Annotated in this window: 45 protein-coding genes (1 of these 45 running past the window's edge); 32 read left to right on the forward strand and 13 right to left on the reverse strand. The window is 66.6% G+C overall.

The window, feature by feature from the left end:
- Nucleotides 1-377 precede the first annotated feature (377 nt).
- On the reverse strand, nt 378-926 hold the full coding sequence (locus AC5YGJ_RS17045; protein WP_006439098.1) for a Dps family protein: 549 nt from the start codon (nt 924-926) through the stop codon (nt 378-380).
- A gap of 86 nt (nt 927-1,012) precedes the next feature.
- Between AC5YGJ_RS17045 and hrpA the strand changes: the two genes are divergently transcribed.
- The gene (gene hrpA / locus AC5YGJ_RS17050; RefSeq protein WP_496187221.1) at nt 1,013-5,095 is read left to right on the forward strand and encodes an ATP-dependent RNA helicase HrpA; all 4,083 of its coding nucleotides are present in this window, start codon (nt 1,013-1,015) and stop codon (nt 5,093-5,095) included.
- A 53-nt stretch (nt 5,096-5,148) separates the two neighbouring features.
- Here hrpA and AC5YGJ_RS17055 read toward each other — a convergent pair whose 3' ends face one another.
- On the reverse strand, nt 5,149-5,673 hold the full coding sequence (locus tag AC5YGJ_RS17055) for a hypothetical protein (RefSeq protein ID WP_496187222.1): 525 nt from the start codon (nt 5,671-5,673) through the stop codon (nt 5,149-5,151).
- A gap of 130 nt (nt 5,674-5,803) precedes the next feature.
- On the opposite strand from AC5YGJ_RS17055, the gene AC5YGJ_RS17060 reads away from it, so the two are divergent.
- Together AC5YGJ_RS17060 and AC5YGJ_RS17065 are read left to right on the forward strand one after the other, a co-directional pair.
- Nucleotides 5,804-7,960, forward strand: a complete 2,157-nt coding sequence (locus AC5YGJ_RS17060) for a RelA/SpoT family protein (protein ID WP_496187223.1) — start codon at nt 5,804-5,806, stop codon at nt 7,958-7,960.
- Between the two features lie 30 nt (nt 7,961-7,990).
- On the forward strand, nt 7,991-9,556 hold the full coding sequence (locus AC5YGJ_RS17065; RefSeq protein ID WP_496187224.1) for a hypothetical protein: 1,566 nt from the start codon (nt 7,991-7,993) through the stop codon (nt 9,554-9,556).
- Here the strand turns inward: AC5YGJ_RS17065 and AC5YGJ_RS17070 are convergent.
- Complete coding sequence (locus tag AC5YGJ_RS17070) at nt 9,553-11,652, reverse strand: glycosyltransferase (RefSeq protein WP_496187225.1); 2,100 nt, start codon at nt 11,650-11,652, stop codon at nt 9,553-9,555. The two genes, AC5YGJ_RS17065 and AC5YGJ_RS17070, sit on opposite strands and share 4 nt — an antisense overlap.
- A 96-nt stretch (nt 11,653-11,748) precedes the next feature.
- Here AC5YGJ_RS17070 and mrcB point away from each other — a divergent pair, with 96 nt between their 5' ends.
- From mrcB to tsaB, 4 genes are all read left to right on the forward strand, one after another.
- Nucleotides 11,749-14,187 (forward strand): penicillin-binding protein 1B, encoded by a 2,439-nt coding sequence (gene mrcB, locus AC5YGJ_RS17075; protein ID WP_107231802.1) that lies wholly within the window; start codon nt 11,749-11,751, stop codon nt 14,185-14,187.
- The gene (locus tag AC5YGJ_RS17080) at nt 14,184-14,720 is read left to right on the forward strand and encodes a hypothetical protein (RefSeq protein WP_107231803.1); all 537 of its coding nucleotides are present in this window, start codon (nt 14,184-14,186) and stop codon (nt 14,718-14,720) included. The genes mrcB and AC5YGJ_RS17080 overlap by 4 nt, the downstream gene beginning before the upstream one ends.
- 568 nt (nt 14,721-15,288) lie before the next feature.
- The gene (gene yoaA, locus AC5YGJ_RS17085; RefSeq protein WP_496187226.1) at nt 15,289-17,328 is read left to right on the forward strand and encodes a DNA repair helicase YoaA; all 2,040 of its coding nucleotides are present in this window, start codon (nt 15,289-15,291) and stop codon (nt 17,326-17,328) included.
- A gap of 9 nt (nt 17,329-17,337) precedes the next feature.
- On the forward strand, nt 17,338-18,051 hold the full coding sequence (gene tsaB, locus AC5YGJ_RS17090; RefSeq protein WP_496187227.1) for a tRNA (adenosine(37)-N6)-threonylcarbamoyltransferase complex dimerization subunit type 1 TsaB: 714 nt from the start codon (nt 17,338-17,340) through the stop codon (nt 18,049-18,051).
- Between the two features lie 494 nt (nt 18,052-18,545).
- Here tsaB and AC5YGJ_RS17095 read toward each other — a convergent pair whose 3' ends face one another.
- Both AC5YGJ_RS17095 and gshB read right to left on the reverse strand, forming a co-directional pair.
- Entirely contained in the window at nt 18,546-19,430 is an 885-nt protein-coding gene (locus AC5YGJ_RS17095) for an energy transducer TonB family protein (protein ID WP_309334347.1), read from the reverse strand.
- Nucleotides 19,430-20,377 (reverse strand): glutathione synthase, encoded by a 948-nt coding sequence (gene gshB / locus AC5YGJ_RS17100; protein ID WP_107231807.1) that lies wholly within the window; start codon nt 20,375-20,377, stop codon nt 19,430-19,432. The genes AC5YGJ_RS17095 and gshB overlap by 1 nt, the downstream gene beginning before the upstream one ends.
- Before the next feature lie 240 nt (nt 20,378-20,617).
- On the opposite strand from gshB, the gene pilG reads away from it, so the two are divergent.
- The 7 genes from pilG to AC5YGJ_RS17135 all read left to right on the forward strand — a co-directional run bounded on the left by pilG (nt 20,618) and on the right by AC5YGJ_RS17135 (nt 32,462).
- Nucleotides 20,618-21,019, forward strand: a complete 402-nt coding sequence (gene pilG / locus AC5YGJ_RS17105) for a twitching motility response regulator PilG (RefSeq protein WP_005418455.1) — start codon at nt 20,618-20,620, stop codon at nt 21,017-21,019.
- A 17-nt stretch (nt 21,020-21,036) separates the two neighbouring features.
- Entirely contained in the window at nt 21,037-21,399 is a 363-nt protein-coding gene (locus AC5YGJ_RS17110; RefSeq protein WP_496187228.1) for a response regulator, read from the forward strand.
- A complete protein-coding gene (locus AC5YGJ_RS17115; RefSeq protein WP_107231808.1) occupies nt 21,399-21,929 on the forward strand; it encodes a chemotaxis protein CheW in 531 nt (176 codons plus the stop codon). Before AC5YGJ_RS17110 ends, AC5YGJ_RS17115 begins: the two co-directional genes overlap by 1 nt.
- A gap of 41 nt (nt 21,930-21,970) precedes the next feature.
- Nucleotides 21,971-24,007 (forward strand): methyl-accepting chemotaxis protein, encoded by a 2,037-nt coding sequence (locus AC5YGJ_RS17120; protein ID WP_107231809.1) that lies wholly within the window; start codon nt 21,971-21,973, stop codon nt 24,005-24,007.
- A gap of 100 nt (nt 24,008-24,107) precedes the next feature.
- Nucleotides 24,108-30,668, forward strand: coding sequence for an Hpt domain-containing protein (locus AC5YGJ_RS17125; protein WP_496187229.1), 6,561 nt, complete (start codon nt 24,108-24,110; stop codon nt 30,666-30,668).
- Nucleotides 30,655-32,001, forward strand: a complete 1,347-nt coding sequence (locus AC5YGJ_RS17130) for a chemotaxis protein CheB (RefSeq protein ID WP_496187230.1) — start codon at nt 30,655-30,657, stop codon at nt 31,999-32,001. Before AC5YGJ_RS17125 ends, AC5YGJ_RS17130 begins: the two co-directional genes overlap by 14 nt.
- A complete protein-coding gene (locus AC5YGJ_RS17135; protein ID WP_249843155.1) occupies nt 31,998-32,462 on the forward strand; it encodes a chemotaxis protein CheW in 465 nt (154 codons plus the stop codon). The genes AC5YGJ_RS17130 and AC5YGJ_RS17135 overlap by 4 nt, the downstream gene beginning before the upstream one ends.
- Nucleotides 32,463-32,591: 129 nt before the next feature.
- On the opposite strand, the gene AC5YGJ_RS17140 is transcribed toward AC5YGJ_RS17135, so the two are convergent.
- Complete coding sequence (locus AC5YGJ_RS17140; protein WP_409460362.1) at nt 32,592-33,329, reverse strand: 16S rRNA (uracil(1498)-N(3))-methyltransferase; 738 nt, start codon at nt 33,327-33,329, stop codon at nt 32,592-32,594.
- Nucleotides 33,320-34,711, reverse strand: coding sequence for an adenosylmethionine--8-amino-7-oxononanoate transaminase (bioA, locus tag AC5YGJ_RS17145; RefSeq protein WP_249843157.1), 1,392 nt, complete (start codon nt 34,709-34,711; stop codon nt 33,320-33,322). Before bioA ends, AC5YGJ_RS17140 begins: the two co-directional genes overlap by 10 nt.
- Nucleotides 34,712-34,788: 77 nt before the next feature.
- On the opposite strand from bioA, the gene nudE reads away from it, so the two are divergent.
- From nudE to gcvH, 9 genes are all read left to right on the forward strand, one after another.
- Complete coding sequence (nudE, locus tag AC5YGJ_RS17150; protein WP_107231815.1) at nt 34,789-35,352, forward strand: ADP compounds hydrolase NudE; 564 nt, start codon at nt 34,789-34,791, stop codon at nt 35,350-35,352.
- Entirely contained in the window at nt 35,349-36,152 is an 804-nt protein-coding gene (gene cysQ / locus AC5YGJ_RS17155) for a 3'(2'),5'-bisphosphate nucleotidase CysQ (protein WP_496187231.1), read from the forward strand. Before nudE ends, cysQ begins: the two co-directional genes overlap by 4 nt.
- 13 nt (nt 36,153-36,165) lie before the next feature.
- The gene (gene mazG / locus AC5YGJ_RS17160) at nt 36,166-37,002 is read left to right on the forward strand and encodes a nucleoside triphosphate pyrophosphohydrolase (RefSeq protein ID WP_496187232.1); all 837 of its coding nucleotides are present in this window, start codon (nt 36,166-36,168) and stop codon (nt 37,000-37,002) included.
- Nucleotides 36,999-37,328 (forward strand): YnfA family protein, encoded by a 330-nt coding sequence (locus tag AC5YGJ_RS17165; protein ID WP_496187233.1) that lies wholly within the window; start codon nt 36,999-37,001, stop codon nt 37,326-37,328. Before mazG ends, AC5YGJ_RS17165 begins: the two co-directional genes overlap by 4 nt.
- 92 nt (nt 37,329-37,420) lie before the next feature.
- Nucleotides 37,421-37,723 (forward strand): Mpo1-like protein, encoded by a 303-nt coding sequence (locus AC5YGJ_RS17170; RefSeq protein WP_249843160.1) that lies wholly within the window; start codon nt 37,421-37,423, stop codon nt 37,721-37,723.
- Between the two features lie 65 nt (nt 37,724-37,788).
- On the forward strand, nt 37,789-38,748 hold the full coding sequence (locus tag AC5YGJ_RS17175; RefSeq protein ID WP_249843161.1) for an SPFH domain-containing protein: 960 nt from the start codon (nt 37,789-37,791) through the stop codon (nt 38,746-38,748).
- A gap of 1 nt (nt 38,749) precedes the next feature.
- Nucleotides 38,750-39,193: an NfeD family protein gene (locus AC5YGJ_RS17180; RefSeq protein ID WP_249843162.1), complete on the forward strand. Its 444-nt coding sequence runs from the start codon at nt 38,750-38,752 to the stop codon at nt 39,191-39,193.
- 144 nt (nt 39,194-39,337) lie between these two features.
- Nucleotides 39,338-40,450, forward strand: coding sequence for a glycine cleavage system aminomethyltransferase GcvT (gene gcvT / locus AC5YGJ_RS17185; RefSeq protein ID WP_496187234.1), 1,113 nt, complete (start codon nt 39,338-39,340; stop codon nt 40,448-40,450).
- Between the two features lie 93 nt (nt 40,451-40,543).
- Complete coding sequence (gcvH, locus tag AC5YGJ_RS17190) at nt 40,544-40,939, forward strand: glycine cleavage system protein GcvH (RefSeq protein ID WP_496187235.1); 396 nt, start codon at nt 40,544-40,546, stop codon at nt 40,937-40,939.
- A gap of 291 nt (nt 40,940-41,230) precedes the next feature.
- On the opposite strand, the gene AC5YGJ_RS17195 is transcribed toward gcvH, so the two are convergent.
- The gene (locus AC5YGJ_RS17195) at nt 41,231-41,602 is read right to left on the reverse strand and encodes a hypothetical protein (RefSeq protein WP_496187236.1); all 372 of its coding nucleotides are present in this window, start codon (nt 41,600-41,602) and stop codon (nt 41,231-41,233) included.
- Between the two features lie 159 nt (nt 41,603-41,761).
- Here AC5YGJ_RS17195 and AC5YGJ_RS17200 point away from each other — a divergent pair, with 159 nt between their 5' ends.
- From AC5YGJ_RS17200 to AC5YGJ_RS17220, 5 genes are all read left to right on the forward strand, one after another.
- Nucleotides 41,762-42,229, forward strand: a complete 468-nt coding sequence (locus AC5YGJ_RS17200) for a hypothetical protein (protein WP_423172587.1) — start codon at nt 41,762-41,764, stop codon at nt 42,227-42,229.
- A gap of 726 nt (nt 42,230-42,955) precedes the next feature.
- Nucleotides 42,956-43,117, forward strand: coding sequence for a hypothetical protein (locus AC5YGJ_RS17205; RefSeq protein WP_181358761.1), 162 nt, complete (start codon nt 42,956-42,958; stop codon nt 43,115-43,117).
- 156 nt (nt 43,118-43,273) lie between these two features.
- The gene (locus AC5YGJ_RS17210) at nt 43,274-44,275 is read left to right on the forward strand and encodes an MvdC/MvdD family ATP grasp protein (RefSeq protein WP_496187237.1); all 1,002 of its coding nucleotides are present in this window, start codon (nt 43,274-43,276) and stop codon (nt 44,273-44,275) included.
- Between the two features lie 106 nt (nt 44,276-44,381).
- A complete protein-coding gene (locus AC5YGJ_RS17215) occupies nt 44,382-45,545 on the forward strand; it encodes an HlyD family secretion protein (protein ID WP_496187238.1) in 1,164 nt (387 codons plus the stop codon).
- Nucleotides 45,546-45,547: 2 nt separating this feature from the next.
- Nucleotides 45,548-47,692, forward strand: a complete 2,145-nt coding sequence (locus tag AC5YGJ_RS17220; protein WP_496187281.1) for a peptidase domain-containing ABC transporter — start codon at nt 45,548-45,550, stop codon at nt 47,690-47,692.
- Between the two features lie 135 nt (nt 47,693-47,827).
- Here AC5YGJ_RS17220 and AC5YGJ_RS17225 read toward each other — a convergent pair whose 3' ends face one another.
- Nucleotides 47,828-48,742 (reverse strand): LysR family transcriptional regulator, encoded by a 915-nt coding sequence (locus tag AC5YGJ_RS17225; RefSeq protein ID WP_496187239.1) that lies wholly within the window; start codon nt 48,740-48,742, stop codon nt 47,828-47,830.
- A 56-nt stretch (nt 48,743-48,798) separates the two neighbouring features.
- On the opposite strand from AC5YGJ_RS17225, the gene AC5YGJ_RS17230 reads away from it, so the two are divergent.
- Nucleotides 48,799-49,614, forward strand: a complete 816-nt coding sequence (locus AC5YGJ_RS17230) for an SDR family NAD(P)-dependent oxidoreductase (RefSeq protein WP_345784232.1) — start codon at nt 48,799-48,801, stop codon at nt 49,612-49,614.
- A gap of 86 nt (nt 49,615-49,700) precedes the next feature.
- Here AC5YGJ_RS17230 and AC5YGJ_RS17235 read toward each other — a convergent pair whose 3' ends face one another.
- Entirely contained in the window at nt 49,701-51,101 is a 1,401-nt protein-coding gene (locus tag AC5YGJ_RS17235) for a serine hydrolase domain-containing protein (RefSeq protein ID WP_496187240.1), read from the reverse strand.
- 285 nt (nt 51,102-51,386) lie between these two features.
- Here AC5YGJ_RS17235 and AC5YGJ_RS17240 point away from each other — a divergent pair, with 285 nt between their 5' ends.
- The 3 genes from AC5YGJ_RS17240 to AC5YGJ_RS17250 all read left to right on the forward strand — a co-directional run bounded on the left by AC5YGJ_RS17240 (nt 51,387) and on the right by AC5YGJ_RS17250 (nt 54,104).
- Nucleotides 51,387-52,715, forward strand: coding sequence for an NTP/NDP exchange transporter (locus tag AC5YGJ_RS17240; protein ID WP_496187241.1), 1,329 nt, complete (start codon nt 51,387-51,389; stop codon nt 52,713-52,715).
- 81 nt (nt 52,716-52,796) lie between these two features.
- Nucleotides 52,797-53,723, forward strand: a complete 927-nt coding sequence (locus tag AC5YGJ_RS17245) for a hypothetical protein (protein ID WP_409460359.1) — start codon at nt 52,797-52,799, stop codon at nt 53,721-53,723.
- A gap of 30 nt (nt 53,724-53,753) precedes the next feature.
- Complete coding sequence (locus AC5YGJ_RS17250; RefSeq protein ID WP_496187242.1) at nt 53,754-54,104, forward strand: DUF1304 domain-containing protein; 351 nt, start codon at nt 53,754-53,756, stop codon at nt 54,102-54,104.
- A gap of 507 nt (nt 54,105-54,611) precedes the next feature.
- On the opposite strand, the gene AC5YGJ_RS17255 is transcribed toward AC5YGJ_RS17250, so the two are convergent.
- From AC5YGJ_RS17255 to AC5YGJ_RS17265, 3 genes are all read right to left on the reverse strand, one after another.
- Nucleotides 54,612-55,085 (reverse strand): hotdog fold domain-containing protein, encoded by a 474-nt coding sequence (locus tag AC5YGJ_RS17255; protein WP_496187243.1) that lies wholly within the window; start codon nt 55,083-55,085, stop codon nt 54,612-54,614.
- Between the two features lie 75 nt (nt 55,086-55,160).
- Nucleotides 55,161-57,638 (reverse strand): acyl-CoA dehydrogenase, encoded by a 2,478-nt coding sequence (locus tag AC5YGJ_RS17260; protein WP_496187244.1) that lies wholly within the window; start codon nt 57,636-57,638, stop codon nt 55,161-55,163.
- Nucleotides 57,635-57,671 carry the 3' end of an alpha/beta fold hydrolase gene (locus AC5YGJ_RS17265; protein WP_496187245.1) on the reverse strand. 881 nt of this gene lie beyond the right edge of the window, so 37 of the gene's 918 nt are visible here — the last part of the coding sequence; its start codon lies off the right edge, out of view; the stop codon is at nt 57,635-57,637. Before AC5YGJ_RS17265 ends, AC5YGJ_RS17260 begins: the two co-directional genes overlap by 4 nt.

Raw genomic sequence — 57,671 nt, forward strand, 5'->3', positions numbered from 1 at the left:
GCTGACACCCCGCACTCCGACACCGCCCCACCTCTGACAGATTCCTCGTGCTGTTGGTGGGTGTCGACCTTGGTCGACACATCTGTCAGATATCGACAAACGAAATGGGGTCGGATCCGTTTTCCTGCGGAAAACGGATCCGACCCCAATGGCTTTGCTGGCAGATCGCGGAAAACTGTCGAAGGCGGGGTGGGTCCGGTTGCGGGGGCGTGAGCCGCATGGATGCGGCGACCGAGCCTACATGGACGTATTCACGGCGTCCCCCGCAACTGGACCCGCCCCGCCAACCCACGGATAGCCCGCTTTTGACGTTGACGTTGACGTTGCAGTTGCCTTTGCGGGTGCAGGGCGCGGCCCTGCCGAGACCCCCAAAACCCTTACTGCAGCAGGGAGCGCAGCATCCAGGCGTACTTCTCGTGGGTCTGCAGGCGCTGGGTCATCAGATCCTCGGTCGGGGCGTCGTCGCCCTTGGCCGCCACGTCCAGCACTTCACGTGCCGTACGGCAGACCGCTTCGTTGGCGACCACCAACTGGCGTACCATTTCACGCCAGTCCGCACTGTCGGTCAGGCCCGGTTCCTCGGCGATCGAGGTCAGCGCAGCGAATTCCCGGTAGGAGCCCGGGGCATTGAAGCCCAGCGCGCGGATGCGCTCGGCCACGTCGTCCAGTGCCGCCCACTGCTCGGTGTACTGCGTTTCGAACATGGTGTGCAGCGAGTTGAACATTGACCCGGTCACGTTCCAGTGGAAGTTGTGCGTCTTCAGGTAGAGCGTGAACGCATCGGCCTGGAAGCGCGACAGACCGTCGGCGATCTTCTTGCGGTCGCCCTGGGTGATCCCGATATCGATGTTCGGCGCCGACGGTGCCGCCGCTGCAAGCTTCTGCTTGCCGGTCTTGGCCTTGGTCGTGCTCTTGGTCTTCGCCATGGGGTTCCTCCTTGTGGAATCGTTGGCCTTCACAATAAACCGGTCGTGATGACTGGTCGCTTTCAAAGTTTTGAACGAACCGATTGATGAACTCTATCGATAAAAATCCATCGCCCCGCCTGCGCCAACAGCGCGCCGCCATCGACGGCGCCATGAGCCGCGACCGGGGCCGTTTGCTGGGAATGCTCTCGCGGTGCCAGGCCAAGCCACAGGATGCGGCGCTGGCCGCCACCTTCGAGCAGGCCTTGCAGGCGTCGGTGCAGCGCCGGCAGGCGCGGGCGCAGCAGCAGCCGTCCATTACTCTGGACCCGCAGCTGCCGATTGCGCGTGAAGCCGACGCGATCATCGCGCTGATCCGCGACCACCAGGTGGTGGTGATCGCCGGTGAAACCGGCTCTGGCAAGACCACCCAGCTGCCGAAACTGTGCCTGGCCGCCGGCCGTGGCCAGGCCGGCATGATCGGCTGCACCCAGCCGCGACGGATTGCCGCACGCGCGGTGGCCAGCCGCGTGGCACAGGAACTGCACAGCGAGCTGGGTCAGCTGGTGGGCTACCAGGTGCGCTTCAACGACAAGGTCAGCGAAGACAGCCGCATCAAGTTCATGACCGACGGCATCCTGCTGGCGGAGATCGCCAGCGACCGCTGGCTGTCGAGCTACGACACGATCATCGTCGACGAGGCGCACGAACGCAGCCTCAACATCGACTTCCTGCTGGGTTACCTGAAGCAGCTGCTGCGCAAGCGCCCGGACCTGAAGCTGATCGTCACCTCTGCCACCATCGACACCGAACGATTTGCCCAGCATTTCGACAATGCACCGGTGATCAGCGTCGAAGGCCGCACCTTCCCGGTGGAGGTGCGTTACCGCGCGCTGGAAGGCGAGGGTGAGCAGGAGGGCGAGCGTACGGTGAACGATGCCATCGTGTCGGCCATCGATGAAATCACCCGCCTGGATGCGCGTGGTGATGTACTGATCTTCCTGCCCGGCGAGCGTGAGATCCGCGATGCGCACCAGTCGCTGGAGCGCCGCAAGTACCGCAACACCGAGGTGCTGCCGCTGTACGCGCGGTTGTCCAACCAGGACCAGGACCGGGTGTTCAATCCGGGCCCGAACCGGCGCATCGTGCTGGCCACCAACGTGGCCGAAACCTCGCTGACGGTGCCGCGCATCCGCTATGTGGTTGATCCGGGTTTTGCCCGCGTCAAGCGCTACAGCCCGCGCAACAAGCTGGACCGCCTGCACATCGAACCGATCTCGCAGGCCAGCGCCAACCAGCGCAAGGGCCGCTGCGGCCGTATTGCCGAAGGCATCTGCTACCGCCTGTACGCCGAAGCTGATTTCCAGGCGCGGCCGGAATTCACCGATCCGGAAATCCGCCGCTCCAGCCTGGCCGGGGTGATCCTGCGCATGCTGCAGCTGGGCCTGGGCCGCATCGAGGACTTCCCGTTCCTGGAGGCGCCGGATGAGCGTGCGGTGGCCGATGGCTGGCAGCAGTTGACCGAACTGGGCGCGATCGATGCCGAGCGGCGCATGACCGCCATCGGCAAGCAGATGGCACGCCTCCCGGTGGACGTGAAACTGGCGCGCATGCTGGTGGCTGCACAGGCCGCCGGCTGCCTGCGGCCGATGCTGGTGATCGCCTCGTTCCTTGGCATCCAGGATCCGCGCGAACGCCCGCCCGAGGCGCGCGGTGCGGCCGACAGCGCGCATGCGCAGTTCGCCGATGGCCGCTCTGAATTCGTGGGTGTGCTGCGCCTGTGGGAGGGGTATCGCACCGCCCACGAAGACCTGACCCAATCGAAGCTGCGTGACTGGTGCGGTCGTCATTTCCTGGGCTTCCTGCGCATGCGCGAATGGCGCGAGCTGCACCGCCAGCTGCGCCTGCTGTGCGAGGAGCTGGGCTGGAAGGAAGAGGCCAACGAGGCGTCGATGGCGCCGTTGCTGGCCGGCAGCAGTGCGCCGCCCGTGGCGCGTGATGACGCGGCCGCAGTGAAGGCCACCCGTGGCCAGCTGCACCGCGCTGCGCGCCTGGCCCGCGAAGGCAAGGCCGAGGCCGCGCCGGCGCCGCTGGCCGTGCGTGCACAGAAGGAACAGGCGCCCGCCGGCGGCGGTTTCAGCGAGCGCGTGCGCGCTGCCGCCTACCAGACCCTGCACCGGGCGCTGGTGGCGGGTCTGCCCACGCAGATCGGCCACCGCACCGAAAAGGGTGATTTCCAGGCACCACGCCAGCGCCGCTTCCTGCCGTTCCCGGGTTCGGCGCTGTCCAAGCGGCCGCCGCCGTGGCTGCTGGCGGCCAATCTGCTGGATACGCAGAAAGTGTGGGGCATGACCCTGGCCGCGATCGAGCCGGACTGGGTGATTGCCGAACTGCCGCACCTGCTGCTGCGCAAACACTTCGATCCGCACTGGTCGCGCGCGCAGGGCCAGGTGCTGGCGTCGGAGCAGATCAGCCTGTTCGGGCTGGTGCTGGCACCGAAGAAGCCGGTGCACTACGGCCGCATCGAACCGGTGGAGGCCCACGACATCTTCGTGCGCCAGGCCCTGGTAACCGGCGAGATCAACACCCGCGCCAGCTTCGTGGCCGATAACCAGAAGGTGCTGGAGGTCGCACGCGAGGAAGAAGCCAAGCTGCGCCGGGCCGGCATCGTCGCCGATGACAACTGGCAGGCCCGCTGGTACCTGGACCGGGTGCCGCCGCAGATCCATTCGGCCGCAGGCCTGGATACGTGGTGGAAGGCACTGGCACCGGAACAGCGCAAGGCCCTGCACTGGAGCCTGGCCGATCTGCTGCCCGGCGAGGGCAGCGAGCAGGAGCGCTACCCGAAGTACCTGCCGCTGGGCCGGGCGCGGTTGCCACTGCACTACCGTTTCGAGCCGGGCGCGGACGACGATGGCGTGACCCTGGATGTGCCGCTGCACCTGCTCAACGCGTTGGACCCGGTGCAGCTGGGCTGGCTCGCGCCGGGCTTCGTGGCCGACAAGGCCTCGGCCCTGATCCGCAGCCTGCCCAAGGCGATGCGCCGCAACTACGTGCCGGCGCCGGACTTCGCGCGAGCCTTCTTCGAAGCGTTCCCGCAGCCCAGCGCCGATGCCATCACCGGCGAACTGGCGCGCTTCCTGTCACGGGCCACCGGCGCCACTGTGGCGGCCACCGACTTCGAGCCGGAGTCGATCGAACCGCACCTGCACATGAACCTGCGCCTGCGCGACGAACAGGGCAAGGTGCTGGCGACCTCGCGCGACCTCGATGCCCTGCGCGCGAAGTTCGGTGGCCGTGCCGGCGATGCCTTCGCCGCACGTGCCGGGCGCGAGATGGCGGCCGATGGGCTGCGCAGCTTCCCGGCCACGCCGATTCCGTTGCAGGTGCCTGGCGAGGCGGGCGTGCCGGCCTATCCGGCCTTGCTGGACGAGGGCGACAGCGTGGCGCTGCGCATCTTCGCCGACCGCCAGCAGGCGCAGGAGGCTCATCCGCTGGGCGTGCGCCGCCTGCTGGAAATCGCCCTGGCCGAGAAGGTCAAGCAGGCGCGCAAGCAGTTGCCGGTCGGCGCCAAGACCGGCCTGTTGTACGCGGCGATCGAATCGCAGGAACGCCTGCGCGGTGACCTGGTCGATGCGGCCATGAACGCCGTGCTGGCCGAGGGGCTGGAAGACATCCGCGAGGCGGCGGCCTTCGAGCAGCGTCGCGAGCATGCCGCCAAGGCCCTGTTCGGCGAAGCGATGTCGCGGCTGAAGCTGGCCGAGAGCATCCTGGCGCTGGTGGCCGAACTCAAGCCGATGCTGGAAGCGCCGTTGATGGGCTGGGCGCGCGGCAACCTGGACGACATGGAAGCGCAGCTGGCCGGGTTGATCCACCCCGGCTTCCTGCGTGACACCCCGGCCGACGCGTTGGCGCAGTACCCGCGCTATCTGAAGGCGATGATCCTGCGCACCGAACGCGCCAAGCGCGATCCGCCCCGCGACCAGGCGCGCATGCTGGAACTGCATCCGTTCCTGGAGGCGCTGCAGCTAGGCGAACAGCAGGGCTTGCGCGCGCGGCCGCAGTGGCAGGCGCTGCGCTGGGACCTGGAAGAACTGCGCGTTTCGCTGTTCGCCCAGGAGCTGGGTGCGCGTACCGGCATCTCGGCGAAGAAACTGGCGCAGCGGGTGGCGGCACTGCGCCAGGCGTGATTCCGGGGTGGTAGCGCCGGGCCCATGCCCGGCGCTACCGGAAAGCGGTGGCGTTACTTGGCGCGGCGCACCTTCGGCTGCACGTTCACGCCGTCCACTTTCATGTACCACACGCCGATCAGGCCCGGGCGCATGCTCACCTTCGGCGCCTGCCTGGCGCTGCCGGAGAACTGGGTGGCGTCCATCTGCTCCCATTCCTGCCCGTTCTGCAGCACGTAGCGACGGCCCTTGGCGAAGCCGCGGAACTCGCCCTGCAGTGTGCTTTCGATCGGCTCGTCGCTGCCGAAGTCGAAGAAGCCGCGGTTCTTCTTGATCACTTCCTGGCGGCCTTCCTCGCGTGCGGTGGCGACGGCCTGGGTCGTGGCGGCCTGCACCTTGCCCTGCAGCCAGCGGTTGAGCGAGGCCAGTTCGGCGGCACTGAGCTTGTCCAGGCCGGCGGCCTGGAACTCGGCCGGCGACATCTGCTGCTGCAGGTCGCCTTCCACTATGCGCTGGGCCAGTGCCGGTGTGGACAGGGACAGCAGCACGGCGGCACAGGCCAGCAGCCGTGGACGGACGCGCGGGGCAATCGAAGGCATGGCGGGTCTCTCCTGGGTGTGTGGGCGAGTGTAGCGGCATGTCTTCATGCCGGGTGATGGTGGCCGCGGTGATTGTCCCTGAACGGCGCCGGCGCTAGTGTAGGGGTCTCCGTCTTGCCTGCTCGATGCTGTGAACCGCGCTTCCGTCCCCGGCCTGGATGCCTTGTTGAACCGTCCCTCGGCAGCGGTGCTGCCTGCTCCGCTGCGCCAGGCCCTGCGCGAGCATTGGGAAGCGCCGGAATGCGACCCGCAGATGCGTGCCAGCTGGTCGGTGCTGGGTGACACCCTCGATGCGCTGGCGATGCTGTCGGCCGACGAAGGCGCGGTGGTGGCCGCACTGCTGTTCGATCTGCCCGGCCTGCGCGCCAGCCTGGAACAGTTGCCGCTGGGCGCACACAAGGCCGCCGTGGTGGGCCTGCTCGATGGCCAGGATGCGGCCGATCCGGTGTGGGCGCTGCACGCCGGGCGCGAAGCGGGACGCAACAGCGAAGGCCTGCGCCGGCTGTTGCTGGCGATCATCCGCGACCTGCGCGTGGTGCCGATCCTGCTGGCCCGGCAGCTGGCGCGCATGCGTGCGGCCGACAAGCTGGACGAGGAACAGCGCCGGGCGCTGGCCCAGCTCACCCGCGACATCCACGCGCCACTGGCCAACCGGCTGGGCATCTGGCAGCTGAAGTGGGAACTGGAAGACCTGGCCTTCCGCCATCTGGAACCGGAGACCTACCGGCGCATCGCGCGCGAGGTGGACGAAACCCGTATCGCCCGCGAACGCTACGTCGAGAACGTCAAGAAGGTGCTGTCGCGCGAGCTGGTCGCACAGGGCATCAAGGCCGAAGTCAGTGGCCGCCCGAAGCACATCTACAGCATCTGGCGGAAGATGCAGAAGAAGCGGCTGGCCTTCGACCAGCTGTATGACATCCGCGCGGTGCGGGTGATGGTGGACGACGTTGCGTCCTGCTATGCCGCGCTGGGCGTGGTGCATGCGCTGTGGGCGCCGGTACCGAGCGAGTTCGACGACTACATCGCGCGGCCCAAGGCCAATGACTACCGTTCGCTGCATACCGCCGTGGTCGGCCCGGAAGGGCGCACCATCGAAGTGCAGATCCGCACCCATGAGATGCACTCGCAGGCCGAGCTGGGCGTGGCCGCGCACTGGAAATACAAGGAAGGCGGCAAGGGCGCGGAGAAGGCCTTCGATCGCAAGATCACCTGGATGCGCCAGCTGCTGGAGCAGGCCCAGGACGGGCAGGGCAACGAACTGGCCGGCGCGCTCGATGCCGAGCTGACCGAAGACCGCGTCTATGCGCTGAGCCCGAAGGATGAGGTGCTGGATCTGCCGCAGGGCGCCACCCCGCTCGATTTCGCCTACCAGGTGCACACCATGGTCGGCCATCGTTGCCGCGGGGCCAAGGTCAATGGCCGCATCGTGCCGCTGACCTATCGCCTGCGCAGCGGTGACCGCGTGGAGATCCTGACCGGCAAGGAGGCTGACCCGCGCCGCGACTGGCTGATGCCGGCGCTGGGCTTTCTGGCCAGCAACCGCTCGCGTGAGAAGGTGCGCAGCTGGTTCCACAAGCTGGACCGCGCGCGAAACGTGCAGGCCGGGCGCGAGCTGCTGGAACGCGAACTCAAGCGGTTGGGGCTGCAGCACTCGGACCTGGCGTTGGCGGCGAAGAAATTCCATGCCGACAGCATCGATGATCTGTACATCCAGGTGGCGCTGGGCGATACCGGCCCCAACCAGGTCAGCCGGGCGCTGCTGGAAGCAGAGCGTGCGGCCAGCCAACCGGCGCCCGCACCGACCCTGCCGCGCCCGACCGCGCGCCGCGAGAGCCTGGGCAAGTCCAAGTTCACCGTGCAGGGCGTGGGCAATCTGCTGGTGCAGCTGGCGCGCTGCTGCCAGCCGGTGGCCGGCGAACCGATCGTCGGCTACCTGACCCGTAGCCGGGGTGTCACCGTGCACCGTGCAGACTGTGCCGCGCTGGCCCGCCTGGCGGCTACCAGCCCGCAGCGCATCCTGCCGGTGGAGTGGGGTCAGGCCGGCGGTGGCTATGAGGTGGATGTGGTGGTCGATGCAGTCGACCGCCGCTGGCTGCTGAAGGACATCACCAACCTGATCGCTCAGGAAGACGCCTACGTGCTCGATATCCACAGCGACAACGTGCGCAACAGCGGCCGGGCCCATCTGCGGCTGCGCCTGAAGGTGAGCGACTACGGCCAGTTGTCGACCCTGCTGGGCAAGCTGGATGCGCTGCCGGGCGTAAGCGAGGCGCGTCGCCTCGGCTGAGCTTCACGCTGCCCCGGCTACCCTGCACGCATGGAACGCGAGCCTACGCATCGCCCGCATGGCGCTGAACATCCGGCGCTGGACCGCGTCCGCCGCGAAGGCCGTTGGTGGTGGCTGCAGGCACGCCATGCGCGCCGGGTCTGGCGCTGGGCGCTGGTCGCGGCGCTGGCGGTGTTCGTGTTGCTGGTGCTGCTGCGTGGACCGCTGGCCGACTGGTTCTGGGATGAGCCACAGATTGAACAACTGCTGGCCGAGGGTGACCGTGCGCTGGCCGCAGGGCGCCTGAGCGAGGCGGATGGCAGTGGCGCGCGCGAGCGCTACCAGGCCGCACTGGCGCTTGATGGTGACCGCCTGCAGGCACGCCAGGGCCTGGCGCGTACCGGTGCGGCGGCGCTGCAGCAGGCGCGTGACCGGCTGCTGCGCGACGACCTGGAAGGCAGCGCGCAGGCGCTGGCGTTGGCCCGCGAACTGCAGGTTCCGCAGGCAGAGGGCGACGACGTGGCGCGCCAGCTGCAGGCGCGGCGCAGTGCAGGCGTGGGTATCGGCGCATTGCTGGCGCAGGCACGCAACGCCTTCGCGGCGGGCCGGCTGGATGATGGCGACAGCAGTGCGCTGCCCTTGTTCCAGCGCATCCTGGCCCTGCAACCGGACAACCTGCCGGCCCTGGAAGGGCGCGAGGACGCACTGAGCGATCTGCTGCAACAGGCGCGCGCGCGTGCTGCGCGTGGGGCGCTGGCCGAGTCGGCGGCGATGCTGCTGCGCGCGCGCCAGTTCGATGCCGGGCATGCCGATCTGCCGGCCAGTCAGGAAGCGCTGGCACGGGCCGTGGACCAGCGGCTGCAGCGGGCACATCGCGCACTGCGGCGGCAGCAGCTGGACGCGGCGGCCGAGGGGTTCCTGGCCGTGCTGGCGGCGGCACCGGACGATGCCAACGCCCAGCGCGGCCGCGAGCAGACCCTGCAGGCGGTGTTGGCGCGCAGCCAGACGCTGGCCAATGACTTCCAGTTCGAGGCCGCACAACGCGACGCGGCGCTGGCGGCGGCACTGGGTGCGTCCACGGCGGCACAGCAGCAGCTGGCGCAGCGGCTGTCGCGCGCGCAGCAGGCCCAGCACGCATTGCAGCAGCCCCGCCTGGGCACTGCGCAGCGCGAGCGCCAGCTGCGCGACCACCTGCGCAGGATCGAGCGCGCCGAGGCCGCCGGTCAGTGGATCAGTCCTCCCGGCCACAGTGCGTTCGACGCGCTGCGCGAGGCGCAGTCGCTGGCGCCGCGGGACGCACGGGTGAAGGCCGCCGCCGCGCGGTTGCTGCCCGCCAGCCGCCGCTGCTACGACGACAACCTGCGGCAGAACCGCGTGCAGGCGGCGGGGGCCTGCCTGCAGGCCTGGCAGACCTTGTCGCCGACCGCCTCCGGTCTGCCCTCCGCGCGCCTGCGGCTGGCCCAGCGCTGGCTGGCAATCGGCAGCGAGCGGCTGGGCAGTGGCGATGTGGCGTTTGCGACCCACGCCGCCGAACAGGCCCGCCAGCTGCAACCGGACCTGGCCGAACTGCCCGCGTTCGAAGACCGCCTGCGCCGCGCCGGCGCACGCGCCGATTAGGCGAAGAACACCCGCTGTACGGTCGCCCGGGCCGCATCGAGCGAGAAATGCTCGGCCACGTTGGCCAAGCCGGCATCGGACAGCTGCTGCCACAGCTGCGGGTCCTGGTACAGGCGCACCACCGCCTCGGCGAAGCCGGCGGCATCGTCGGCCACCAGAACATCCTGGCCGGGATGCAGGTGCATGCCTTCGACCGCGCAGGTGGTGCCCACCACCGGTTGGCCGTGGGCCATGCTCAGATTGATCTTGCCCTTTACGCCGGCACCGAAACGCAGCGGCGCGATGGCGATGCGCGCGCCGTCCATGTAAGGCGTGATGTCTTCGACGAACCCGTGCATCTGCACGCCCGGCTGGCGCTCGGCCAGCGCCCGCAATGCATCCGGTGCGGCTGCGCCGATGCAGTGCAGGCGTACCTCCGGCAGGCGCTCGCGGATGCGCCCGAACACTTCGCCGATGAACCAGGTCATGCCATCCAGGTTCGGCGGGTGGCGGAAACCGCCGACAAAGACCAGGTCGTGGCGCTGGTTGTAAGGCGCGCCGGCGCCGGCCACTTCGTGCAGGTTGGAGATCAGTTCCACGCGCACGCCGGGCGCATCGGCCTGCAGCTGCTCACGCTCGGCGGCGCTGACCAGTACGGTGATGTCGCACTGCTCCATGACCGCAAGCTCGCTGCTGCGCGTGCGCTCGGCCGCACGCAGCAGGGTGGCATCGCCGGCGACTTCGGCGCCACGGCGTTCGCGCAGGTAATGCAGGTCGACGGTATCGAACACGGTGCGCGCCTGCGGGGCGTAACGCTTGAGCAGCGGCAGGCACTCGTGGGCCACGTGATGGCGCACCAGCAGGGCCACATCAAAGCGCGCGCCGTGATTGCGCAGCCAGCCGGCCACACCGTCCAGGAAGGGGGCGTACCACACCTCCACGCCCATCCGCTGCAGCGCTTCGGTGGCGGCACCGGCATGCTCGCGCCGGGTCGGCACGAACACCACATGGGCACCGCCCTGCAGCAGCAGGCGGATCAGATTGACCTGGCGCAGCGAGCCGGAATCGCGGTCCGGCTGCGGGACTTCTTCGTCCAGGATCAGTACCTGGCGGCGGCCACGCAGCAGCAGTGCCGGCGAAGGCACTTCACCGACCGCCGGATGGCGGGCCAGTTCGGCCGCCCACTTGGCCGCGAAGATGGCCTGGTTGCGCACCTGGTAGGCCTTTACCCCGCTGCCGGTGTCGGTGCCATTGCTGGTGCCTTCGTCGTGGATCACCCGGCTGGCCGGCTGCACCAGCACCCGCAGGCCCTGTGCGCGCACGCTGAAGGCCAGATCGGTGTCTTCGTAGTAGGCCGGCCGGTAGCGGGTGTCGAGGCCGCCCAGCTGTTGCCAGAGTGCACGCGGCAGCATCACGGCGGCACCGGAGCAGTAATCGACGTCGCGCAGGCTGGCAAAGCGCGGGTCGTCGGCGGCCTCGAAGCGCCCGTAGCTCCAGCCGCTGCCGTCGGCGAAGATCACCCCGCCCGACTCCTGCAGGCGGCCGTCCGGGTACAGCAGCTGGCTGCCGACCAGACCGGCGTCGGGCACGCTGCCGAAGGTGTCCAGCAGGGCATCCAGCCAGCCCGGCTGCGGCACCGTATCGTTGTTGAGCAGCACCACATAGCGGCCGCGTGCGCGCGACACACCGTCGTTGCAGGCATCGATGAAGCCGCCGTTGTGCGTGCGCACCTCGTAGCGCAGCCCGGTCACCTGCGGCATCCAGTGCGTGGTGGCATCGCTGCTGCCGTCATCCACGACCAGGATCTCGCACGCGGCGGCCGGCGGATGCGCCGCCAGCGCGCGCAGGCAGGCCAGGGTGTGCTCGACGTGGTTGTAGACCGGGATGATGATGCTCACCATCGGTGTTTGGCTGAACGGCACCGCGAACGGCGCGAACGCCTGGGCCGGTGGCAGGTACAGCGGCGTGCGCGGGGCGGGGACGGCGCGCTGGGTATGGACGCGGATGCGTTGCCAGGTCGCCCGCCAGCCACGGGTGCGCAGGCTGGCCAGACTGCGCCGGGCCAGGCCGCTCAGGCGGTTGATCAGGTATCGGATCTCGGCCAGGGACATCGCCATCCGGTTGCAACTCCAGCTTAAGCAGGGGAATCGGCGGGAATCCGCCAGCCGCAGTGGCTGGGGTAGACTCGCCAGACCTTACATTCTCGCATTCCCGTGCCCCGACGCTACGATTCCGACGACATCGACGATTTCGACGACGACCCGCAGGACGGTGGCCCGCTGTGGCGGCGCCGGCTTATCACCTGGAGCATGGCGGCGGTCGCGCTGGGATTGGGCTTCCTGATTCCGTACACGCTGTACCTGAACCAACAGGTGACCCAGCGCTTCGGCGAGCTGCGCTGGCAGATCCCGACACGGGTCTACGCGCGCCCGCTGGTCCTCACGCCCGGCAAGGCGATGGATGCGGCCACGCTGAAGACCGAACTGGCGGCCTCGGCCTACCGCGATGACGGGCAGGGCAAGGAGCCGGCCACCTATGCGGTGAACGGCGGGCGCTTTGTCATCTCCAGCCGCGGCTACAACGATGTCGACGGCCGGGTGGCCCCGCGGCGGGTGGAACTGTCGCTGGCCGACGGTGGCGTGGCCTCGCTGCGCGATGCCGACAGCCGCAAGGCCCTGAAGGCCGCGCGGCTGGACCCGGCGCGCATTGCCACGTTGTATGGCCAGAAGCAGGAAGAACGCCGCCTGATCCGCATGGACGAGGCGCCTGACCTGCTGGTGACCGGCCTGCAGGCTGTGGAAGACAAGGACTTCAACCGCCATCACGGCATCGACCTGTCCGGCATCGCGCGCGCGGTGTGGGTGACCGTGCGCTCCGGCGGCCAGAGCCGCCAGGGCGCGTCCACGCTGACCCAGCAGCTGGCCCGCAGCGGCCTGCTCGGCATCGGCAAGGAACAGACCGTCACCCGCAAGTTCAACGAAGTGCTGTACGCGCTGATCATGGAAGCGCGCTACGACAAGCGCACCATCTTCGAGGCCTACCTCAACCAGGTGTACCTGGGCCAGCGCGGCAGCCAGGCCATCCACGGCATGTCCTCCGGCGCCGAGTTCTGGTTTGGTCGTGACCTGCAGTCACTGGAAACCGAACAGATCGCACTGCTGATCGGCCTGGTGAAGGGGCCGTCGTTCTACGATCCGCGACGCAACCCCGAACGCGCGCTGGACCGCCGCAACTTCGTGCTGGGCAAGCTGCACGAGGCGACACTGATCGACGATGCCGAGTACCAGCGCGCCCTGAAGGCGCCGCTGGGCGTGCCCAAGACACCGGGCCTGGTTGCGGCCAACCGCTTCCCGGCCTATGTGGATCTGGTCCGCCGCCAGCTGGGCCATGACTATCCGGAATCGGCGCTGCAGGGCGCCGGCCTGAGCGTGATGAGCGGCATGTCACCGTCTGCCCAGGCCTATGCCGAAGGTGCGGTGACCCGTACCGTCAAATCGCTGGAGAGCAAGCGTCGGCCCGAACTGCAGGCCGGCATGGTGCTGACCGACGTGCACAACGGTGATGTGCTGGCGGTGATCGGCAGCCGTGAGGTCTCCGAGGTCGGCTTCAACCGCGCGATCGAAGCGCAGCGTCCGGTGGGTTCGCTGCTCAAGCCGTTCGTGTACCTGCTGGCGCTGGCGCAGCCGGACCGCTATTCGCTGGCCAGCTGGGTCGACGATTCGCCGGTGACGGTGCAGCTCGGCCGTGGCCGCAACTGGAGCCCGGGCAACGCGGACAACCGCAGCCATGGCACCGTGCGCCTGATCGATGCGCTGGCCCATTCCTACAACCAGGCCACGGTGCGGGTGGGCATGCAGGTCGGCCCCGAACGCGTGACCCAGCTGATCCACGTGCTGGCCGGCATCAAGGCCGAGGCGAACCCCGCGGTGATCCTCGGCTCGACCGACCAGAGCCCGTACGCGATGGCGCAGCTGTACCAGTTCCTGGCGTCCGGCGGCGAGATCCAGCCGCTGCATGCGGTGCGTGGCGTGCTCGATCCGCAGGGCAAGCTGCTCAAGCGTTATGACAAGACCCCGGCGCCGGCACAGGAAGGCGACTCGATCGCCGCCAACCTGATCAGCGTCGGCCTGCAGCAGGTGGTATCCAGCGGTACCGCGCAGCGCCTGAATGCCGACGGGCTGGGCCGGCTGCAACCGGCCGGCAAGACCGGTACCACCAACGATGGCCGCGACAGTTGGTATGCCGGCTACACCGGCGATCACCTGGCGGTGATCTGGATCGGCAACGACCAGAACGAGCAGGCCGGGCTGTATGGCGCCACCGGCGCGATGCGGGTGTGGTCGGGCATCTTCCAGCGCCTGCCGAGCGCGCCGTTGCGGGTCAGCAACAAGGGGCTGGACTGGCAGCCGGTGGCGGCCACGGGCATCAACAGCACCGACGACGGCTGCCCCGGCGCACGCCGCTTCCCGTTCGTGGTGGGCTATGCGCCCGCCTATGCGCCGTGTGCGCCCGCCGTTTCGCCCGAGGCCCAGGAGGGTGCCGAAGGTGAGGGCGGGGGCTGGCGCAGCTGGTTCGGCCTGGATCGCAAGCCGGACCCGCCCGCAGAACCTGCCGCAGCCCCGGCTGCGGCCACTCCCCCTCCGAGCCGATGAAACCGATGAACATCCGAAACCTGTTGCACCCGCTGTCCGTGGCTGGACTCAGCCTGGCCCTGGCTGCCTGCGTGAGCAGCGCACCTCCGGTGGTCAAGCCGGTCGCCACCACCACCCCGGCGCAGCGACTGGCGGCGGTCGAGGCAGCGGCGGGTCCGGACGACAAGGAGTTGTCGGTGCAACCACTGCGTGATTCGCAGGTGGAGGATCTGCGCTTGACCGCACAGGCACAGCGCCAGGCCAGCGATCTGGCCGGTGCGGCCAGCAGCCTGGACCACGCGTTGCAGATCGTGGCCGACGACCCGGCAGTGCTGCAGGAGCGTGCCGAGCTGGCGCTGCTGCAGGGCCAGTGGGCGCAGGCGGAGACATTTGCGCGCAAGGCGGTCGATCTGGGTTCGAAGACCGGTCCGTTGTGCCGCCGGCACTGGGCGACGATCGAGCAGTCGCGCCTGGCGCGCGGCGAGAAGGAGAACGCGGTGTCGGCGCATGCGCAGATTGAAGGTTGCACGGTGCCGGGGATCAAGCGGTACTGAATTTCCAGCCAACGGCGCAGCCCCTCGTGGCTGGCTGCTTGGCCGCCGAAAGCAAAAGCTGCGCTTGGCCGGGCGGGATGGGTTCGCGGGGGACGCCGTGAACCCGACCTTGGGGGCTTGGCCGCGGCATCCATGCCGCGGACACCCCCGCGAACCCACCCCGCCCGGCCTCTGACAGTTTCCGTGTGCTGCCAGCCACGGAAAAGAAAAAGAAAATCAAGAGCGGGTCGCGCGCTGCGCGCGCTCGCAGTAATCCATCTTCTTTTCCCGTTCCTTCCACCGCTTCCGAGCTGCCAGTAGAGCAGGCTCGACGCTACGAAGCGCGTCGCTCCGTCACTGGGAAACTGTCGAAGGCGGGTCGGGAGGGGGGCAGGCAGGACCGTTGGCGCCATGGATGGCGCCATCGAGCCCCCATGGATGGGTTTACGGCGTGTCCTGCCTGCCCCTCCCGACCCGCCCAGCACGTAGAAACCCAGAGCCATGAACCACGCTGTTGCCGTTGCCGTTGCTGGTGCTCTGTCTTGAAACGGGTGCCGGGCAGCGCCCGGCCGGGTATCCTTTCCCTCTGATGTCCGACCTTGTCCATGCCAGCCGCCAAGCCCTCAGCGACGGCGGCGCGCTCGCCTCGCACCTGGACGCGTTCGTTCCGCGCCCGGCCCAGCTGCGCCTCACCGAAGCCATCGCCGATGCGCTGCAGCAGCGCGACCTGCTTTTGGCCGAGGCCGGTACCGGCACCGGCAAGACCTTTGCCTATCTGGTGCCGGTGCTGTTGTCCGGCCTGCGCACCATCATCTCCACCGGCACCCGCGCGCTGCAGGACCAGCTCTACCACCGCGATCTGCCGCGTGTGCGGCAGGCACTGGGGGTCGGCCTGCGCAGTGCGCTGCTGAAGGGGCGCGCGAACTACCTGTGCCGCTATCGCCTGCAGCAGGCGCGCGGCGAACCGCGCTTTTCCAGCCCCGAACAGGCCGCGCAGTTCCAGCGCATCCTTGCCTGGTCCGGTCGCTCGGAGTTTGGCGACATCGCCGAGCTGGACGGGCTGGCCGATGATTCGCCGCTGCTGCCGATGGTCACCTCCACCGTCGACAACTGCCTGGGCACCGACTGCCCGTTCTGGGACGACTGCTTCGTGGTGCGCGCCCGCCAACGTGCGCAGGCCGCCGACGTGGTGGTGGTCAACCACCACCTGCTGCTGGCTGACCTGGCGTTGAAGCAGGACGGTTTTGGCGAGCTGCTGCCGGGCGCGCAGGCCTTCGTCATCGACGAGGCGCACCAGTTGCCGGAGCTGGCCGCGCAGTTCTTCGGCGAGGGCTTCGGCATGCGGCCCTGGCAGGAACTGGGTCGCGACTGCCTGGCCGAGGCACGCGGCGTGGGCGGCGCGCAGTCGGCCCTGCAGGAGCCGGTCGATCAGCTGCAGCAGGCGCTGCTCGCATTGCGTTCGGCGATGGAAGGCCTGCCGCCGCGCGGCACGCAATGGCGTGCGCTGGCGATGCCCCAGGTGCGCGAGGGCTTCGATACGGTGATGGCCGGCCTGGTGACGCTGGAACAGGCGCTGCAGCCGCTGCGCGAAGCGGCTGCAGGCCTCGATGCCTGCCATGCGCGTGCGCGCGAAGCGGTTTCGCGATTGAGCCGATGGCTGGGCGATGACGAGCCCACACTGGACTTCGACACCGATCCCACCGAAGTGTCAGGTGCGGCCGATGTGCTCTGGTACGAGCTGACGCCGCGTGGTTTCCGCTGCCAGCGCACGCCGATGGATGTGTCCGGCCCGTTGCGCGAGCATCGCCAGCGCAGCCGCGCGGCGTGGATCTTCACCTCGGCGACACTGACCGTCGGCGGTGGTTTCGATCACATCGCCACGCGCCTGGGCCTGGATGATCCGCACACGCTGGTGCAGCCCAGCCCGTTCAACTGGCCCGAGCAGGCGTTGTGCTACCTGCCCGAGGGCCTGCCTGATCCCGCCGCACGCGGCTTCGGTACCGCGCTGATCCAGGCGTTGCGGCCGGTCCTGCAGGCATCGCAGGGCAGGGCGTTCCTGCTGTTCGCCTCGCACCGTGCGCTGCGCGAAGCGGCCGAAGCGCTGCGTGACGGACCCTGGCCGCTGTTCGTGCAGGGCGAGGCGCCGCGCGCCACCCTGCTGCAGCGCTTCCGCGAATCGGGCAATGGCGTGCTGCTGGGCTCGGCCAGCTTCCGCGAGGGCGTGGATGTGGTCGGTGAGGCGCTGAGTGTGGTGATGATCGACAAGCTGCCCTTCGCCGCACCGGACGACCCGGTGTACGAGGCGCGGCTGGAGGCGATCCGCAGCCAGGGTGGCAATCCGTTCCGCGACGAACAGCTGCCGCAGGCGGTGATCGCGCTGAAGCAGGGCGTCGGTCGCCTGATCCGCAGTGAGAGCGACCGTGGCGTGCTGGTGCTGTGCGACCCGCGCCTGCTCAACCGCGGCTACGGCCGGGTCTTCCTCGATTCGCTGCCGCCGTTCCGCCGCACCCGTGCCCTGGCCGATGTGCAGGCCTTCTTTGCGCCACAATGGGCCCCCTTGGCCGATGATGCCGTACCGGCCGCCCCTGCGGCGGACCCGGCGCCCGGTGCCACGTTCCCCCTGTTCTGACCTGATCCGATGAAACTGCTCGCCTTTGAAACCGCCACCGAAGCCTGTTCCGTTGCCCTGCATGTCGATGGGCAGGTCCTGGAACGCTTCGAGATCGCGCCGCGCCGGCACGCCGAGCTGAGCCTGCCGTGGGCCGAGGCGCTGCTGGCCGAGGCCGGCATCAGCCGTCGTCAGCTTGATGGCATCGCGCTCAGCCGTGGTCCGGGCGCCTTCACCGGCGTGCGCCTGGCCATCGCCATTGCGCAGGGCATCGCACTGGCGCTGGACCGCCCGCTGCTGCCGGTCTCGACGCTGCAGGTGCTGGCGTTGCGTGCGCCGGCCGAACAAACACAGATCCTGTCGGCGATCGATGCGCGGATGGGCGAACTGTATGTGGCGCGCTTCGAGCGCGTGGATGGCTTGCCGGTGGCGCGCGATGCCGAGCGCGTATGTGCACCGGATGCGGTGGCGCTGCCCGATGGCCTTTCGGCCTATGGCGTCGGCACCGGCTTTGGTGCGGCCGACGGCGCGCTGGTGGCGCAGTTGGGTGATGGCCTGCGCGGTTTCGACGCTACGGCATTGCCGCGGGCATCGGACGTGCTGGCGCTGGCGGTGCCGGCGTTCGCGCGTGGCGAGGCGATCGCACCGGAGAAAGTCGAGCCGGCCTACCTGCGTGACAACGTGGCGCTGACCCTGGTCGAGCAGCAGGCGGCGCGCGAGGCCAAGGCGAAGGCCAACGGCTGAGCCCCTCGTGGCGGGCGGTTCGTCGCGTAAATCAAATGCCGTGGTTTGGCCGGGCGGGTGGGCTGCGCAGGGGACGCCGCAAGTACGTCCCTGTAGGCTCGGTCGCGCCATCCATGGCGCTCACGCCCCTGCGCAGCCCACCCGCCCGGCCACGGACAGTTTCCGTGTGCGTCCACCACGGAAAATCAAGAAAGAAAAACAAAGTCAAAGGCGGGTCGCTTCGCTCGCATCCACGCATGGCGTGGATGTGTCGACCAAGGTCGACACCCACCAACAGCAATGAGGCGCGGCGATCTGCCGGAGGTGGGGCGGTGTGGGCTTGCAGGACCGTTGGCGCCATGGATGGCGCCATCGAGCCCCCCTGGATGGGTTTACGGCGTGTCCTGCAAGCCCACACCGCCCCGCCAAGCCCAACATCCCGACCGCTGCTTTGGCTGTTGCCGTTGCTCTGGCTTCGCAGCGGGTCCCGGGCCGCAGGCCCGGGCAACAAACCCCTACCGGTCGTCGCGCAGTTCGCCGCCGGGCAGGAATACCCAGGTACGTGTGACCTGCAGGATGTCGATCGCATCTTCGGTCTTTGGCAACGGCGGGAACGGCTGGGCCAGCTTCACCACCCGCAGCGCCGCTTCATCCAGCAACGGCGTACCGCTTGAACGCAGGATGCGGCTGCTCTCCACGCTGCCATCGCGGCGCACGCCCACGCTGATCACCACCTGGCCACCCAGCCGGCGTTGCCGCGCCTCGTCCGGATAGTTCAGGTTGCCCACCCGCTCGGCACGGTCCACCCACGCCCGCAGGTAGTTGGCATAGGCATATTCGCGCGTGCTGGCCGACACGAACTTGCGGTTCGGGCGTTTGGCGTACTGTGCCGAGCGCAGATGCACCTCGGCCGCCAGCCGTGCCATCTCCGCATCGCGTTGCTCGCGCGCGGTCAGGGGCGCATCCGGTTCGGGCTGGTCAGGTGTCGGCCGGGCCTGGGCCTGGGCCACCGTTTCCTCGCCATTGCGGCTGCTGACCACGCGGGCCTGCGGCGGCGGGACGGGCGCGGCCGCCTGTTGCTGCTGCGGTACCGGGCTCAGACCCGCCTGCGCCTGCGGCACGATGCCGGCCTGGTTGTCACGCGGTCGCTGCGCGCGGTCATGCTCGCCACCGCCCTCCTGGTTGGCCGCGGCCAGGAAATCGGCCTGCTTCGGGGTCAGTGCGGTGCGCGTCTGGCTGAAGATCACCTCCAGCGTCGGCACCAGCGGCGCGTCGCCCTTCACTGCAAATCCCACGCCCAGGATCAGCAGCGCGTGGACCAGCACCGACAGCGCGATGGTCGCCCCCAGCCGCTGCGCTTCGCGTGGCGGCGGGGGCAGGACGGCAGACGCGGCGTGCATCAGCGCAGGCCGGCCTCGAGTGCGTCGAACAGGGTGCCGGCGATGTTCAGGCCGTACTGTGCATCCAGCTCGCGCACGCAGGTCGGGCTGGTCACGTTGACCTCGGTCAGGTAATCGCCGATCACGTCTAGACCGACGAAGCGCATGCCGCGGCGCTTCATCTCCGGGCCGACCTGGGCGGCGATCCAGCGGTCGCGCTCGCTCAGCGGGCGGCCTTCGCCGCGACCGCCGGCGGCCAGGTTGCCGCGGAACTCGTCACCTTGCGGGATGCGCGCCAGGCAGTAGTCCACCGGTTCGCCATCGACCAGGAGGATGCGCTTGTCGCCGGCGCTGATATCGGGAATGAACTTCTGCGCCAGCGCCAGCTTGCGGCCGCCGTCGGTCAGCGTTTCCAGGATCACGTTCAGGTTCGGATCGCCCTGGCCGCTGCGGAAGATCGAGCGCCCGCCCATGCCATCCAGCGGCTTCAGCACGGCCTGGCCGTGTTCCAGGGCGAAGGCCTTCAGCGCCTTGGCGTCGCGGCTTACCAGGGTCGGCGGGCAGCACTGCGGGAACAGCAGGGCGGCCAGCTTCTCGTTGTAGTCGCGCAGCCCCTGCGGGTTGTTGACCACGCAGGCGCCGGCGGCGGCGGCCACGTCCAGCACCTGGGTGTCGTAGACGTATTCGGCGTCGACCGGCGGATCCTTGCGCATCAGCACGATCTGGCCGGGGCCGAATTCGGTACGGCTGAATGCGCCCAGCTCATACCAGCCGGCCGGGTCGTCGCGCACCTGCAACGGCGCGGTCTGGGCCACCGCCACGCCGCCTTCCAGGGCCAGTCCGCCCGGCCGCACGTAGTGCAGGGCATGGCCGCGGCGCTGGGCTTCCAGCAGCATGGCGAAGGTGGTGTCCTTGGCGATCTTGATGTGGGCGATGGGGTCCATCACCACGATGACGTTCAACGGCATGGGCGCACCTGTCAGGCAAGGCGTTGATGGTAGCGGCAACGCCGCCTGCGTGCCTGCCTGCCGCACCGCAACGCAGCGTCCGCCTGGCGGCAGCGCAGTCATTGCGAACCCGGTCACGTTCAGCAGGGCGCCACGCCCCGCGTGGTGGGGCGGCCTTGAAGCGGGCGCGGAAAGTGCGATATAGATACGCTTTCGTAGCGGCCCCCGCCAAAGATCGGGCCGTTCGCTTGGGGATAGGCAATGACTGAAAACACGACTGCGGGCGGGGAACTCGCAGGACTCCGGGTGATGGTCATCGATGATTCGAAGACCATCCGCAGGACTGCGGAAACGCTGCTCAAGCGCGAAGGCTGCGAGGTGGTCACCGCCACCGACGGCTTCGAGGCGCTTGCGAAGATCGCAGACCAGCAACCGCAGATCATCTTCGTCGACATCATGATGCCGCGCCTGGACGGGTATCAGACCTGCGCGCTGATCAAGGGCAACCAGCTGTTCAAGGCGACCCCGGTGATCATGCTGTCGTCCAAGGATGGCCTGTTCGACAAGGCGCGGGGACGCATCGTCGGCTCGGAGCAGTACCTGACCAAGCCTTTCACGCGCGAAGAACTGCTGGGTGCCATCCGCACATACGTCAACGCCTGACCAGGGGGAAAGGCACAATGGCTCGTATCGTCCTGATCGAGGATTCACCGACCGACCGCGCGGTGTTCAGCCAATGGCTGCGCCGTGCCGGCCACGAAGTGCTGGAAGCGGACAACGCCGAGGACGGCCTGCAGCTGGTGCGTGACCAGGTGCCGCAGCTGGTGCTGATGGACGTGGTGCTGCCCGGCATGAGTGGTTTCCAGGCGACGCGGGCGATGGCCCGTGACGCGGCGATCAAGCACATCCCGGTGATCATCGTCAGCACCAAGGCGATGGAAACCGACAAGGCCTGGGGGCTGCGCCAGGGCGCGGCCGATTACATCGTCAAGCCGCCGCGCGAGGATGAATTGATCGCGCGGATCAGCGAACTGGTGACCTGATGCGCTCGCCCTTCGATATCCTGGAAGCCTACGAACGGCGCAGCCTGGCCCATGCGGTGCAGCTGCCCGAACGCCAGTTCGCCCAGGACCTGTGGCGTGGCGTGGGCTACCGCGTCGGCCAGCGCCGGCTGGTGTCCGATTTCCGCGAAGTGGTGGAGATCGTGCCGATGCCGCCGGTCACCGCGGTGCCCTGTGCCCAGCCCTGGCTGCTGGGCGTGGGCAACCTGCGCGGCAACCTGTTCCCGGTGGTGGACCTGAAGTACTTCCTGGAAGGCACGCGCACCGTGCAGCAGGAAGGCCAGCGCGTGCTGATCATGCGCCAGGCCGGTGGCGACGTTGCACTGACCATCGACGAACTGTTCGGCCAGCGCAGCTTCGAACAGGACCAGCAGATCGCGGCCGGTACGCTGGCCGAAGGGCGTTATGGCCACTTCGTCGATCGTGCCTTCCATGCCGACGGCCATGACTGGGGCGTGTTCTCGCTCTCGCTGCTGTCGCGCACCCCTGAATTCCGGCAAGCCGCGGCCTGAGGCCGGGCATCGCCCCCTGCATTGAAGATCGAGGTTGAACGATGAGTACTGCTTCGGACGCCACCAAGACCGGCAAGCTGCGGCTGGGCGGCAGCAACCTCTGGTTGTTCCTGCTGCTGGCATCGATGATCCTGTTCGGCGTCAACACCGGCGTCGCCACCTGGCAGGGCAGCCGCCTGGCCGACGCCGGCTCCAAGGCCGCCGATCTGCAGGTGCTGTCGCAACAGCTGGCCAACCAGGGCCGTGATGCCGTCGGCGGCAACGCCCAGGCCTTTACCGCCTTCAAGGCCACCCGCAACGCGATCGAACAGAATGTGTCGACGCTGCAGGGCCGTTACGGCAAGGAACCGGGCGTGTCCGGGGCCATCGCCAAACTGGGCGAAACCTGGGCGCCGCTGGGCAAGCAGGCCGGCCAGCTGGTGGCCAGCGAGCCGGCGGTGCTGGCCCTGGCCGGCAATGCCAACAACTTCACCGGCGCAGTGCCGGGCCTGCAGGCCCAGCTGAACGAGCTGGTGCGCGCGATGTCCGCCTCCGGTGCGCCGTCGGCCCAGGTGTACAGCGCACTGCAGCAGGTGGTGGTGGCCGGTTCGATGGCCCGCCGCGTGACCGAAATGCGCGCCGGCGGCAGCGCTGCGGCGACCTCCGGCGACGCGCTGGCACGTGATATCACCGTGTTCTCGCAGGTGCTCGATGGCCTGCGCAACGGCAACGAGGAACTGGGCATCACCGCCGTGCGCGGTGCCGCCGCCGTGGCCGCCCTGGAGCAGTCGCAGCAGAAGTGGGAAGCCATGAAGCAGGACGCCGATGCGATCCTGGCCAGCTCGCGCCAGCTGTTTGCGGCGCAGTCGGCGGCCACCGCGCTGGGCCAGGGCTCGGCGCACATGCTCGATGACAGCCGCAAGCTGTTCGATGCCTTCTCCTCGTTCGGCTCGGTGTCCGACACCCGCCTGTTCCCGAACTTCTGGATCGGCGTGGTGTCCGGTGCGCTGTCGCTGATCGCGATCATCGGCTTCGTCTCCACCAACGTGCGCAGCCGCTCACGCGAGCAGGAACTGCGCTACCAGACCCAGGTGGAGTTCAACAGCCGCAACCAGCAGGCGATCATGCGGCTGCTGGACGAAATCTCCTCGCTGGGTGAGGGTGACCTGACCGTCAAGGCCTCGGTGACCGAGGACATGACCGGCGCCATCGCCGACGCGATCAACTACGCCGTCGATGAGCTGCGTCACCTGGTGACCACCATCAACGACACCTCGGCCAAGGTTGCCGTGTCCACCCAGGAAACCCAGGCCACGGCCATGCAGCTGGCAGAGGCTGCCGGCCACCAGGCCAACCAGATCACCTCGGCCTCGGACCGCATCGGCGAAATCGCGGCGAGCATTGAACAGGTGTCGCGCAACTCGGCCGAGTCGGCCGACGTGGCACAGCGCTCGGTGGTGATCGCCGCCGAGGGTGCCGGCGTGGTGCGCGAGACCATCCAGGGCATGGACCAGATCCGCGACCAGATCCAGGAAACCTCCAAGCGCATCAAGCGCCTGGGCGAGTCGTCGCAGGAAATCGGCTCGATCGTGGAACTGATCAACGACATTTCCGAGCAGACCAACATCCTGGCGTTGAACGCCGCCGTGCAGGCGGCCTCGGCCGGTGAAGCCGGCCGCGGTTTCGCGGTCGTGGCCGACGAAGTGCAGCGCCTGGCAGAACGTACCTCGGGTGCGACCCGACGCATCGAGAACCTGGTGCAGGCCATTCAGGCCGATACCAATGAAGCGGTGACATCGATGGAGCAGACCACTGCCGAAGTGGTGTCCGGTGCGCGCCTGGCTGAGGACGCCGGCACCGCGCTGACCGAGATCGAGCGCGTGTCCAACGCCCTGAACACCCTCATCAAGAACATCTCCATCGCCGCCCAGCAGCAGTCGGCCGCGGCGTCGGACATCACCCGCACCATGGGCGTGATCCGGCAGATCACCGGCCAGACCTCGCAGGGTGCCGGGCAGACCGCCGAGTCGATCGGCCACCTCGCGCAGCTGGCGGCGGACCTGCGTCGTTCGGTCGCCGACTTCAAGCTGCCGGCGTGACGCGGGCAGGGCGGCGAGCAAGGAATCCCTCGATGAAGCATTTCCATTCCCCACGCCAGAACTCGCGCGGCCTCCGCGCGGCGGCGAACGGAGCGCGTCCATGAGCAGTCTGCGCGATGCGATGAGCCACGCAGCGCTGGGCTGGGTCAAGCCCGAGCTGGACGAGACCCTGCGCCAGGTGCGCAATGAGGTCGAGTACTACGCGGAAGATCCGACCGATGCCAGCCGCATGCGCATCTGCGCCGGCTATCTGCACCAGGTGCAGGGCACCCTGCGCATGGTCGAGCTGTACGCCCCGGCGATGGTGGCCGAGGAGCTGGAACAGCTGGCCAACGCCATCGGCGGCGGCCATGTGTCTGATCGCGATGAAGCGTGCGCGACCCTGATGCGCGGCAGCGTGCTGCTGCCCGACTACCTGGAGCGTCTGCAGAACGGTCACCGCGACATCCCGATCGTGCTGATGCCGCTGCTCAACGAGATCCGCGCCGCGCGCGGCGAAGAGGGCGTGCATGACAGCGTGCTGCTGGCCTTCGCGCCGGACAGCATCACCGCCACCGAAGCCGAGCTGGACCATGCCCGTGGCAGCCTGAGTGGCCGCAACCGCGAGCTGCTCGATACCGTGGGCAGCGCGGTGAAGGAAGAACTGCTGCGCATCAAGGATGCGCTGGACCTGCACCTGCGTACCGGCGGCGCGCCGGAACAGCTGCAGACCCAGGCCAACGAGCTGGGCGCGGTGGCCGATACGCTGGGCATGATGGGCCTGGGCGTGGCCCGCGGCGTGGTCGTGCAGCAGCGCGACGCGCTGCGTGGCGTGGTCGAGGGCCGCCAGCAGATCGACGAGAGCCTGCTGCTGGATATCGCCGGCGCGCTGCTCTACGTCGATGCGTCGCTGGATGACCAGGTCGCCCACCTGGGCGCCGGTGGCAGTGGTGAGGACGACCCGAGCGCAGTGGAAAACCGGCGTACGGTGGAGGTGCTGGCGCACGAAGCCATCGCCAATTTCGCCGCGGCGCGCGAACACTTCGTCGCCTTCATCGAAACCAGCTGGAACCATGCTGAACTGCAGGACGTGCCGCGCCTGCTCGGCGATGTCGCCGGTGCGCTGCGCATGCTCGATCTGGGCACCGCCGCCGACTACCTGCGCGGCGTGCAGCACTACATCGAGGCCGAACTGATCGGCCGCCAGCGCGTGCCCAGTGGCCGCCAGCTGGACACCCTGGCCGACGCCATGGCCAGCCTGGAGTACTACCTCGAAGCCCTGCGTGACCGCCGGCCGGGCCGTGAGGACATTCTTGAAATCACCCGCAGCAGCCTGGAAGCACTGCGCTACTGGCCACTGCCCGAGCGCACCGCCAGCGCACCGGCGGCCGCCACGCTGCAGGCGGTCAAGCGCGAGCCGATCGACCTGCACGGCAGCCCGTTGCAGCCGGAGCACGTTGATATCCCCGTGCAGCAGGCCGCCCCCTCTCCGGGCGCGGTGCCGCTGCCGCTGCCGGACTTCACCTTCGATCCGCCGCCGGTGGTGGCGGACAACGCGCTGATGTTCGATGCTGCCGGCCATTCGGTTGCCGCGGCCACCGCAACGGCGTCCACGACCGATGCCGAGTCGCCGCTGGTATTTGCTGCCTCCAGCGCGCCCGCACCGGAGGTGCCGCAATGGGACCTGGCGCCGTTCTATCCGGATGCCGAACCGCTCGCGCCGTCTTCCGACGAACGCAGCCTGACCTTCGCCAGCTTTGATCCGGTCAGCTTCGAGCTGGCCGACGCCGGGCAGGACGCCACGCCGCAGTGGACGCTGTCCGAAGCGCCGCTGCCGGTGCAGGACGAGGTCTCCACGCTGGTGGCCGACGACGCGGTTGCCGCACCGGCAGCCCGTGTCGCCGCGATCGATGCCGCACCCGTGTTCGATCCGGTGATGGCCGAGCACGACGCGGCTGCCGCGACCGATGAGGTGGTGTTCCGCTTCGACGCCGACGCGCTGGACAATGCCGACGACGTGCTGTCGCTGCATGCGATGGAGACGCTGGCGCTGGAGGACGACACCGGTCTGCATGTGCCGCTGCAGCAGGTCGATGCCGAAGCCGCCTTGCCGGTCGACGACGTGCCACTTTCGGCGGTAGCCGATGCCGCTGCCGACGGGGGGCCGGCACCGGCGGTGTCGGTGATCGACATCGACACCATCGCCCCGATTGATTTCAGCGAAGCCGACGCCCAGTTCTTCGCCGAGCTGAGCGCGGCTGCGGCCGACTTCGACCCGCAGGCGGCGGCTGTACCGGCCGATGCCGGAGCCGGCGCCGCCACCGAAGCCGGCTTCGAGGCCGGTTTCGATGACGATGCCGAAAACATCGACGAGGACATCCGTGAGGTGTTCCTTGAAGAGTTCGATGATGAGCTGGCCAACCTCGGCGCGCTGTTGCCGGCGTGGCGCATGCAGCCGGACAACACCGACCGGCTGCGTCCGATCCGGCGCATCTTCCACACCCTGAAGGGCAGTGGCCGCCTGGTGGGCGCACGCACTCTGGGCGAGTTCGCCTGGAAGATCGAGAGCATGCTCAACCGCGTGCTCGAGGGTACGCGTCCGGCCTCGCCGGCGGTGCTGGCGATGGTCGATCATGCCCATGCCGCGCTGCCGCAGCTGAACGCCGCGTTGCGCCATGGCCAGCGCGTCAGCGTCGACCTGCAGGCGATGCAGGCCATTGCCGACCGCGTGGGTGCCGGTGAGGAAACCTTCTACGTGCCGCTGCCGGTTGCGGCCGCGCCTGTCGCACCGAAGGTCGAGGCCGAGGTAGAGGGCGAGGATGAGATCAGCCGCCTGCTTGACGCCGAAGCCATCGCTTCGACGCAGCCCGGATCGGAGGCGGACCCGGCGCTGGAAGCGGCGGGGACGCCGGCCAATATCGACAGCGTGCTGCGCGAGATCCTCGAAGCCGAAGTCGAGGTGCACCAGACGACGCTGCTGAACTGGCTGCGCTCGGCCCAGCACGCGCCGCAGCCGGTCAGCGATGCACTGCTGCGTGCGGTGCACACCATGAACGGCGCCTTCGCAATGACCGAGGTGCCGGAAATCACCGCGGTTACCGGCGGTGCCGAGTCGTACATCAAGCGTGCCTTGGCCGCAGACGTGGTGCCCGGAGACGAGGGCGTGTCCGCCTTGGACGCCACCGCGCAGGCGATCACCGCCACCATGGAGGCGCTGCAGGCCGAGCAGCCGCGCATCGCGCCGCAGCCGGCGTTGGTGCAGCGCCTGCTGGCGCTGGCCGGCGAGCTGCCCGAAGCGCGTTGGCCGATGGCCGGGTTGGAAGAGGACGAGGGCGATCTGGCGCTGGACGCGGACGCCGACGTCGATGCGCAGGCCGCGCCGGAACCGGAGCCGGTTGCAGCCGACGCTTCGCCGGAGCAGACCACCGCGCCGGTCGAGGAGAGCGATCTGCAGGTTGTCGAACTGACCGGCAGCGACGATCTCTCGCGCTACTTCGACGCTGGATGGCCGTCGGTGCCTGCCGAGGGCGAGCCTTCAGCGGCCGTCGATGAACCGATTGAGATCGATCCACTGCAGGTGCAGGGCAGCGATGCCGGCGTCGCCGAAGACGCGCTGGAAGCAGCGCCCACGGCGCCGCTGGTCGATGCGGCCGACCTGACCGTGATCGATGACCTCTCGCCGTATCTCGATGCCAGCGCGCTGCCGGTGGATGACCGCGATGCGGACGAGTCTGTCGCGGTCGACGAAGTTGACGCAATTGGCCTGAATAGGCATTTGCCCGGCGACCTTGAGGTTGCCGACGATGAAGGCCACGACGACGCTGCTGCACTGCCACTCGACAGCGAGCTGTCGAGCCTGCAGGATGAAATGGCTGCGCCGGGTTTTGCCGAACCGGTCTCGCTGGAAGCCGCGCTCGAGGTCGGCCTGCACGTGATCGACGAAGAACAGCCCCTGGCCGACGACGGGCAATGGCCCGTGCTCGGCCTGCAGGCCAGCGAACTCGCGCCGGGCGAGGCAGATGCCTTTGCCGAGGATGCGGACGTCGGCGGGGAGGCGGCGGTCGGTGAAGGAGAGAGCGCCGACCAGCCGTCCCCGGCGACGGTGGATGAAGGCAGCGGCGCAGACGCACCGCAGGACACCCTCGCGCCGGTGCGCTTCTTTGAACTGGAAGAGGCGCCAGGCCAGCCGCATCCGGCGGCTGATGCACCCGCCGCTGAGGCCGTGGTGCCGGTCCTGCCGTCTGCTGACGCCGCCGCGATCGACCCAGCGGCCATCGCCGCCACGGCCGCCCCGGCGCTGGACGACAGCGCCGATGCACTCGATTTCAGCGTGTACGACCGCGAACTGGTCGACATCTTCGTCGAGGAAGGCAAGGATCTGCTTGACCACTGCGATGGCCTGATCAGCGAGCTGCGCGACGCACCGCAGGACCGGGAGGCGCTGGCAGGGCTGCAGCGCGACCTGCACACCCTGAAGGGTGGCGCGCGCATGGCCGGCATCAACGCCATCGGCGATCTGGGCCACAGCATCGAATCGCTGCTGGAAGCAGTGGCCGCCGGCCGTACCGAGATCGAGCGCCGCGACGTGCAGCTGCTCGAGCGCGGTTTCGACCGTCTGCACCAGATGTTGACCCGGACCGGCGCCCATCGCGTGGTGGAGCCGGCGGAGGACCTGGTGGAGGCATTTGAGGTCCGCACCACTACCGATATCGCCGCAGCCGCGGCGGCTGCCAGCGCAGCCATCGCGACCGGCGTCGAGGAAACCGCATCGGCACCGGTCGCAGGTTCGGTGCCGGCACTGCTGGATGCGCCGTTGTCGGCACCGCTGCCGGTCGAGGGCGTGGTCGATGAAGATCCGCTCGCGCGTCCGCAGCAGGAACAGGTCCGCGTGCGCGCCGACCTGCTTGATCGCCTGGTCAACCATGCCGGTGAAGTGGCGATCTACCGCTCGCGCCTGGAACAGCAGCTGGGTGCCTTCCGTGGCGCGATGGGCGAGCTGGAACGCACCAATGCGCGACTGCGCGACCAGCTGCGCCGCCTCGACCTGGAAACCGAGGCGCAGATCGTCGCCCGCTACCAGCGCGAGCAGGACCAGGCCGACCAGAAGTTCGATCCGCTGGAGCTGGACCGCTTCTCCACCCTGCAGCAGCTCAGCCGCGCGCTGAACGAATCGGCGGCCGACCTTGGCGGCCTGCAGGGTGTGCTGGACGATCTGTCGCGGCAGTACGATTCGCTGCTGCAACAGCAGTCGCGGGTCAGCTCGGAACTGCAGGACGGCCTGATGCGTGCGCGCATGGTGCCGTTCGATGGCCTGGTGCCGCGCCTGCGCCGCGTGGTCCGCCAGTCCGGCATGGACACCGGCAAGCAGGTGCACCTGACCCTGGAAGGCACCCACGGCGAACTGGACCGCAATGTGCTCGACCGCATGGTCGCGCCGCTGGAACACATGCTGCGCAACTCGGTGGCGCACGGTCTGGAAGCGCCGGAACAGCGTCGTGCCGCCGGCAAGCCGGAGGAAGGCGAGATCGCCATCCGCCTGCATCGTGAAGGCTCGGAAATCGTGCTGGAAGTGGCCGATGACGGCGCCGGCCTGGACCGCGAAGCGATCCGCCGCCGTGCCATCGACCGTGGCCTGCTGGGCGCCGACGCGCAGCCCAGCGAACAGGAACTGGACAACCTGATTTTCGCCTCCGGCTTCAGCACCGCCGACCAGGTCAGCCAGCTGGCCGGCCGCGGCGTGGGCATGGACGTGGTGCGCAACGAAGTACGCCAGCTCGGCGGCTCGGTCGACATCCAGTCGGTGCGTGGCCAGGGCGTGCGCTTCACCCTGCGCCTGCCGCAGACGCTGGCGGTCACCCAGGCGGTGTTCGTGCAGATCGGTGAAACCACCTTCGCCGTGCCGGTGGCCTCGGTCAGTGGTATCGGCCGCCTGTCGCGCGAGCGTTTCGAAGCGGCCGACAGCAGCTACCGCTACAGCGGCGAAGACTACCCGCTGTACGACCTCGGCAGCCTGGTCGGGCAGGCCCCGGCGCGTGCCGATGGCCAAGACCAGGTGCCGCTGCTGCTGGTCCGCGCCGGCGACCTGCGCGCTGCGGTGGCGATCGACCAGGTGCTTGGCAACCGCGAAATCGTGGTCAAGCCGGTCGGCCTGCAGATCGCCTCGGTACCGGGCATCTACGGCGCCACCATCACCGGCGATGGCCGCGTGGTGGTGATCCTGGACGTCGCGCCGCTGGTGCGCCGTTTCCTGGCCAACCCGACGCTGCCGGTGCTGGCCAACGCGCCGCGCCAGGAGCGCCAGGTGCCGCTGGTGATGGTGGTGGACGACTCGCTGACCATGCGCAAGGTCACCGGGCGCATCCTCGAACGCCACAACTTCGAGGTCAGCGTCGCCCGCGATGGCGTGGAAGCGCTGGAACGGCTGGAAGAGCGCGTGCCCGACCTGATGCTGCTGGACATCGAGATGCCGCGCATGGATGGCTATGAGCTGGCCACCGCCATGCGCGCCGATCCGCGCTACAAGGATGTGCCGATTGTGATGATCACCTCGCGCAGCGGCGACAAGCACCGCCAGCGCGCCTTCGAGATTGGTGTCCAGCGCTACCTGGGCAAGCCGTACCAGGAGTTGGACCTGATGCGTAACGTGTACGACCTGCTGGGGATCGCCCGTGTCCGTGAGTGAAGCCCATCCGGCTCCGGCCGTTGCCCTGCTGGCCCGCCCTGGCGCGGCGCGCGAGCGCCTGCGTGAGGCGCTGGCGCACGCCGATGTGCAGCTGGTGCTGGAAGACGATCCGAACGGCCTGGAACCGCAGGCGCTGCAGGCCGCGCATCCGCAGTTCGTGGTGATTGCCCTGGAGGCCGCCATCGAGGATGCGCTGGAGCGCCTGGAGCCGCTGCTGTCCGCGCCGGACCTCACGCTGGTGTTCGATGAAGCCGAACTGGCCGCGCGCCGGGACGGCTGGGAAGCGCAGCGCTGGGGCCGCCATCTGGCCGCCAAGCTGCACGGCCACCAGCAGGTGCTGCCGCCCGGCGCAGAGGAAGAACCGAGCCTGCAGCTGGAACCGGGTCACCCGGCGCCAGCACCGGCACCGCGCGAGGAAGCCCTGCAGCCGCACCTGGACCAGGCCGCAAGCTGGGCCGACGAGGTGCCCGCGGACGGCCTGTACTCGCCACCGGCGCAGCTGCGCGAGCCGATCGCGCTGGAGCAGGCGTTGTCCGCACTGCAGCCGGTGCTGCCCGAACTGCCTGAAGCACCGCCGCTGCCGGTGCCGCCGGAGGTCACGCCCGCGCTCCCGGTGGCGCCGCCGATTTCCTTCGACCACACCGCGTGGTCGCTGGTCGAGGACACCTCGGGCGACCACGCATCTGCCGACGGCTCGCGCGACACGGCGGCTGAACAAGCATCGCCCGCATTCGATACCGATCACCTGAGCCTGGTCGATCTGGACGCGGCGGCGCCGGTGGGCGCCCGCGCTGCATCGTTGCTGGTGCTGGCCGGCATCGGTGGCCCCGATGCGCTGCGTCGCCTGCTCGGCGCGCTGCCGGCCACGCTCAGCGTGCCGGTGCTGGTGCATATGCGCCTTGATGGGGGCCGTTACGGCAACCTGGTCAAGCAGATGGCGCGGGTGTCGCCGCTGCCGGTGCAGCTGGCAGAAGCCGGCCAGCGCGCCGTGCCCGGCGAAGTGCACGTTCTGGCCGATGACATCGGCGTACACGTGGCCAGTGATGGCCTGCATTTCCGGACCGATGCCGACGGCATCGCGATCGCGGCGCTGCCGGCCGAGCACACCGCGCTGGTGCTGCTCAGCGGTGCCGACCTGGGCCATGTCGGCCCGGCGCTGGATCTGGCCGCTGCCGGGGCGTGGGTGGCCGGGCAGGTGGGCGAAGGCTGCTATGACCCGGCTGCAGCCACGGCCGTGGTTGCCGCCGGCGGTGTGCCCGGCGAGCCACAGGCGCTGGCGCAGGCAATTGCTGCGCGCTGGGGCGGGGAAGACGACAACGGAGAAGCACCGTGAGCTATGCCAGCAATGATGAAATCCGCGGCGTCCTGATCCAGGCCGGCAATGAACGCGTGTTGCTGCCCAATGCCACGGTGGCGGAAATGATGTCGCGCGTGCCGGTGCAGCCAGTGGCCGATGCGCCGCGCTGGCTGGTTGGCGAGATCGGCTGGCATGGCTGGCAGGTGCCACTGGTGTCGTTCGCGCGCCTGTCCGGGCTGGGTGAGGAGGCGGTGGCCGGTCATAACAAGGTGGTGGTGCTCAAGGCCCTGAGCGGCAACGTCCAGCGCCCGTACTACGCACTGCTGACGCAGAATTTTCCGCAGCTGATCTCGGTGCCGCGCGACGGCCTGCTGGCCGACGCCTCCGAGGAGACCCTGCCGCAGATCGTGCATATGCGCGTGCTGCTGGGCGAGCAGAGTGCGCTGCTGCCGAACCTGGATGCGCTGGAAGCGGCGCTGGATTCGCTGGCCGCCTGATCGGGAACCCGCCTGGCATGGCCCGGCGCTACCGGAGGCGTTCCGGATTCCCGGTAGTGCCGGCCGCTGGCCGGCAACCTCATGATCCCGTGGATGCCGGCCAGCGGCCGGCACCACCACGAATCGGTGTTACCCCAGATCCCCCAGCGTTGCCTGCAGCGCCGCGATCGCGGCCAAGCCTGCGGTTTCCGTGCGCAGGATGCGCGGGCCCAGCTGCAGCCCCTGGAACCCCGCCGCCGCCAGCTGGTCACGGTCGCGCGGTGACCAGCCGCCCTCCGGGCCAATCGCAATCACGATGCCACCGGCCGGCGCCGCATCCAGCGTCGACAGGCGATGCGCGCCCTGCGGGTCCAGGGTCAGCCGCAGGGTCTGGGCCGGCAGCGCTGTCGCCGCCTGCGCCAGCGACAGCGGCGAACCGACCTGCGGGATGCGTGCGCGCCCGGACTGGCCACAGGCCGAGGTCACCACGTTGTTCCAGTGCGCAACCCGCTTCTCTGCGCGGGCGGCGTCGAGCTTCACCTCGGTGCGTTCGGCATTGACCGGAATGATCGCTGCCACACCCAGTTCGGTCGCCTTCTGCAGGATCAGGTCCATCTTCTCGCCACGGGCGATGCCCTGCAGCAGGGTGATCGCCAGCGGCGATTCGTTGTCCACCGCCTGCACCGCGTCGATGCGCACCTGCACCTCGCGCTTGCCGGCCACGGTCAGCGTCGCGCTGTAGTCGTGGCCGTCGCCGTTGAACAGCACGCAGCTGTCACCTTCGCGCAGGCGCATCACGCGGACCAGGTGGTTGGCGGCTTCTTCGGGCAGGGTCACGGTCTGTCCGCTGTGCAGCGGCAGGTCGATGGGGCAGCGGGTCACGCGCATGCAATGGCCTCGTCAATGGCGGCCAGCGTGGTATGTGCCAGCAGCTCCAGTTGTTGATCATCCACACAGTAAGGTGGCATCCAGTACAGCACGTCGCCCAGCGGGCGCAGCACCACGCCGCGCTTCAACGCGGCCTTGTAGGCGTGCAGGCCCAGCCGCAGTGCCGGGTCGAACGGCGTGCGCCTGTTGCCGTCGCGCGACAGCTCGAAGGCCACCACCATCCCGGCCTGGCGCACGTCGGCCACGTGCGGGTGGTCGTTGAACGGTGCGGCCAGCGTGCCCATCACCGAAGCGATGCCACGGTTGCGGGCGATCACATCGTCGTCGCGGAAGATGTCCAGCGTGGCCAGCGCAGCGGCGCAGGCCAGCGGGTTGCCGGTGTAGCTGTGCGAATGCAGGAAGGCGCGCTCGCGTGAATCGTCAAGGAAGGCGTCGTACAGCGCCTGCGTGGCCAGCACCGCGGCCAGCGGCAGGAAGCCGCCGGTCAGGCCCTTGGACAGGCACATCAGGTCCGGCATCACCCCGGCCTGCTCGCAGGCGAACAGGGTGCCGGTGCGGCCGAACCCGGTGGCGATCTCGTCGGCGATCATGAACGCGCCATGTGCATCGCACAGCTCGCGCACCCGCTGCAGGTACACCGGGTCGTGCATGCGCATGCCACCGGCGCATTGCAGGCGCGGCTCCAGGATCACCGCGCAGATCTCACCCGGATGCTGGTCGAACAGCGTGGCCAGACCATCGGCGGCCTGCCGCGCACGGTCGGCGGCACTCTGGCCCGGCTCGGCCAGGTAAGCGTCGGGTGAGGGGGCGAACAGGCCCTCGGCCAGCAGCGGGGCATACACGCGCCGATACAGCGGGATGTCGGCCATCGCCAGCGCGCCGAGGGTCTCGCCGTGGTAGCCGTTCTCCAGCGCGACGAAGCGGGTGCGCCGTGACTCGCCACGGTTCTGGAAATACTGGAAGGCCATCTTCAATGCCACTTCCACGCCGGCCGAACCGTTGTCGGCGTAGAACACCTTGGCCAGCGGCGCGCGGCCGGGCTGGCGCGGCGCCAGCGCCAGCAGGCGCTCGGCCAGGGTGATCGCCGGCTCGTGGCCGAAGCCGGCCAGCATCACCTGTTCCAGCTGCCCGGCCTGGGCGGCGATGGCGCCGCCGATGCGCGGTTCAGCGTGGCCGAACAGATTGGTCCACCAGCTGCTGACCGCGTCCAGGTAGCGGTTGCCATCGTGATCGATCAGCCATGCGCCTTCGCCACGGGCGATCGGCACCAGCGGCAGGGTGTGCGGGTGCTCGCGCATCTGCGTACACGGGTGCCACAGCACCTGCAGGTCGCGTTGCCGCCAGTGCTGGGCCAGCGGGGAGGGGGTTGGGTCTGCTAGCATTTCGGGCTCATGAACATGTTGCTGCCTGCACATTCTATCGGCCCCGGCGCGTGCGCCGGCCGCCGCGGAGTTTCCGCATGAACGATGACCGTGGCGGCCGTCGCTTGCCGATCATCCATCGGATCACCGACGAGGAGAACGGCCCCTTCCAGCGCCAGCACCTGGACCTGGAGTTCTCCAATGGCGAACGCCGGCGCTTCGAGCGCCTGGTCAGCCGCGGCCATGGTGCGGTGGTGGTGGTGCCGATGCTCGACGACCAGACCGTGCTGCTGGTGCGTGAATACGCAGCGGGCATGCACCGCTACGAGCTGGGCCTGGTCAAGGGCCGGATCGACGCCGGCGAGAGCCCCGAGCAGGCCGCCGATCGCGAACTGAAGGAAGAGGCCGGTTATGGTGCGCGTCGGGTCGACGTGCTGCGCGCGATGACCCTGGCCCCGACCTACATGAGCCACCAGTCGTGGCTGGTGGTGGCCCGCGACCTGTATCCGGAGAAGCTGGCCGGCGACGAGCCGGAGGAACTGGAAGTGGTGCCGTGGAAGCTGGCTGAGCTGGACCAGCTGATGCTGCGCGAGGACTTCTCCGAGGGACGCTCGCTGGCGGCGCTGTTCATCGCCCGGCAGTGGCTGCAGGGAAGCCGATGATCAAGCTGACCACGGACCTGCGCGAGACCGCCATCGCCATCGCCCAGCAGGCCGGGCAGGCCATCATGCAGGTGTATGCCGATGGTTTCGAGGTGCAGGTCAAGGCCGACGACAGCCCGGTCACCGCCGCCGACCTGGCCGCCAACCAGGTCATCGAGCAGGGTCTGCGCCAGTTGACCCCTGACCTGCCGATCCTGTCCGAGGAGTCGCTGCAGGTGGGCTGGGAGCAGCGCCGCCACTGGGGCGCGTACTGGCTGGTCGACCCGCTCGACGGCACCCGCGAGTTCGTCAAGCGCAACGGCGAATTCAGCGTCAACATCGCCCTGATCTACCAGGGCGCACCGGCGTTCGGCGTGGTGCTGGCGCCGGTCACCGGCATCGTCTGGCACGCCATGCGCGGCGAGCTGGCCTATCGCCGCCAGGGCCTGCACGACACCGTGCTGCGCACCCGCACACCGGCCACCGTTCCGCTGCGGGTTGCCGCCAGCCGCTCGCACCGCTCGCCGCAGACCGAGGCGCTGCTGGCGCGCATGGGGCGCATCGAAACCATCGCCCAGGGCTCGTCGCTGAAGTTCTGCCGGATCGCCGAAGGCGGCCTGGACGTCTATCCGCGGCTGGGCCCGACCTCCGAATGGGATACCGCCGCCGGCCAGTGCGTGCTGCACGCCGCCGGTGGTGCGGTACTGTCGGCGGCAACCGGCAAGCCGTTCCGCTACAACCGCCGCGAAACCCTGTTGAACGGCGATTTCATTGCCCTTGGTGACACCAGCCTGCCATGGCGCGACTGGTTGTCCGATTGACCCTGGAGGCCGCATGAGCGCGCACGACACCCCCACCCCCGGCAGCGCTGCCCAGGAACTGGAACGCCTGCTGGCGATCATGGCGCGCCTGCGTGATCCACAGGGTGGCTGCCCGTGGGACCTGGAACAGAACTTCGCGACCATCGCCCCGTACACCATCGAGGAAGCCTACGAGGTGGCCGATGCGATCGACCGTGGCGACCTTGACGATCTCTGCGACGAACTGGGCGACCTGCTGCTGCAGGTGGTGTTCCATGCGCGCATGGCCGAAGAGCAGGGCGCCTTCGCCTTCGCCGACGTCGCGCGCGCGATCAGCGACAAGATGCAGCGCCGCCACCCGCACGTGTTCGCCGATGTCAGCGTCGACGACGCCGACGGGGTGATGCGCAACTGGGAGGCGATCAAGCGTGCCGAGCGTGCGGCCAAGGGCGAGCAGGACCCCTCCGCGCTGGCCGGCATCTCGCGCGGCCTGCCGGAATGGCAGCGGGCGGTGAAGCTGCAGTCGCGCGCGGCCAAGGTCGGCTTCGACTGGCCCGGTCCACTGCCGGTGCTGGACAAGGCCGCCGAGGAGCTGCAGGAACTGCGCGAGGAATTCGAACGCGGCGACATTGCCGGCAACAAGACACGGTTGCAGGAAGAGCTGGGTGATCTGCTGTTCGTCTGTGCCAACCTGGCCCGGCAAGCCGACCTCGATCTGGGCGCCGCGCTGCGCGGGGCCAACCACAAGTTCGAGCGCCGCTTCCGGGCGATGGAAGCGCAGGCGGCAGTGCAGGGCGGAACGTTGGCCGCACTGGATCTGGATGCACAGGAAGCGCTGTGGCAGCACGCCAAGGCAGCGGAAAAGGCGTGAAGACGCTCGGCCTGTTCCTGCTGACCGCGCTGGCCGAGATCGTCGGCTGCTATCTGCCGTGGCTGTGGCTGCGCAAGGGCGGGAGCGCCTGGCTGCTGCTGCCGGCGGCGGCCAGCCTGGCCCTGTTCGCCTGGCTGCTGACGCTGCACCCGACCGCCAGTGGCCGCGTGTATGCCGCCTACGGTGGCGTGTACATCGGCACCGCGCTGTTCTGGTTGTGGCTGGTCGATGGCATCCGCCCCAGCCGCTGGGACCTGGTCGGCGCCGCGCTGTGCCTGGCCGGCATGGCGGTGATCATGTTCGGCCCGCGCGCCGCCTCACCGTAGCGTAGAGCGTGCTCGACGGTTCCATGTACACCGGCAGCGCAGGGGCCGCGAAAGGCGCATCATGGGCCTGACCAAGGCCCAGGAGCATGCCGATGTCGCGCTTCGCCAGCTTCCGCGAGTTCTATCCGTTCTATCTCAGTGAACACCGCCATCCGGTCTCGCGCCGGTTGCATTTCATCGGCAGCTGCATGGTGCTGCTGCTGGTGGCCGCCGCCGTCCTGCGCGGTCAGCCGATGCTGCTGCTGCTCGCCCTGCTGTGCGGCTACGGCTTTGCCTGGGTCGGCCATTTCTTTTTCGAGAAGAACCGCCCGGCCACCTTCCGGCACCCGCTGTACTCATTCATCGGTGACTGGGTGATGTTCGCCGACATCCTGCGTGGCCGGGTGCGCTGGTAGCGCTGTGTGCACGCCGCATTCACGCGCTATGCTGGGGCCTGGACGTCATAGATAAGGAAAGCGCGATGTTCCCGACCATGTTCTTTACCGTGGTACTGGCCCTGGTGGCCGTGGTGATCCTGTTCAAGGCGGTGCGGATGGTGCCGCAGGGCTACGAATGGACCGTCGAACGGTTCGGCCGTTACACCCACACCATGACCCCCGGCCTGCACTTCCTGATCCCGATCGTCTACGGGGTAGGCCGCAAGGTGAACATGATGGAACAGGTGCTGGACGTGCCCAGCCAGGAAGTGATCACCAAGGACAACGCCGCCGTGCGCGTGGACGGGGTGGTGTTCTTCCAGGTGCTGGACGCGGCCAAGGCGGCCTACGAGGTGGCCAACCTGGAAGTGGCGATGATCGCCCTGGTGCAGACCAACATCCGTACCGTGATCGGTTCGATGGACCTGGATGAATCGCTCAGCCAGCGCGAGGTGATCAATGCCCAGCTGCTGAGCGTGGTCGACCATGCCACCAATCCGTGGGGCGTGAAGGTCAACCGCATCGAGATCCGCGACATCCAGCCACCGCGCGATCTGCTCGACGCGATGGCGCGGCAGATGAAGGCCGAGCGCGAGAAGCGCGCGCAGATCCTGGAAGCCGAGGGTTCGCGACAGTCGGAAATCCTGCGCGCCGATGGCGAGAAGCAGGCCACCGTGCTGGAAGCCGAAGGCCGCCGCGAGGCTGCATTCCGCGACGCCGAGGCGCGCGAGCGGCTGGCCGAAGCAGAAGCCAAGGCCACCCAGGTGGTCTCGGCGGCGATTGCCGAGGGCGACGTGCAGGCGATCAATTACTTCATCGCGCAGAAGTACGTGGAAGCGTTCAAGGAGCTGGCCAGCTCGCCGAACCAGAAGCTGGTGCTGATGCCGATGGAGGCCAGCGGTGTGATCGGCTCGATCGCCGGCGTGGCCGAACTGGCCAAGCAGGCACTGGGCGACCAGAACAACAAGGCCGCGGGCAAGCGACCGCCGCCGATCGGAGGCTGACATGCGCTGGGACGTCGTGGGCTGGGGCGCATTGGCCTTGCTGCTGTTCGCCGCCGAGGCGCTGGCGCCGGGCGCGTTCATGCTGTGGATCGGCATCGGCGCGGCCGCCGTGTTCGTGCTGGTGGCCGTGTTCAGCGGCATTCCGTTGTTGTGGCAGGTGGTCGCCTTCGTGGTGCTGAGCGTGGTGTCGATCCAGTGTTACCGGCGCTGGGGCAGATCACGGGCGCGGCCCAGCGACCAGCCCCTGCTCAACCGCCGCGCCGAGCAGCTGGTCGGGCGCGTGGTGCCGTTGCAGCAGGGCATTGTCGGCGGGCAGGGCAAGGTCAGCATCGATGACGCGTACTGGCAGGTCAGCGGCCCGGAACTGCAGGCCGGCAGCCTGGTACGGGTGGTGGCGGTGCAGGGCAGCACGCTGGTGGTCGAGGCGGCAGACCGCCCCGTGTAGCGCCGAGCCCGCGCTCGGCTGCTCTTCGTGTGGGAGCCGGGCGTGGGCTCGGCGCTGCAGCTCCGCCGCTGCGCTGCGGCACACCTGCCGCCGACCGATCTGGGATAATGGCGATTCTTGTTTCCTCTGCTGCCGGACCCGGTCATGACCCAGAAGACGCTGCTCAACGATACCCACCGCGCCCTCGGCGCCAAGATGGTCGATTTCGGGGGGTGGGACATGCCCATCCACTACGGTTCGCAGCTTGATGAGCATCATCTGGTGCGTCGCGAAGCCGGCGTGTTCGACGTCAGCCACATGACCGTGGTCGACCTGCGCGGCGAGCAGGTCAAGCCGTTCCTGCGCCGCCTGCTGGCCAACTCGATCGACAAGCTGAAGGTGCCGGGCAAGGCGCTGTACTCGTGCATGCTGAATCCGCGCGGTGGCGTCATCGACGACCTGATCGTCTACTACCTGGGCGATGACTTCTTCCGCATGGTGGTCAACGCCTCCACCCGCGAGAAGGACCTGGCCTGGCTGCGCGAGCAGGCGGCACCGTTCGGCGTCAGCGTCGAGCAGCGCCCGGACCTGGCCATCCTCGCCGTGCAGGGCCCGCAGGCACGGCAGAGCGTGATCGGCCTGGCGCGCGACGCCGACCGCGACGCGCTGGCCAAGCTGGGCCGTTTCGCCGCCCTGCAGGCACAGTCCGACGATGGCGTTGAACTGTTCGTGGCCCGCACCGGCTACACCGGTGAGGATGGCTTCGAGATCCTGCTGCCGCAGGACGCGGTGGTCGCGTTCTGGAACCGCCTGCTGGCGGCGGGCGTGAAGCCGGCCGGCCTCGGCGCGCGCGACACCCTGCGCCTGGAAGCCGGCATGAACCTGTACGGCCAGGACATGGACGAGGAGATCAGCCCGTACGAAGCGGCGCTGGCCTGGACTGTGTCGCTGGACGAAGGCCGCGACTTCATCGGCCGCGATGTGCTGGAAGCGCAGAAGGCCGCCGGCAACGCACGCCAGATGATCGGCCTGGTGATGGACGAGAAGGGCGTGCTGCGCCACGGCCAGGCGGTGACCACCGCCGGCGGCCAGGGCGAGATCCTGTCCGGCACCTTCTCGCCGACGCTGGCCAAGGGCATCGCCTTCGCCCGCGTGCCGGCCGGCGAGCTGGGTGATGTCACCGTCGACATCCGTGGCCGGCAGGTGCCGGTGCGCGTGGTCAAGTTCCCGTTCGTGCGCGAAGGCCAGGCCCAGCCCGGCGTGCTTGCCGACGCCTGATCCAAACATGCCGGACGTCACTGACAGCAGTGGCGGCCGGTTGGTTACACTAGCCCCGTTTTTTCCACCCCTGCATATCTCTGGAGCAGTCCCATGAGCGAGATCCCCGGCGACCTCAAGTTCCTCAAGTCCCACGAGTGGGCCCGTGTCGAAGGCAATGGCCGCGTCACCGTCGGTATTTCCGACCACGCCCAGGGCCTGCTGGGTGACCTGGTCTATGTCGAGCTGCCCGAAGTCGGGGCCGACGCCAAGGCCGGCGAACAGATTGCCGTCGTCGAGTCGGTGAAGGCCGCCTCGGACGTCTACAGCCCGATCAGCGGCAAGGTTGTCGAGGTCAACTCGGCCCTGTCCGACAAGCCGGAAACCATCAACGAAGATGCCTACGGCGAAGGCTGGATGTTCGTGGTCGAACTGACCAACGCCGATGAGGTCAACGACCTTCTGGACCCGGACGCGTACGCCGAAGCCCTGGAGAACGACGACCACTGAGTCGTCGCTTTCCGGTTCGGACACGGCCACCTTCGGGTGGCCGTTTTTGTTTTGGCGCCGCGTCGGACTCATGACGGCCGGTTCGCTGCACACCCTCGACGCGGTATCAGCGAGCGGACGAACGGTGCCGATGGGCATGCGCAGTTTTGCGCAAAACCGCGTTTCCACCCCGCGTCGGCACATCCGGATGTGAAAACTTTTCGCCCCCCGTTGCGGCGCCGTTGTGCTGGCGTTGGCGGCGGTGCGGGCGACTATCGGGCACGCACGCGCGATGTCGAGCCGCATCTGCGCCTATCTGCGCAGAGTGCTTATTTCAAGTGTTTTTTGTTCAATGTCTGGATCGACGTCATGGTGCACGATGCGCGCGTGCGTCGCTTCAAGGGGCGTTGCAGGCGCAGCAGCGCGGTGGCGCGGACGGTGCCAGGGATGGTGCGGATGTGAAAATTTTTCGCGGGGGTTGTTGACAGTAAAAAAAACCGTGATTAGGTTTCGCTTCAGCAGACCTTGCCTGCCCAACCGAGTGCGCAGAATCAATCGTCCGATGCGAAGCAGCCCCTTCAAGACCACCGCGACCCTGATGACGGTGGACATGGCCCCGCTTCCCCCGGAGAAACGCAAGGCAACTCCCGTTCCAATGCCTGCTCCGCCGATCGAGGCAGGCATTGCCGCATCCGTAACGGCGCGCCTGACGCGCCGGCGGTCCCCGCACGCAGCATCCGCGGGTTTGATCCACCTGGGCGTTTCAACTCCCTATCACTGACGAGGAGCCATCCCATGGCAACCAAGAAAGCTGCGAAGAAGAAGCCCACCGCCAAGAAAGCGGTGAAGAAGGTCGCGAAGAAGGCCGCTGCCAAGAAGGCAGTGAAGAAGGTCGCGAAGAAGGCAACCGCCAAGAAGGCAGTGAAGAAGGCTGCGAAGAAGGTCGCCCGGAAGACCACTGCGAAGAAGGCAGTGAAGAAGGCGGCAAAGAAGGTAGCCAAGAAGTCCGCTGCCAAGAAGACCGCGAAGAAGGCCGTCAAGAAGGTAGCCAAGAAGGCCACCAAGAAGACTGCCAAGAAGGCAACGGCCCGCAAGCCGGCCAAGAAGGTCGCCAAGAAGGCGGTAAAGAAGACTGCCAAGAAGGCAGTAAAGAAGACCGCCAAGAAGGCAGTGAAGAAGACGGCGAAGAAGGCCACCAAGAAGGCTGCCCCGAAGAAGGCAGCGAAGAAGGTTGCCAAGCGCAAGCCGGCCGCCCGCAAGAAGAAGGCCGCTCCGGTCGCTCTGCCGGCAACCCCGGCGCCGCTGATCTAAGTACTTCCCGATAGCCGCATCCTGAAACCCCCTTCCCCGGCTGCCCAGCGGGGAGGGGGTTTTTTTATGGGTGGTGCCTGTACCAGCAAGGCCTCATGGCGTGGAAGCACGTAGGGCCGCTCCTTAACGGGGATGCCCGTGCAGGCAACAATGCCTTGGCTCCCCCCCCTGATGGGGCTTCATCAGCTTCTCCGGCTGAAGGGGGAGTGCCAGCGAGGGGCTCGCGAGCTCAACAGTTCCCGTTGGATATGAAGCTGCATCAGGCTCATTCATCGCCAGGGCGCAGCCCGTCCTTGAAGGTGTAGTTCTGGACATGCGGGCGTCGGGCATCGGAGGGGAGGCATCTGTTCGCTGCCGGAGGAGCGGCGTGATGTGGAGCCACTGGATCGATATCCCTGCAAGTGCGCGCCAGAGAGATAACCTGAGACGTGTGTCGTAGCTAGAAACGCCCGATAACACCAGGGCTGTCGTTAATAGCCCGCTTGCTGTCACTTTTCAAAACCCATTTCATGAGCGAGTAGATTTGCCAAGAGGCTCAATCAATGGCGCAGAGCACCACATGACTGTGCTCGCGCCAAGAAGTCCCTGGAGCAGGAATTGAGGCCGGTCGCGGGAAGGGCAAGTGCGGATTTGACTTGGTCAGATCCATGGGCAAGTATCGGAAACGGGACTGAATGGTACGGTCCCAGTCGTCGCAACTCTATATCACTACCAGAAGGAGACGGTATGAGTAATAAGGTTGAATATGTCAAGCCAATCGCTCGTGAGTTGGCGCGAGAGTTGACTCAGGAAGAGATTGAATTGGTGGCAGGTGGCGGCGGGACACTGCCCGGAACCATCGCCTTTGATCAAATATACGACAACGGCGATCATTGGCTCAAGCCATAAGCTAGATATGGGAAGCCCCGGCCTAGAACGGTTGGGGCTTCTTTTTCCAGGGAGGGTGGTGTGCATATAATAATTGCGCCTGGCTCAGATATTCATGCTCGGGCAGTCCAGTATTCTGCCGAGAAGATGGGTTGCTCTGTGAGGTTGGTAAATAGTATGTCGGTCGCCGAAATGGCCGGTGTTTCGCTGATTTTTGATGGCGAAGCGGTGGAGGTTTCTGCAGCGGGAAGTCGAAGGATTGATAGTGTCTGGTTTCGGCGTCCCGGGGAAATAACGCTGCCCCACGCAGTATCCGAAAGCGACATCAAATTTGTTGAGGCTCAGTGGCGGCAGCACATACATGGAGTGTGTAGTATCTCACCCCGCGTCAATACTTTCTGGGTGAATTCTCCAAAGGAAGCCATGGCTGCAGAGAGTAAGGCATATCAGCTTCTCATTGCCTCCAAGGTTGGCTTTTCAATCCCTCGCACGATCATCTCAAGCGACCCTGCCGAAATACGGAAATTCGTTAGTGCGAACGGTGCGTGTGTGTTCAAGTCATTTTCCCCGTTTGCTTGGGTAGATTCTGCCTGTGGTTCGAGGCGAATCACGGCGGCTCAAGAGGTCGTTGCGAGTATGCTTTCTGATGATCGTGCTATTGAGATTGCACCTGGGATATATCAGAAGAAGATCTCGAAAAGGTATGAGTTGCGTGTCACGGTTATCGGTCGACGTCAGTTTGCTGTCCGGATGTCAAGTAAGAGCGGGCACGTTGATTGGCGTGGTGCAATTTATGAAACGGATTCGGATATTCGATCGATATCACTATCAGTGGCGCTCTCCCAAAAAATAAGTGACCTAATGACGGAGCTTGGGTTGGTTTATGGGGCCATTGATCTTGGTGTTGATGAGAATGGTGACGTGTATTTCTTTGAGATCAATCAAGGGGGGCAGTTTTTACATATTGAGGAGTGTGTGCCCGAGTTGCCACTTCTCGCGTGCTTCACAAGTCTCTTTGTGCAGGGACGACCCGACTATGAAATCATTGCTCCGCCAAGCATGATGTCGCTCGCGGCATATAGAGGTGATGATTGCTATCTGGACTGGCGCTCGGAATTTGAAGTCTCTGAAGGGATGGATTCTCCGTACGTTTCTTACCTGTCCAGTCACAATGAATAATCTCTTCAGAGATGAGGTCAGGGCCGCGAGAGCCGAAAGGTGGATGGGGAGGGTTAGAGTTCAACCGCCTCGTTTCGGTCGTATCAGCTTTGCTTTGTCTTTGGTCATGTTTCTTCTGATCGTGTTAATTGTATTCTTTGCCCACTACACGCCACGGGAGAAGGCCGAAGGGCGGGTGGTTCCCAGCCTTGGACTGTTGAATGTTCCTGCAACTTCTTCTGGCGCGATCACACTCGTTCTGGTGAAAGAGGGGGACAGTGTTGCTGTCGGTCAACGCTTGATGGAGGTGTCTTCTGCAACGTATGTTCCAGGAGATGATCGTGGCAGTATTGAGGATGTACTGAATAATGAGCTCGTGCGCCAGCACGCGAAACTGACATCTGAGATTTCTTCACTAGATGCTGAGCAGTCCATTGAGCTACAGGCAGCAGAGCGTCAACTGACGGTAGTGGAGGATCGAATAGCGCTGACTGAGTCTCAGCTGCGCATAAAGGAGAGGCAGGCGGAACGAGCTCGATCTACTTTTGACAGAATTCGTCCGCTCGAACATAGTCAAGTGGTTACCGCTCTGCAGTTCCAGCAGTATGAGAGCGATTCACTTGAGAAGGGGGCTGCGGTAGAGGCCGTGAGGCAAGAGCTGTTCGCGCTGCGCGCGCAACTCAAAGATGCTCAGTCGAAGGCTGCGTCAATTTCACTGGATGCTGGACGAAAGCGAGACTCGCTGCATCGTGCAATCTCGGATTTGGCTCAAGCCAGGCTGCGTAACCGGGTTCAGAAGAACATAGCTCTCGTTGCACCTTCGGCTGGCAGAGTCGTTGGAATGGCCGTAGGTCCAGGCCAATCCGTCAAGGAAGGCCAGAGATTGCTTTCCATTATTCCCGAGGGTTCCCATTTGGAAGTGGAACTTTGGTTGGGAAGTCGTGCTGCTGCAAATGTAGAGCCGGGTGACACCGTGAGCCTAAGGTTCTCGGGGCATCCTTATCAAGTCTACGGCATCCAAAATGGTCATGTAGTTGGACTTGCGGAAAGCGCGCTGGAGCCAATGGAAATACAGCTTAGAAGCGGGGTAATGGTTTCCGAGCCATCCTATAGGACTTTGGTTGCGCTCGATGAGCCGGGTGTAGTGCGTAGTGCGGAAGGCCGTTCCCCCATTCGCTTGAAGCCTGGAATGAAGGTGGATGCGGATGTGAAACTGGCTAGAAGGAGAGTAATTGATCTGGTCCTTCGGGACTCGGGCACGCGTGAGACTGCGGAGACGAAGCGGCTGTGAATATGCTGAGATTCGGTAGAAGGCTTCCCCTGTTCCATCAGAATGAGGTTGCCGAATGTGGAATTGCCTGCATCGCTATGATAGCCAGCTTTCATGGTGTCGGTGCAAGTTTGGTTGGTCTGCGTGAACGATACGGCACTTCGCAGCTTGGGGCAGGATTATCGAAACTGATAGGCATAAGTTCGGAGTTGGGGTTGAATCCTCGTGCATTGCGAGTTGAGCTGGATGGGTTGAAGGACTTGATGCTGCCGGCTGTTTTGCACTGGGACATGAATCATTTTGTAGTGCTGAAAGAGGTGACCCGAAAGGGGGTTGTGATCCACGACCCCGCTTGCGGCCGAGTTAGCCTTGGGTACAAAGAGGTTAGTGACAGATTCACCGGAATTGCGCTCGAGATGTCGGCGCCGATTGAATCTGGAAGACGTGTTCCGGTAGAGAATGTACCATTGTCTAGACTTGTAGGAAGGGTCACTGGGCTGGGGAAAGCCGCGCTGCAGATTGGGGCTATTTCCCTGTTGCTGGAACTTCTTGTATTGGTGATGCCGCTTTTCGTTCAATTGGTTCTAGATGGAGTCTTGATATCCGGTGCGGTTGACATGCTTTTTCTTGTTGGGATTGGATTCTCCGTAATAGTGCTCCTGCAAGCGGCGTTTGGTGCTGCTCGAGCATGGTTGGTCGCATATGTTGGATCGTCATTCAGCGCACAATGGATAACCAACCTCTTCAGTCACCTTCTTCGGCTACCGGTTGGCTATATAGAGAGGCGTACGGTTGGCGGAGTGCTTTCAAGATTCGTTTCGGTGCAGGTTGTTCAGCAGACACTTACTGGAAATCTGGTTGAAGCGATATTGGATGGCTTGACGGCTCTGCTGATTGTTATAGTTCTCTACATGTACAGTCCGACGTTGACAGCAATTGTCGCAGCTTCGGTGGGATTCTATGGCGCAATTCGATGGGCGTCGCATCGAAGCATGTTGCGGGTCAAGGAGGAGCAGCTTGTCCACTTCGCGTTACAGCAGTCCACCTTGATTGAGTCCATTCGCGGCATGCAAACCCTTAAGCTGGCCAACAAGGAAGGGATGAGGCGCGCGCAGTTTGAGAGTGCCACATTTGAAGTGTCGGCTCGCGATGCCAGGATCGGTGCGGTATCGTCAGTTTTTCTGGTTGCCTCAAAATCAATATTTTCTGCTCAGCGGATAGTGCTTGTTGTGGTAGCCGCTCTTGTGGCGATGAAGGGGCAGTTTTCGGCGGGTATGCTGGTTGCGTTTGTTGCCTACGCTGATATGTTCTGCGCAAGAGTGGGGGCGTTGATTGATAGGGTCGCAGATTTCGGCCTTCTTCGAGTCCATCTGAACAGGATCTCCGATATTGCTGTGGAGCCTCCAGAGCATTCAGGTGCCCTGGCTAGGTTACCTTCTGGTGAGTACGGGATCGAGATAAAAAACTTATCTTTTAGATATTCCGATGACCTCGACTGGGTGCTTGATGGGTGCTCTTTCAGTGTTTCTGACGGAGAGTCTGTGGCGATAATTGGTGCGTCGGGATGCGGAAAGACAACGCTTGCAAAGATAATTCTTGGATTGATTCGGCCGACTTCGGGTGAAGTCCGGATTGGAGGGGTTGATCTTGCTAAGGTCGAGCCAGCCAGGCGTCGTGAGTGCTTCGCTGCAGTTTTGCAGGAAGATTGCTTGTTTGCTGGGACGATAGCGGACAATATCTCATTCTTCGATTCCTCTGCTTCGGCGAATGATGTCGAGTGTGCAGCCAGGTTTGCGTTCATCCACGAGGATATTGTTCGTATGCCCATGGGCTATGAAACGACGGTCGGTGACATGGGGTCTGCATTGTCCGGAGGGCAGAAACAACGCATTTATATGGCCAGAGCGCTTTATCGGAAGTCGAAGATTCTTTTGCTCGATGAGGCGACGAGCCATTTGGATCTGGAGGCGGAACGGATTCTAGGGCGCAACCTCTCCGCCTTGGGGGTAACGAGGCTGGTAATTGCACACCGGCCTGAAACCATACTCAGCGCTGATCGGGTGATCCGTATCGCAGGAGGACGGGCGATTGAGGTATCCAAGGAAGACCTCAAGGCTATTGTTGGGCAGGTTGAAAGGGATCGACTTCTCTCTGAAGCTGTGGAATAGCGTTTCGACCACGGCAGGCTTCCACTCAAAGACCGTGACTGCGAGATTGGATCAGATCGTCAGGCAGTCTCGTCTGGCGAGGGATCCGCATCCTGAAACCCCCTTCCCCGGCTGCCCAGCGGGGAGGGGGTTTTTTTATGGGCGTGTATCGGTGCCGAAGGCGCTGCCCTCCGGCGGGAAGCGCTCGGCCAGGAACGCCAGGAAGCTGCGCAGGCGGGTGGAGCGGTAACGGTCGTGGGCGTAGACCACATGCATCGGTCTGCCGGCGTGGCCATGGCCGGGCAGCAGCTGCACCAGTCGCCCGGCTTCCACGTCCGCGGCCAGCAGCAACGCCGACTGCAGCACGATGCCCAGCCCGTGCAGTGCTGCTGCGCGCAGCGCTTCGCCGTTGTTGATCTGGAGCCGGCCGCCCGGCACACGCTCGAGCCCGCCAGGTGCGGCCTGCAGCCACTGGGCCAGCGCGGTGGGTTCGAAAGAAAGGCACTGGTGCCCGGCAAGGTCCTGCGCGGTGTGCGGTGTCCCGTGCCGGGCGAGGTATCCAGGCGATGCACACATCATCAACCGGTAGGGCGCCAGTGGCTGCGCCACCAGCTCGCTGCTGTCGGCCAGTGTGCCGATGCGCAAGGCGGCTTCGAAGCCTTCTTCGGTGAGGTCGACCACGCGGTCGGTCAGTGTCGCCTCGACCTGCACCTCCGGGTAGCGCGCCATGTAGTCGGCAAGCGCCGGTACCAGCGCATGCGTGCCGAAGATCACCGGTGCACTGATGCGCAATGTGCCTGCCGGCGCCAGCTGCTGGTGCTGGGCCTGTGCATCGGTCTCTTCCACCAGGCGCAGGATCTCCCGGCAGCGCGTGTAGTAGTCCTCACCGAACGCGGTCATGTGCTGGCGTCGCGTGGTGCGGCTCAGCAGCTGCATGCCCAGTCGCGCCTCCAGTGCACGCAGGTGCTTGCCGGCCATCGTGGCGGAGATGTCCATCGCCTCCGCCGCCGCGCTCAGGCTGCCCTTGTCCACGATCAGCACGTAGACCTGCATGCTCTCCAGCAGGTTCATCTGACACTCCGGGTGTTGAATGCTGAAACCTGCGCGGAGTTTATCAATCGGGGGTGATCAAACAGCATGCAGGGCACGCGCCGGAGGTGCCGGCGGGCGATTGGGAGAACATCATGGATCTGGATCTTGAAGGACGTACCGCGCTGGTCACCGGTGCCGGCAGTGGCATCGGTGCTGCTGTCGCCAGGAGGCTGGCATCACAGGGGGTACGCGTTGCGATCAGTGCGCGGCGTGCACAACCACTGCAGGCGCTGGCGGCAGAGATCGAAGCGGCGGGTGGGGCGGCGCCGATCATCCTGCTGGGCGATGTCACCGACGCCGGGGACGTGCGCCGCATCGCCGACGCAGCCCTGGGTGCGCTGCAGCGGGTGGACATCCTGGTCAACGCGGCCGGTGGTTCGCGGCCGACCACGGTGGATGCCGCCGACGCGGTCTGGGAGGAGGCTGTGGCGCTGAACTTCTCTGCAGCACGGCGGATGACCCAGGCATTGCTGCCCGCGATGCAGGCACAGGGCTGGGGGCGGGTGATCAACTTCAGTGGTTCGATGGAGCCGCGCGCGGTGAATGCGGCCACGGCGGCGAAGGCGGCGCTGCATCTGTGGAGCAAGGGCCTGTCGTCCGAGGTGGCCGCGCAGGGCATCACGGTGAATGCGATTGCGCCGGGACGGATCAACAGTCCGCAGATCCTCGACCGCCTGCACCCTACCGAGGAAAGCCGACGCACGTTCATTGCGCGCAACATTCCGATCGGGCGCTTTGGCGAGCCGGAGGAAGTGGCGCCGCTGGTGGCTTTCCTGGCCTCGCCGCTGGCCGGCTACATCACCGGCGCGGTGATTCCGGTGGATGGTGGCATGCACTACTTCGCGCATTAGCCGGGCATGGCTCGGCTCTACAAAAAACAACAAAAAAAAGGGCGACCCGCAGGTCGCCCTTGATGTCTGCGGCCGAGCCCGCCTGATCAGCGCGGCGAGGCCACCGCGCGGTTGCTCGAGGCGCCCTTGCCCTTGCGCTTGTCCTGCTGTGCAGGGCTTGCACCCTCGGCCATCAGGTTGTCGCTGCCGAAATCGGTATCGACATCCAGCCAGCGGTGCGCCGGCAGGCCGAGCGCCGAATCGAGCACGGTCGGCAGCAGGCCACTGGGCAGGCCGCTTTCGCCGTTCCACATGATCGCGATGCCCAGGTCGCGTTCCGGCACCAGCGCGACCAGACCGCGATAGCCCTGCACCGCACCGGCATGGAACACCACATCGTGGCCGGCGTAGTCGAAGGTGCGCCAGCCCAGCGCGTAGCCGGCCGAATGCAGGCGCTCGCGGCGCCAGCCCGAACGCATCTCGCCGGGGGTGTTGATCAGGCTTGAATGCAGGGTGGCCAGCAGCGGTGCGGGCAGCACGTCGGGGCGATGGCCGGTGTGGGCCAGCAGCCACTGCGCCATGTCGCTGGCGCTGGCGTTGACGCCGGCGGCCGGGGCGACACGGTAGTAGGTCGGCTTCGGCGTCAGCGAAACCCAGCCGTTGCGGCTGCGCACGTGCGGACGCGCCCAGCGCGAGCTGGCCTGGATGCCGGCCAGGCCGAGGCTGGCATCGTTCATGCCCAGCGGCTTGAAGATGCGGCGTTCGACCGACTGCTCGTAGAAGCTGCCCGAGGCCGCATAGACGACGTCGCCGATCAGGCTGAAGGCCACGTTCTGGTAGGCGTAGCAGTCGCCCGGCAGGCACTTCAGGCTGGTGTTGGCCAGCTTCTGGGTCAGCGAGTAGTACTCGGCGTTGCCTTCGATGTCGCGGTCGTAGGCGTTGTAGGGCAGGCCGACACGGTGGCTGAGCACGTCGGCCACGGTGAGGCGGTCGGTGGCTTCGGGCGAGTTCAGACGGAAGCCCGGCACGTAGTCGGTGACCTTGCTGTCCCAGCGCAGCGTGCCATCGTTCACCAGCAGACCGGCCATGGTGCCGGCAAAGGCCTTGGACAACGAGGCCAGGCGGAACACGGTGTGCGCATCGACCGGCAGCGGATTGTTGACGTCGGTGACGCCATAACCGCGCGCGCTGAGGATGCGGCCGCCCTGCACGATGGCCACCGCCATGCCCGGCACGCGCTCGCCATAGGTGAGCTGCTGCGCCATCGACTCGATGTTGGCGACGTTGAAGCCGGCGGCCGGGGCCTGCACCTGCGGCACCAGGCCGGTGCGGTACGCCGCCGGCTGGGTGTGGGCGACGGCGCTGGCCGCAGCGGATTCGATGTTGGCCGGCATCGGTGGCAACGCCGGCGGGGTCTGCGCGGTGGTGGACAAGGCAACGGGCATCAACATGCCCAGCAAACCGGTGGCCGCCGAACGGATCGGACGACGCAGGCTGTTCTTTTTCATCGGTTGGACCCGTGCGCGACTGCTGATGGCGATTCTAGCGCCGCTTTTCCCCTGTGCACAAACAAAGCGAAGATGAATGCGCATCTCGTTGAAAAAGTTGGAATTTTGACGCTCCGAAAGTGTGTATCCGAACGTGTCATCCGAGGCCGTTACGGGTGTCTCCCAGCAGCGGGAATGGCGTGCCGTGCTGGCGATGTTGCAGTGCATTGGCTAACGTACGCGCTTCACCGCCCCGGAGCCTGCCATGCCGCTGTCCAACCGCCGTCTGTGGGCGAGGGGCGCTGCGTGAGCGCGACGCCGGTCAAGGGGCCGCTGCGGGGGCTGACGGTGGCGCTGCGCGAGTCGCCCGCGCTGTGGTGGTCGTTCCTGTACTTCTTCTGCCTGCTCAGCGGCTACTACGTGCTGCGCCCGGTGCGCGAGGCCATGGCCGCCTCGGCGGACCTGGAAACCGTGTTCCCGCCGGTGCTGATTGCCTGGTTCGCCAGCCACGGCATCGCGCTGAAGGACTTCGTGCTGCAGTTCCTGTTCTCCTGCGTGTTCGTGATCATGCTGGTACTGCAGCCGGTGTACGGCTGGCTGGTCAGCCGCTTCCCACGCCGGGTGTTCCTGCCGGCGGTGTACGGCTTCTTCATCCTCACCCTGCTGGGGTTCTACGCGCTGTTCGACAGCGGCGTACCCGGTCGGGGCATGGCGTTCTTCTTCTGGATCACCGTCTTCAACCTGTTCGCGGTGGCGGTGTTCTGGAGCTTCATGGCCGATGTGTTCTCCAATGCACAGGCGCGCGCCTGGTACGGCTACATCGGTGCGGCCGGCACCGTCGGCGCTTTCCTCGGCCCGTTGATCACCAGCGCGCTGGTGCAGCGCGTGGGCATCGCCAACCTGATGCTGGTCTCGGCCGGGTTCCTGCTGGTGTGCCTGCTGTGCATCTGGCGGCTGCGGCACTGGGCGGTGTTGCGTGAGCGCGAGCAGCAGCTGGTCTCCGGCGAGCAGCCGATGGGCGGCAGCATCCTGGATGGACTGAAGCTGATCGTGCGCGAGCCGTTGCTGCGCTGGCTGGCGATCATGGTGGTGTTCGGCGTGGGTGTGGGCACGTTGCTGTACAACCAGCAGGCAGCCATCGTGCGCGCGGCGTTCACCGACCCGGCGGCCAGTACCGCGTTCTTCTCACGCATCGACCTGGCAGTGAATGCGCTGGCACTGCTGATGCAGCTGGCGCTGACCCGCTGGCTGCTGTCGCGCCACGGCATCGCCCCGGCACTGTTGATTCCCGGCTTCGCGATCCTGATCGGTTTCTCGGTGCTGGCCGCCTCGCCGATGCCGCTGATGGTGGCGGTGGTGCAGGTGATGACCCGCGCCAGCGAATTCGCGCTGGCCAAGCCCGCGCGCGAGACGATCTACACCCGTGTGGACCGGCAGTGGCGCTACAAGGCCGGTGCGGCGATCGACACGGTGGTCTACCGCGGTGCCGACCTGAGCTTCGCATGGGTGCACAAGGGCCTGTCATTGTTTGGCTCGCACGTGGTGTTCATCGGCGGCATGCTGGTGGCCGCGTGCATGACCGCTGCCGCGTTTGGCGTGCTGCGCGAAGAAAAGAAACTGCCACGCGACCGCTGACCCGGCGATGGCGGGCCGCTGCTGCGAGCCGACGGACTCGGGCAGGATCATGGATTGCATTGATTGCATTGGAAGCGGGAGATGGAAATGTCCAACAGGAGTGCGCAGCGGCAGGCGCTGGATGAAGACCAGCTGGAAGCATGGGCATTCCATGCATTTGACCTGGTCAGCCGGCTTCGCAAGGGAGCTTTGGAGAGAACGCTGATATCCGACGCGCTCTCCGGACAGGAGGGTATTGGAAGGCCGCTGAAGGGCAATCTGGGGCTGGTGAATTTTGCCGCGCGCCGCTTCGGTGATCGGCTCATCCTCTCAGACGTGGTTGGACCAAGCTCCCGGGCGTTGGCAAGGATGATCAAGGTTGCCCGCCGGGAGCTGGAGTTTGATGTCCTTACCTGTACGCGGCGGGGAAGGCTGAATGTGTTGCGTAGAGGCAACGATCTGGAGCCCGAATCATGGCTCAGCAGCGTTCCCCAGTTGACTGCGCCGCGGTTTAGGCCTCGTTTCCAGCAAGCGTTCAGGCGCCCCACCCGTCGTTTGGACAGCCCCCGGGCGGCAGCGCGATCACGGATCGCGCAGAAGCGATCGGAGGAACTGCGCAGCGAGAAGGTCTATCACGACTCGGAATTCCTGCTCTTGAACTACTTCGACCTGGCAATGCGGCGCCTTTATCGATTTTCGTTCTGGAGGCGGATCGAAGGCGTGGTGTACCTCTTTACAGAGCGACGGCCCTGCGAGGATTGCTGTCACGTCATCACGCGCCTGCTCCGTCGCTATCGCAGGGTCCAGATTGCGATCGTCCGGGTCACGGGACAAGGGGGACGGGAGTGGGGCGCATTGGAGCAGCTCTCGGAGCATCCCAGGGTGCATATGCGCAAGTTCGAGTTCCTGCCACTGGCTGTTGAAGAATTCTCGCCATTGGAAGAGTCTGGGATGGGCCCGTGGACGTTACCCCATCCCGATGGCACGCCCAGGAGGGGATGGGTGCCGAAAGGAGCAACGCAGCGTTGATCGGAATTCCCTGCAGAGGTCGGACTTGATATGAGCTTGATTGCCTTGTTGTTGACCGTGCTGGTCGCAATGCTTCACCTGTATTTCCTGGTGCTGGAGATGTTCCTGTGGACCCGTCCGCTGGGCCTGAAGACGTTCCGCAACACGCCGGAGAAGGCGGAGACCACACGCGTGCTGGCAGCCAACCAGGGGCTGTACAACGGCTTCCTGGCGGCGGGCATCGTGGTGGGCCTGGTAATCGACCAGCCGGTGCTGGTGACGTTCTCGCTGGCCTGCGTGGTGGTGGCCGGGTGCTATGGCGCCTACAGCGTGAGCCGGCGCATTTTCATGATCCAGGCGGTGCCGGCGATCCTGGCGTTGGTCCTTCGCGCGGTGGCGTAGTTCCCAGCCAACGGCGCAGCCCCTCGTGGGTTGGACGCGTAGAGCTTGTCATGTGTTGGGTGTGGCGGGTGGGCCGTGCAGGGGACGCTGCAAGTACGTCCATGTAAGCTCGATGGCGCCATCCATGGCGCCAACGCCCCTGCACGGCCCACCCGCCACACCCCTGACAGGTTCCGTGTGCGGCCAGCCCACGGAGAAGAAAAAGAAGATCAAGAGCAACAGCGGGTCGCTGCGCTCGTGGGTTCTGCGCGCACGAAAAAAGCGGCCGAAGGGCCGCTTTTGCTTTTGCTCTTGCCCTTCTTTTTTCTCTTGCGTGGGTGGACGCCACAGAGAACTGTCAGAGGCTGGGGGCGGTGGGTACGCGGGGGTGTCCGCGGCATGGATGCCGCGGCCAAGCCCCCATGGACGGGTTTACGGCGTCCCCCGCGTACCCACCGCCCCCAGCCAAGCCAGCGCTTTTCGCGATCCACCGTCCACCCACGAGGGGCTGCGCCGTTCGCCGGAACACTACTTCGACTTCGCCGGCGACATCCACATGTCGATCACCGCGCTGAACACCTCCGTCCCCGCGCGATCGCGCACACTCACCGTCACCGGAAGCGCGTAACCCTGGGCCGCCGCCACGATCGGCTGCGCCGGCAGCGCCACTGCCTGCAGCGTGCCGCGCGCCTTGGCCAGGTACTGCACCTGCATGCCCTTCGGAATCCAGCGCATGCCCTTGGGCAGCGATGCATCGACCATGAGCCCGGCGGTCAGCTCGGCCAGGTTGCACATCGCGATCGCATGCACCGTGCCGATGTGGTTGCGTACCTTGCGACGGTCGGCCAGCGTGCCTTCGCAGCGGCCGTGCTCCAGGCGGGTGATGCGCGGCGCGATGCTGGCGAAGTAGGGGGCCTTCAGGCACACCGCGCGCGAGAACAGCCAGTTGCCGGCAGGCCAGTGCTGCAGGCGGTGGTAGAGCGAGAGCAGGGGCGTGGACATGGTGAAATTCCGGTCGTCGGATAGAACGACGGCGGGCCGAGGCCCGCCGTCGAAGGCAACGCATGTTCCAGGCGATCAGGCCGCCTGCGAATGCGGGTCCTTGTGCTGGCGGTCGTAGTAGCTGGCCGCGCGCAGTTCGTGGGTGTCGAAGTCGTCCACGGTGATGGTGTCCAGGGTCAGCGTGCGCAGTTCTTCCAGCAGGCTGCGCTCGTCCTGGGTGATCACGCCTTCGGCCACGGCCTCGTCCAGCTGCGCCTTGAAGTCCAGCGCCTCGATGCCCTTGCTCTTCAGCGCCTTCAGGAACTTGCGCTCCACCGGCTCGGCCATGATCGCCTTGCTCAGGTAGCTGTTGATGCGGCCACCCGGGTTGTTCTCGCACGGGGTCAGGAATACGCCGCTGGCCAGACGATCACGCGCTTCATTCGGCGCCATCAGCAGGGCAGCAACGCGACGGCTCAGGCGGTCTCCCGGGGCCTCGGCACGACGGCCCAGCGGGAAGATCAGCGCCCACATCAGCCAGCCGATCGGACGGATCGGGAAGTTGCGAAGGGCGGCTGACAGCGACTCTTCGATCTTGTGCACGCTGTCATGGAAGGCCCAGGCCAGCAGCGGCTGGTCGGCCTGCGGTGCGCCTTCGTCGTGGTAGCGCTTGAGCATGGCGCTGGTCATGTAGACATGGCTCAGCACATCGCCCAGGCGGCCGGACAGCGATTCCTTGAACTTCAGCTTGCCGCCGAGGGTCATCATCGAGATGTCGGCCATCAGCGCCAGGTTGGCCGAGTAACGGTCCAGCTTGCGGAAGTAGCGGCGGGTGTAGGCGTCGCCCGGGGCGGCACCGAAACGTGCGCCGGTCAGGCCGAACCAGAACGAACGCACGGCGTTGGAGATGCCGTAGCGGATGTGGCCAAACAGGTTGCGGTCGAAGTCCTGCAGGCCGGCACGGGTATCCGGATCCTGCGCAGCCTTCATTTCCTTCAGCACCCACGGGTGGCAGAGGATCGCACCCTGGCCGAAGATCAGCAGGCTGCGGGTCATGATGTTGGCGCCTTCCACGGTGATCGCGATCGGCGCGGCCTGCCAGCTGCGGCCAGCGAAGTTGCGCGGCCCCAGGATGATGCCCTTGCCGCCGATCACGTCCATCATGTCCGAGATCACTTCGCGGCTCATGTTGGTGCAGTGGTACTTGGCGATCGCCGACGGCACCGACGGCACGTCACCACGGTCAACCGCGGCGGCGGTGGCCTGTGACAGCGCGCTGATCTTGTAGGCCTTGCCGCCGATGCGGGCCAGTGCTTCTTCCACGCCTTCGAAGCGGCCCACCGACAGGCCGAACTGCTTGCGGATGCGGGCATAGGCGCCGGTCACGGCAGCACCGGCCTTGGCACCGCCGCTGGCGGTGGAGGGCAGGGTGATCGAGCGGCCCACGGCCAGGCACTCGTTGAGCATGTTCCAGCCCTTGCCGGCCATGGCCGCGCCACCGATCAGCTGGGTCAGCGGAATGAACACATCCTTGCCGCGGATCGGGCCGTTCTGGAACGTCGAGTTCAGCGGGAAGTGGCGACGGCCGATTTCAACACCGGCGGTGTCGCGCGGCAGCAGGCCCAGGGTGATGCCGATATCGCGGGTATCGCCGATCAGGCCGTCCGGGTCGTACATGCGGAAGGCCAGGCCGATCAGCGAAGCGACCGGGGCCAGGGTGATGTAGCGCTTGTCGAAGGTCAGCTTGACGCCGAGCACCTGCTCGCCGTTCCACTCGCCCTTGCAGACGATGCCGTAGTCGGGAATGGAGGTGGCGTCGGAGCCGGCGAACGGGCCGGTCAGGCCGAAGCAGGGCACTTCGCGGCCATCGGCCAAGCGCGGCAGGTACTGGTCCTTTTGTTCCTGGGTGCCGTAGTGCACCAGCAGTTCACCCGGGCCCAGCGAGTTCGGCACGCCCACGGTGGAGCTGACCACCGAGGACACCGAGGCCAGCTTCTGGATCACCTTGTGGTGGGCCAGCGCGGAGAAGCCCAGGCCGCCGTATTCCTTCGGAATGATCATGCCGAAGAACTTGTTCTTCTTGATGAAGGCCCACAGTTCCGGCGGCAGGTCGGCGTGGACGTGGGTGATTTCCCAGTCGTTGACCATGGTGCACAGCTCTTCGACCGGCCCATCCAGGAAGGCCTGTTCTTCGGCGGTCAGCTGCGGCTTGGGATAGTTGAGCAGGATGTTCCAGTCCGGATCACCGGTGAACAGCTCGCCCTCGAAACCGACCGATCCGGTTTCCAGCGCGATGCGCTCGGTCTGCGACAGCGGAGGCAGCACCTTGCGGAACACCTTCATCATCGGGCCGGTCAGCAGCGGCTTGCGGATGAACGGCAGCAGCAGCGGCACGGCGATCACCGCCAGCACGGCGGCGGCCACAATCGTGGCGGTCTGGCTGACGTAGGGAATGAACCAGCAGGCGGCCAGCAGGGCCACGCTGATCAGCGTCCAGGTAACCAGCCGCATGCGGTGGTAGGCGACGAACGCGCCTGCCAGCAGCAGGGCGAGGAAGGGAAGAACGATGCTCATGAGCGTGCTCCGGTGACGTGCTCGTTTGTGGCG

The sequence above is a fragment of the Stenotrophomonas sp. CS3K5 genome, from assembly GCF_059515225.1.

Excerpts from the sequence above, each read along its gene's own strand:
- AC5YGJ_RS17045 (WP_006439098.1), bottom strand. The coding sequence starts at position 926 with ATGGCGAAGACCAAGAGCACGACCAAGGCCAAGACCGGCAAGCAGAAG.
- hrpA (WP_496187221.1), top strand. The coding sequence starts at position 1,013 with ATGAACTCTATCGATAAAAATCCATCGCCCCGCCTGCGCCAACAGCGC.
- AC5YGJ_RS17055 (WP_496187222.1), bottom strand. The coding sequence starts at position 5,673 with ATGCCTTCGATTGCCCCGCGCGTCCGTCCACGGCTGCTGGCCTGTGCC.
- AC5YGJ_RS17065 (WP_496187224.1), top strand. The coding sequence starts at position 7,991 with ATGGAACGCGAGCCTACGCATCGCCCGCATGGCGCTGAACATCCGGCG.
- AC5YGJ_RS17070 (WP_496187225.1), bottom strand. The coding sequence starts at position 11,652 with ATGGCGATGTCCCTGGCCGAGATCCGATACCTGATCAACCGCCTGAGC.
- AC5YGJ_RS17080 (WP_107231803.1), top strand. The coding sequence starts at position 14,184 with ATGAAACCGATGAACATCCGAAACCTGTTGCACCCGCTGTCCGTGGCT.
- yoaA (WP_496187226.1), top strand. The coding sequence starts at position 15,289 with ATGTCCGACCTTGTCCATGCCAGCCGCCAAGCCCTCAGCGACGGCGGC.
- tsaB (WP_496187227.1), top strand. The coding sequence starts at position 17,338 with ATGAAACTGCTCGCCTTTGAAACCGCCACCGAAGCCTGTTCCGTTGCC.
- AC5YGJ_RS17095 (WP_309334347.1), bottom strand. The coding sequence starts at position 19,430 with ATGCACGCCGCGTCTGCCGTCCTGCCCCCGCCGCCACGCGAAGCGCAG.
- gshB (WP_107231807.1), bottom strand. The coding sequence starts at position 20,377 with ATGCCGTTGAACGTCATCGTGGTGATGGACCCCATCGCCCACATCAAG.
- pilG (WP_005418455.1), top strand. The coding sequence starts at position 20,618 with ATGACTGAAAACACGACTGCGGGCGGGGAACTCGCAGGACTCCGGGTG.
- AC5YGJ_RS17110 (WP_496187228.1), top strand. The coding sequence starts at position 21,037 with ATGGCTCGTATCGTCCTGATCGAGGATTCACCGACCGACCGCGCGGTG.
- AC5YGJ_RS17115 (WP_107231808.1), top strand. The coding sequence starts at position 21,399 with ATGCGCTCGCCCTTCGATATCCTGGAAGCCTACGAACGGCGCAGCCTG.
- AC5YGJ_RS17120 (WP_107231809.1), top strand. The coding sequence starts at position 21,971 with ATGAGTACTGCTTCGGACGCCACCAAGACCGGCAAGCTGCGGCTGGGC.
- AC5YGJ_RS17125 (WP_496187229.1), top strand. The coding sequence starts at position 24,108 with ATGAGCAGTCTGCGCGATGCGATGAGCCACGCAGCGCTGGGCTGGGTC.
- AC5YGJ_RS17140 (WP_409460362.1), bottom strand. The coding sequence starts at position 33,329 with ATGCGCGTGACCCGCTGCCCCATCGACCTGCCGCTGCACAGCGGACAG.
- bioA (WP_249843157.1), bottom strand. The coding sequence starts at position 34,711 with ATGCTAGCAGACCCAACCCCCTCCCCGCTGGCCCAGCACTGGCGGCAA.
- nudE (WP_107231815.1), top strand. The coding sequence starts at position 34,789 with ATGAACGATGACCGTGGCGGCCGTCGCTTGCCGATCATCCATCGGATC.
- cysQ (WP_496187231.1), top strand. The coding sequence starts at position 35,349 with ATGATCAAGCTGACCACGGACCTGCGCGAGACCGCCATCGCCATCGCC.
- mazG (WP_496187232.1), top strand. The coding sequence starts at position 36,166 with ATGAGCGCGCACGACACCCCCACCCCCGGCAGCGCTGCCCAGGAACTG.
- AC5YGJ_RS17170 (WP_249843160.1), top strand. The coding sequence starts at position 37,421 with ATGTCGCGCTTCGCCAGCTTCCGCGAGTTCTATCCGTTCTATCTCAGT.
- AC5YGJ_RS17175 (WP_249843161.1), top strand. The coding sequence starts at position 37,789 with ATGTTCCCGACCATGTTCTTTACCGTGGTACTGGCCCTGGTGGCCGTG.
- AC5YGJ_RS17180 (WP_249843162.1), top strand. The coding sequence starts at position 38,750 with ATGCGCTGGGACGTCGTGGGCTGGGGCGCATTGGCCTTGCTGCTGTTC.
- gcvT (WP_496187234.1), top strand. The coding sequence starts at position 39,338 with ATGACCCAGAAGACGCTGCTCAACGATACCCACCGCGCCCTCGGCGCC.
- gcvH (WP_496187235.1), top strand. The coding sequence starts at position 40,544 with ATGAGCGAGATCCCCGGCGACCTCAAGTTCCTCAAGTCCCACGAGTGG.
- AC5YGJ_RS17195 (WP_496187236.1), bottom strand. The coding sequence starts at position 41,602 with ATGCCTGCCTCGATCGGCGGAGCAGGCATTGGAACGGGAGTTGCCTTG.
- AC5YGJ_RS17205 (WP_181358761.1), top strand. The coding sequence starts at position 42,956 with ATGAGTAATAAGGTTGAATATGTCAAGCCAATCGCTCGTGAGTTGGCG.
- AC5YGJ_RS17210 (WP_496187237.1), top strand. The coding sequence starts at position 43,274 with ATGTCGGTCGCCGAAATGGCCGGTGTTTCGCTGATTTTTGATGGCGAA.
- AC5YGJ_RS17215 (WP_496187238.1), top strand. The coding sequence starts at position 44,382 with ATGTTTCTTCTGATCGTGTTAATTGTATTCTTTGCCCACTACACGCCA.
- AC5YGJ_RS17220 (WP_496187281.1), top strand. The coding sequence starts at position 45,548 with ATGCTGAGATTCGGTAGAAGGCTTCCCCTGTTCCATCAGAATGAGGTT.
- AC5YGJ_RS17225 (WP_496187239.1), bottom strand. The coding sequence starts at position 48,742 with ATGAACCTGCTGGAGAGCATGCAGGTCTACGTGCTGATCGTGGACAAG.
- AC5YGJ_RS17235 (WP_496187240.1), bottom strand. The coding sequence starts at position 51,101 with ATGAAAAAGAACAGCCTGCGTCGTCCGATCCGTTCGGCGGCCACCGGT.
- AC5YGJ_RS17245 (WP_409460359.1), top strand. The coding sequence starts at position 52,797 with ATGGAAATGTCCAACAGGAGTGCGCAGCGGCAGGCGCTGGATGAAGAC.
- AC5YGJ_RS17250 (WP_496187242.1), top strand. The coding sequence starts at position 53,754 with ATGAGCTTGATTGCCTTGTTGTTGACCGTGCTGGTCGCAATGCTTCAC.
- AC5YGJ_RS17255 (WP_496187243.1), bottom strand. The coding sequence starts at position 55,085 with ATGTCCACGCCCCTGCTCTCGCTCTACCACCGCCTGCAGCACTGGCCT.
- AC5YGJ_RS17260 (WP_496187244.1), bottom strand. The coding sequence starts at position 57,638 with ATGAGCATCGTTCTTCCCTTCCTCGCCCTGCTGCTGGCAGGCGCGTTC.